Source organism: Aeromonas sp. s4, from assembly GCF_040907855.1.
Classification (GTDB): Bacteria; Pseudomonadota; Gammaproteobacteria; order Enterobacterales; family Aeromonadaceae; genus Aeromonas; species Aeromonas caviae.
Genome location: NZ_JBFOCP010000019.1, coordinates 1 through 56,269 on the forward strand (window position 1 = coordinate 1; position 56,269 = coordinate 56,269).

The window sequence follows — 56,269 nt, forward strand, 5'->3', positions numbered from 1 at the left end:
CGGCGCAACTGATCAAGCGTGCTGTTCGGGCCCATCTCGTCGCTGCCGACCACCAGGGTCGGAGAGAGGCTCAGGATCCCTTCGGCGGCGAGGGCCAGACCCTGACGCACCGCCTGGGCGAAGCTCACCTGTTCACTCTTGTCCTTGATGTTGTAAAGATTCATAGCTCGCTTCCTGTTACCCGTGCCCCGGCCATGTCCAGTTTGCAGACCCGGGCAAATCCATCTTCATTGCGCACGAAGTGCGCTTCCATCCACTCTTTCATGCGTTCGGCCTGGGACAGATCCTTCATCACCACGAACACGGTGGGACCGGACCCCGAGATGCCGGTGGCCAGCGCCCCGTTCTGGGCCCCCTGGGCCCGCACCTCGTTGAAACCTTCAATCAGGGCCGCGCGATAAGGCTCGGCGATCACATCTTTCAGGACGCTGGCGGCCAGCCCTTCCTGGCGGCTGTAGCTGGCATGCACGAAGGCGGCCAGCCGGCGGCCATAGGTGAGGCAGTCCTGGCGGCGATACTGGGCCGGCAGGATGGCGCGGGCGGCGGCGGTGGAGACCACGGTGCCCGGGTAGCAGACCACCCAGTACCACTCGTCAAACACCGGGATGCCCTGGCTGATGACGCCCCCCTCCTCCAGCACCAGCTGCATGCCGCCCAGATAACAGGGCGCCACGTTGTCGTAATGGACGGAGCCGGAGATCTTGCCTTCCATCTCCCCCATCAACAGCAGCAGGTCGTGTTCATTCAGGGGCGCGCCGTGGAAGGCGTTGAGCCCTTCCAGCGCCGCCACCACGCTGCAGGCGCTCGATCCCAGGCCCGAGCCCACCGGCAGGTTCTTCTCCAGCACCATTTCCAGCGGCTTGAGACCAAGGCCGCGCTTCTCCAGCGCCTCGCCATAGGCGACCCAGCAGTCGTGGAGGATGTTCTTTTTCGGGTCGTCCGGCAACTTGTGGGCGTAACGGCCCACGGAAGAGAGAGCGAAAGGCACCTCTGCCGATTTGACCTGGACGCGGTCACCCAGCAGGGAGCCATCCACGGGGGCGAGCGCCGCCCCCAGGACGTCAAAGCCCACGCTCAGGTTGGCGCTGGAGGCCGGGGCATAGGCCACCACGCTGCCGCCGATTTCCACATTCGGGTTCATCTCTGAACTCATGTTACAGCTCCTGCTTCCAGTTCTGGGTGCGCAGCACGTCGGCAAAGACGCCCGCCGCAGTCACTTCGGTCCCTGCGCCATAGCCGCGCAGTACCAGGGGGATGGGCTGGTAATAGGTGGAGAAGAAGGCGAGCGCGTTCTCCCCGTCTTTTACCTTGAACAGGGGCTCGTCGCCACCCACCGCCTTGATGGCCACCTTGCACTTGCCACCCTCGATGGAGCCGACGTAACGCAGCACCTTGCCTTCACGCTGGGCCGCCGCGAACTGGTCGCGGAACCAGCCGTCGGCCTCGGGCAGGCGGGCCATGAAGGCTTCCACGTCGCCGCTCACGTCAAAGCCCGGCGGCAGTGCCTGCTCCACCTCCACATCGGAGAGCTCCAGCGCCATGCCGGCCTCGCGGGCCAGGATCAGGAGCTTGCGAGCCACGTCCATGCCGTTCAAGTCATCGCGGGGATCCGGCTCGGTGAAGCCGTTGCCGCGGGCGATCTGGGTCGCCTCGGAGAAGGCCATCCCCTCGTCCAGCTTGCCGAAGATGAAGGAGAGCGACCCGGACAGGATGCCGTCGAAGGCGCGCAGCTTGTCACCGGCCTTGATGAGGTTTTGCAGGTTCTCGATGACCGGCAGGCCCGCGCCCACGTTGGTCTCGTACAGGAACTTGCGGCGGGTCTGGCGGGCGGTGCGGCGCAGCGCCTTGTAGTAATCGAGCGACCCGGTGTTGGCCTTCTTGTTCGGGGTGACCACGTGGAAGCCGGCCCCGAGGAAATCGGCGTACTGGACGGCCACGGCTTCGCTCGAGGTGCAGTCGACGATCACCGGGTTGATGAGGTGGCTCTCTTCCACCAGCTTCTTCACCGCCTCCAGGCTGAAGCTGCCCTGGGCTTCCACCAGCTGTTCACGCCAGTTGGCGAGGACCAGACCATCCTTGTTGACCGCCATCTGGCGGCTGTTGGCGATGCCGACCACCCGCAGACCGGTGCCCTGCTCGGCCAGTACCGGCTGCTGACGGGCAATCTGATCCACCAGGGCTGCACCGACGCCGCCCACCCCGACCACGAAGAGATCGATGAACTGCTGGCTGCCAAAGAAGTTCTGGTGGCACGCCTTGATGGCTTCCGCCACCTTGCCGGAGCGCACGACCGCGGAGATGGAGCGCTCGCTCGACCCTTGCGCGATGGCGACGATGTTGATGGAGGCCTGGGCCAGGGAGGTGAAGAAGCGCGCCGCCATCCCCTTGGAGGTGCGCATGCCATCGCCGATGAGGGAGATGATGGCCAGATCGGTCATGATCTCGAGCGGGTCCAGCAACTGGTTCTTGAACTCCAGCTCGAACTCGCGCTCCAGCACCTTGCGGGTCTTGTCGCAGTCATAGCTGTGGATACAGAAGCTGACGCTGTACTCGGAGGACGACTGGGTGATGAGGACGATGCTGACCCCGGCGCGGGAAACGGCGGAGAAGATGCGACCGGCCATGCCCACCATGCCCTTCATGCCGGGACCGGAGACATTGAACATGCACATGCCGGAAAGATCCGAGATGGCCTTCACCTTCAGATCGTCATCCCCCTGATCGACCCCGATGAGGGTACCCGGACCCTGGGGGTTGAAGCTGTTCTTGATGAGGCAGGGAATGTGGAACTGGGCCACGGGGGCGATGGTCTTCGGGTGCAACACCTTGGCACCGAAGTAGGAGAGCTCCATCGCCTCTTTATAGGAGAGGGTTTTGAGCAGGTAGGCGTCCGGTACCAGGCGCGGGTCGCAGTTGTAGCAGCCCTCCACGTCGGTCCAGATCTCGCAGCACTCGGCATCGACGCAGGCGGCCAAGACGGCGGCGGAATAGTCGGAGCCATTGCGGCCCAGCAGCACGGTCTCGCCCTTGTCGCTGCCACCGGTGAAGCCCGGCATCAGGTAGAGACAATCAGAGCGCAGGCCCTTGGCGGCGAAGCGCACCCGGGAGGCTTCGATGTCCACATGGGCTTCGAGGTAGCCGCCATCGGTGACCAGCAGCTGCTCGGGCACGATGAGATCCAGCTCGAGGCCGCGCACCCGCAAGAGCTCGTGCATGAAGGCGATGGAGAGGTTCTCGCCACGGCTCAGGATGCGTGCCTGGACGTTGTCCGGGCACAGCCCCAGCAGACGAATGCCCTGCATCAGCCGCTCGACCTGATCCAGTTCGCTGGTCAAACGAGCCTGCAGCGCCTTGTCATCCAGCGCAGGATAGGCGGCTTTGAGCCCCGCCAGCAGGCGGGAGAAGATGCCGTTGATCTCGAACAGGGTACTGCTTGCATCCATGCCGCGACTGGTCTGTTCCACCAGGGCGACCAGGTGATTGGTCACCTTGGCCGGTGCCGACAGCACCAGGGCCACCTGGGATTGGCCATGGGTATTCACCGCGATATCGGCAACCCGCAAGAAACGCTCTGCGTCGGCCAGTGACGACCCGCCAAATTTCAACACTCTCATCGCTATCTCCCTGTATTCCCTGCAAATTGATCTGCTAATTGGTCTAAAAACAATCCAACAAAAAAGGCCCGTACTGGGTGGGTACGGGCCTTTTTCTGATTTCTGTGCTTGTTCGTCAGCGCATCAACCGGCCCCAGTGCCACCTGTGGTGGTACCGGTAATAATGGTGGTGGTGATGATGTTGGTGAATAGCTGCATGACGAACACTCTTGAACGAATCTGGTTGTTAGCAATACCGCGCCCGGCGAGGGGCTGTCAACCTAAACCTCCTTGCCAAACTTGCGGGCAAGGTCTTTGCAGAGCAGATGGAGCATATTGAGATCCCGCTGCGGCAGCATGGGCACTCGGTCCATCACCCATTGATGCAGTTTTTCATCCTGCGAAACTCCGAGTTCACCAAGCAATTCTGCTGTTTTTGATTTCAGCACGCGAACCTGCCCGGCACTCTCGAAATTTTCTGCTACGTCCTGCTCGTCGCTCACTTTCTGGTCATCGAGCAGCGGACTCAGCTCATAGGCATACAGCATGATCGCCTGACCCAGGTTCAGGGACGGGTATGAGACCTTGAGAGGCAGGTAGCTGATGAGATCCACCTGGGCGAGCTGTTCGTTGGAGAGTCCGGACTCCTCGCAGCCAAACACGATGGCCACCTTCTCGAGGGAGGGCTTGGCCCGGATCTGGTCGCGAATGTCCGCCGGGGTGAGGTAGTGCTGGTAGCGGCCGCGCTGCCGGGCGGTAGTGGCGACCACCAGATCCATGTCCGCCAGGGCCTCTTCCAGGGTGTCGAAGGCTTGCGCATCCGTCAGGATCTCCTGCGCCCCGTGGGCAACCCAGCTTGCCTCCTCCTCTTCGTGCACCCGGCTTGCCACCAGTCGCATGGCGTCGAAGCCCATGGTCTTCATGGCGCGAGCAGCAGCCCCCACGTTGGCGGCACGGGCTGGCGACACCAGCACAAAATAGAGTTTCATCGGGTTCTCTCCAGGATGAGGCCGACGCCGCGAACTGCGGCGAACCGTCGGCAAAACAGGGGCGCAATCTACCGTTTATCCCGAAATATTGCCACTTGAACAGATGTTTGGATGTTGCCATAGTGGCCTTGGACGCGAGTCCGCCGCCTCAGGGCACTGACGCCATGGGCCCGACAGTTCACAAGGAAGAGAGAGATGCAGCAGCCATTGGAGCAGGCGGTCGCCGAGACGATCCTGCAACGTTTTGAGTCGTTTTACAGCCGCTTTCTCGAGATAACCCAGGGCAGCAAGAGCCGTTTCGAGAACAGCGACTGGCTGGGAGTGCAGCTCGCCGGTCGAGAGCGCATCCGCCTCTATGATCACCATGTCGGCGCCACCACGGCGCAGATCAAACAGATGATGGGGGAGCAGCTGCCGACCCAGGCCCTGCTCAAGCAGGTGAAAGGCGCCTTCAGCGATCTCCTGCCCCGCTGCGAGAACTTCGAGGTGGCGGAGTCCTTCTTCAATTCCGTCTATCGCCGCATCTTCCGCCATCGCAACATCCACGACGAGAACCTTTATATCCACCCCTTCGTGAGCCGGGGCGACAAGCCTGACCTGGGATCCTTGCTGCGTATCTATCGCACCGATCTCTCCCACCTGCCCCAGACCCTGAGCCAGCTGCTCGGGGATTACAGCTTCACCCTCCCTTTCGAAGACAAGCAGCGGGACATCATGGATATCCACCGCCATCTGGCAGAGAGCGGCCCGGCCATCCTGCACGAGGAGCCCTTCGCCATCGAACTGCTCAGGGAGGTGTTCTATCGCAACAAGGGAGCCTATCTGGTGGGGCTCATCCGGGTGAAAGGAGAAGTCTATCCCTTCATCCTGCCGCTGCTCAGCACCGGCCAGAGCATCTATGTGGACACCGTCATCTTCGAGCCGGAGCTGGCCTCCATCGTGTTCGGCTTCGCCCGCGCCTACTTCATGGTCTATGCCCCGGTACCGGCGCTCTTTGTGGCCTTCCTTCGCCAGATCATGCCCCGCAAACCGGACTATGAAATCTACAACGCCATCGGCTGCCAGAAACACGGCAAGACCGAGCTCTATCGTCACTACCAGCAGCACCTGGCCCAGAGCCGGGAGCAGTTCGTCATTGCGCCCGGCATCAAGGGGATGGTGATGAGCGTGTTCACCCTCCCCTCCTACGATGTGGTGTTCAAGGTGATAAAAGACGAGTTCACCCCGCCCAAGGAGGTGAGCCACGAGCAGGTCAAGGAGAAATACCGCCTGGTAAAACAGCACGATAGAGTGGGCCGCATGGCAGATACCCAGGAGTTCACCAACTTCGAGTTTCCCCTCGATCGCATCTCGCCGGAGCTGTTGACCGAGCTCAAGGCGGTGGCACCCTCTGCGCTTACCCTCACCGCCGACAAGCTGGTGATCAAACACCTCTACACCGAGCGCAAGATGATCCCGCTCAACCTCTATCTGGACAAGGCGGACGAACAGCAGACCCGCCTCGCCCTGGAGGAGTATGGCAACGCCATCCGCCAGCTCGCGGCGGCCAACATCTTCCCCGGCGACATGCTGTTCAAGAACTTCGGGGTGACTCGCCACGGCCGGGTGGTCTTCTATGACTACGACGAGATCTGCTACATGACGGAGTGCAACTTCCGCCAGATCCCGCCGCCCCGCTACCCGGAGGACGAGTGGAGCGCCGAACCCTGGTATTCGGTGGCACCCAACGACATCTTCCCGGAGGAGTTCGCCACCTTCCTGCTGCAAAAACCCCAGGTGCGGGAGATCATGATGCAGTTGCACAAGGAGCTCTTCGATGCCAACTACTGGAAGATGCTGCAGAGCAACATCAAGGAGGGGATGTTCGAGGATGTCTATCCCTACCGGCGCAAGAAGCGGTTTCGCTTCCAGCGAGGGGGATGACCCGGCATCAGGCACAAAAAGGGACGCCATGGCGTCCCTTTTCACATTCTTCTGCACACTGGCGCAGGGGCCGCCTGCGACAGCCTTTGACGAGATCCCGGCTTATTTCACGGCGTCAAAGGTCAGCAAGGTGGCCTTGTCGGCATCCTTGAGTACCAGCTGTTTGCCGCTGATCTGGAAGCTCGCCACCTTCTCCAGGGTCTGCAGGTAGTTCATCTCCTTGCCGGCCAGATCCCCCGCACACATCATGCGCGTCGAACCCATGGCGCCCAGCGTCAACACGCCGTCACCCTGCTCTGTGATGCCGCCAAAGTAGCGGTTGCAGCCGCCCTTGCCCGCCACCTTGTCACCGGCGACCTGCAGGGTGAAGGTATCACCGCTCGCCCCTTGCAGTTGCCAGGTCGATGCCTGCAATTGTGCCAGCGTGGAACCCGTAGTCATGGCGCAGCCTCCCAGGGCCAGAGCGGCCAGCAGGATCAGTTTGTTGTTCATCAGTTCACCTCGTGATGGAGCGTGTCGTAACGACACGGAGTGAGGGGCCTGTGTACCATGACTGCGGCGTCAATCAAAACTCTTTTATTGTGATCGGGGTTCCCTTTACTCCCCGCTGGCATGTGCCATGCTTGTAGTCCTGTTCGGACCCAGGGAGGGGAAACGAATGGTCAAGTCTCTCGTCATCGCCATGGCATCCAGCCTCGTCTTTTCGGCTCAGGCCGCCGACTGGAGTTTTCTCCAGACCGAATCGGACAACCCGCTCTACGTCAAAAGCTATTCCGGCGTACTGCTCGGCAACCAGAGCCATCTTGGCGACAACTTCGACCTCTGGCTCATCAATACCGGCTATCAATACCCGCTTCAGGATGACATCAGCCTCTATATGGAGGCCGGCCCCGCCATCGGCCCCCAAAGCGGGCAGGCCGGGTTCAATATCAGCTCTGGGGTGCGCTATCGCCTCTCCCCGTCACTCAACATCGGCAGCCAGCTCAAGCAACTGGAGGTGAGCAAGGCCAGCACCCTGGTTGAGCTCAACAGCAGCCTGCTGGTGACCCCCTCCCTGGCCATCACCGCCAATTACGGACTCAGTGCCTTCAGCACGGAACACTTTCTCACTCTGGGAGTGGGCTTCAACTTCTGAGGTTCAGAGGAGCCTGGCGCCGCTCACCAGCACACCGTTGAGGTCGGCGTAGACATAGTCGCCGGGCGCTATGGTCACACCGGCAAAAGAGACCACTGTGTCCAGCGTGCCCAGGCCCCGTTTCTCTGTCTTGACCGGGCAGGGGGCCAGGGCCTTGACCCCCAGCGCCAGGGTCGCCAGCGTCCCCACATCCCGCACGGCCCCGTTGATGAGGATCCCCTCCCACCCCTGCTCCACCGCCTTGATGGCCAGCAGATCCCCGAGCAGCGCCCGACGCAGGGAGCCGCCTCCGTCGATCACCATCACCTTGCCATGGCCGGGACGGTTGACCAGCTCACGCACCAGGCTGTTGTCTTCAAAGCAGGAGAGGGTCACGGCCTCGCCGTAAAACAGCGCCTTGCCGCCATAGTCCTGAAACAGGGGATCAGCGATCCTAAGGGCATCGCCATGTTCATCGCAAAGGTCGGGCAGCAGGTCCAGCATGATCATCATCCTTCCATGGAGTGAAATGTGTCCGCTCATTCTTTCATCATGTCGGGGCGCTGACAATCCACCGGCCGGGTGCCCTGTCCGGATGGCGGGGGGCCATGTCAGCCTGAAGGCCTGAACCGCCAGCGGGACGCAAGCGCCCCCAGATGACAGGGCGTCCCTTCCAGCAACACGGGCACCAGCCAGAGCTCTCCTTCACGTACCCAATAGAGGGCATTCTGGCCAAATCGGGCGGCCAGCCGGATCGCCTCTGGCAGCGAAAGCGGCAACAACAGCGACGCCTCCTGCCAGCGCTCATCCTCATCGCTCCCCCAGACCTCTCCCATGACGGGACACTCGCCCACTTGCCGGACAAGGGCTCGCTGGCGACGGGCATTGCGGCGCAGCCCCACCCACCGGCTGGCCGGGTTCCAAGCCGTGACAATGGCATAGGCTGGGCAGTGGGGGGGCGCAAAGGGGGCGATGAAGCACACTTTTCTGTAGTTTTCCCACAAAGTCATGTCAACCACATGTTACATCCCATTACATTTATTAAGGGCGAAAAAGCGGGTCAGCCCAAGTATGATGCAGCGAACTCGGGGATTGACTTATATCAAAGCTGAGTTAAAAAGTTGCTATCTGACGGCAAAGAGTGTTGTTATGCGCCTGTTAACTGATAAAATGCAGCAACTTTTGTAATGGACTACCTCTCCGGGCTTCTCTTGTTCAGACTTGTTGAGAGCCCATGTACGGCACAGGGATGCTTGCCGACATAGTTACCAAATTCGCGATGATTCGACCTGATATTCATACCCAGGATGACGTAATAAATTTTCAGGACCGGTCGGATAACGCCAAAGAGTGTTAAAATTTCGATAATTAACTGATAAGAATCTGGGAATACTCATGCAAACACCACATATTCTGATCGTCGAAGACGAGCTGGTCACCCGCAACACCCTCAAGAGCATCTTCGAAGCCGAAGGCTACATCGTGCTCGAAGCCAACAACGGTGACGAGATGCACCAGGCCCTGACCAGCCACACCATCAATCTGGTGATCATGGACATCAACCTGCCGGGCAAGAACGGCCTGCTGCTGGCGCGCGAGTTGCGTGAAGATGACAACATCGCCCTGATGTTCCTGACCGGTCGCGACAACGAAGTGGACAAGATCCTGGGTCTGGAGATCGGCGCAGATGACTACATCACCAAGCCGTTCAACCCCCGTGAACTGACCATCCGTGCCCGCAACCTGCTGAGCCGCACCATGAACGTGGCCGCCGGTGGCGAAGAGAAGAAGCTGGTGGAACGTTATCTGTTCAATGGCTGGGCCCTGGACATCAACAGCCGCGCCCTGGTCAGCCCGGCAGGGGACATGTTCAAGCTGCCCCGCTCCGAGTTCCGCGCCATGCTGCATTTCTGCGAGAACCCGGGCCAGATCCAGACCCGTGCCGAGCTGCTCAAGAAGATGACGGGCCGCGAACTCAAGCCCCACGACCGCACCGTGGACGTGACCATCCGCCGTATTCGCAAGCACTTCGAGAGCGTGGGCGACACCCCGGAGATCATCGCCACCATCCATGGCGAAGGCTATCGCTTCTGCGGCGAGCTGGAGCAGGAGTAATCCTCCCCACTCCCGAGTTGAAAAGGCGCCCTGTGGCGCCTTTTCCATGTCTGCGCCTTTCAGCTTGGCCGCTCTGGCACTCTCGCCGGCATCAAAAAACAGACAACAAAAAGCCCACTCGCAGGAGTGGGCTTTTTGTGTGAAGACTGGAGCGGGCAGCGGGAATCGAACCCGCATCATCAGCTTGGAAGGCTGAGGTAATAGCCATTATACGATGCCCGCTAGGCATCAAAACGTACTTGGTGTGATGGGGAATCCCCACGACAGACAGCCATCTGGCTGATATGGACAACGGCGCGTGCCGCTATCTGGAATGTGGAGCGGGTGATGGGAATCGAACCCACGTATGCAGCTTGGGAAGCTACCGTTCTACCATTGAACTACACCCGCGTCAGTGGCCTCTACTATATGCATTTTGCCGCCGAGCGCAATCACCGACCTCGCATTTTTTGCCATAAATCAAGCTGTTCGGCCAACTAATGAGCATGAAGCCGATTTTTCACACAATGATGTTCCTCCGCCCGGTTCTGCAAGGTTGCCAAGCCGTGGGGGCGACGATAGTCTTGCGCCACTCGTTTGAGGAGGGTGGTAATGGACAAGAACAGACAGAAACATCTCTATGGCTGGTTGCGCAAACAATCGGGCCATGGTCGGCGCTGGATCGGCATCTCCATCGCCTTCGGGCTGGGTCAGGGCGTCCTGATGGTGATGCAGGCCTGGTTGCTGGCGACCCTGCTGCACGGTTTCATCATCGAAGGCTCCACGCCGGAGCACTCCGCCCCCCTCTTCATCAGTCTGTTGCTGGTGACCCTGACCAAGGCGGCCCTGGCCTATGGCCGCGAGGTGGCGAGTTTCAAGGCGGGCAGTGCGGTGCGCCAGGCCATCCGCGAGCTGGTACTCACCCGCCTCGCCAGGCTCGGCCCTGCCTATATCCAGCGTCGCCCCGCCGGTAGCTGGGCCAGCCTGCTGCTCGAGCAGATCGAAGAGATGCAGGACTTCTTCTCCCGTTATCTGCCCCAGATGGCCATCGCCGTCTTTATTCCCCTGGTGATCCTGGTCTCCGTGTTCCCGGTCAACTGGGCGGCGGGCCTCATTCTGCTCGGCACCGCCCCCCTCATTCCTCTCTTCATGATCCTGGTGGGGGTGGGCGCCGCCGATGCCAACCGCCGCAACTTCCAGTCGCTGGCGCGCCTCTCAGGCCACTTCCTCGATCGCCTCAAGGGGCTGCGCACCCTGCAGCTTTTCATGCGCCCCCGGGCGGAAGGGGAGGCCATCCGCGATGCATCGGAAGATTTTCGCGAGCGCACCATGGAGGTACTGCGCCTCGCCTTCCTGAGCACGGCCGTGCTGGAGTTCTTCGCCGCCATCGCGGTGGCCCTGGTGGCCGTCTACTTCGGTTTCTCCTACATCGATCACCTCAACTTTGGCAGCTATGGCGTCAAGGTCACCCTCTTTACCGGCCTGTTCGTGCTCTTCCTCGCCCCCGAGTTCTACGCGCCGCTGCGGGAACTCGGTGCCCACTATCACGCCAAGGCACAGGCCATTGGCGCCGCCGAACAACTGCTGGAATTTCTCGAGGCCGACGTGAGCGAACCCGCCTCCGGGACGCTCCCCTTCCATGCGGATGGCCCCGTCAAGGTAGAAGCCCGCAGCCTGGAAGTGCTGAGCGCCGAGGGCAAGGTGCTGGTCGGTCCCCTCGATTTCACGCTGGAAGCCGGCACGCGCACCGCCCTGGTCGGCATCAGTGGCGCGGGCAAGAGCTCCCTGGTCAATGCCCTGCTCGGTTTTGCCCCCTATCGTGGTTCCCTGTGCGTCAACGGAGTGGAGCTTCGTACCCTGGACATCAGCCAGTGGCGCCAGCAGCTAGGCTGGCTCTCCCAGAATCCCCAACTCTTCCACAGCTCCCTGCGGGACAACCTGCTGCTGGCCAGACCATCCGCCAGCGACGCCGAGCTGGAATCCGCGCTCAAGCGCGCCCAGGCCTGGGAGTTCGTCAACGAGAAGGGGCTGGACTATCGGGTCGGGGATCAGGCGGGCGGTCTCTCCGTCGGCCAAGCCCAGCGCATCGCCCTTGCCCGTACCCTGCTCAAGACGACCCAGATGATGGTGCTGGATGAACCCACTGCAAGCCTGGATCGCCATTCTGAGCGAGCCGTCATGAGCGCCCTCGAACAGGCCGCACAAGGTCAGACCCTGCTGATGATCACCCACCGCCTCGATCAGCTCAGCCAGATGGACAACATCCTGGTGCTGGCGCACGGCAAGCTGGTGGAGCAGGGACGTTTTGCCGCACTCGGCGAGGCCCAGGGCCCCTTCGCCCGCCTCCTGTCGCAATCCCAAGGTTTCGGAGACTCTCTCGATGACTGATCTATTGCCGTTCCTGCGCCTTTATCGCCAGCACTGGCTCAGCCTCTCCATCGGCCTGCTGCTGGCCCTGGTCACCCTGGTGGCCGGCATGGGCCTGCTCTCCCTCTCCGGCTGGTTCCTCTCCGCCGCCGCCGTCGCCGGGCTGGCGGTCGCCACCCGAGACACCTTCAACTACATGACCCCTGCGGGGGGCGTGCGTTTCTTCTCCATCGTGCGCACCGCCAGTCGCTGGGGCGAGCGGGTCGTGAGCCACGACGCCACCTTCCGGGTGCTGACCCGGCTGCGGGTCTGGTTCTGGCAAAAGCTCTCCCCTCTCTCCCCCGGCTCCCTTGCCGGTTTTCGCCAGGCTGACCTGCTCAACCGTCTGGTGGCCGACATCGATGCCATGGATCACGTCTATCTGCGCCTCATCACCCCCATTGGGGCGGCGCTGCTGAGCTGCGCCGGGCTGGTCTTCTTCCTCTCCTTCTTCGATGGTCGCCTGGCGCTGACGCTGGGAGCCATTCTGCTCTTTGGCATGCTGGCCTTGCCCCTGGTCTTCTATTTTGCCGGGCGCGCGCCGGGCCGCCAGCTCATCGCCGAGAAGTCCAACCTGCGCACCCGCATGGTGGACTATCTGGACGGCCAGGCCGAACTGCAGATGTTCGCCGCCGCTCCCGAGGCGCTCACCGGATTGCAGCAGGCGGAGCAGGCCCTGATCCGGGCCCAGGCCCGCATGGCCCGCGTCAGCGGCCTGGCCGCCTTCTCGGTGCAGTTGCTGAGCGGCTGGACTCTGACCCTGATGCTCTGGCTGGCCGGTCACGGCGTCGGTGGCAGTGCCCCTGACCCCATCACGGCACTCATGGTGTTCGCTACCCTGGCGAGCTTCGAGGCGCTGCTGCCACTGGCCGGTGCCTTCCAGCACCTCTCCACCAGCCTCACCTCCGCCCGCCGTCTCAACGAGATCCTGCAAGAGGCCAAGGCGCCGGAGTGGGGAGCACAGCAAGCCCCCGCTGCCCGGGGTGCCGTGCAGATAAGCGACCTGCATTTCACCTATCCAGGCCAGGATGCTCCCGTGCTGCAAGGGTGCACCCTGCAACTGCATGCCGGGGAGAAGCTGGCGCTGCTGGGGCAGACCGGCTGTGGCAAGTCCACCCTGATGGGGTTGCTGACCCGGGAGTGGACGGCCCTATCGGGGGAGATCCTGCTCGATGGCAAGCCCCTCACCGATTACAGCGAAGAGGCGCTGCGCGCCTCCTGCTCCGTGGTGAGCCAGCGGGTCCACCTGTTTGCCGATACCCTGCGTGGCAACCTCACCCTGGCCGCCCCCGGAGCCAGCGACGAACGGCTCATCGAGGTGCTCACCCAGGTGGGGCTCGGGACTCTGCTCCACGATGAGGGTGAGCAGGCAGAACAGGGGCTGGATGCCTGGCTCGGGGATGGCGGGCGTCCGCTCTCCGGCGGGGAGCGCCGCCGCATCGGCATCGCCCGCGCCCTGCTCCACGATGCACCGCTCTGGCTGCTGGACGAGCCCACCGAAGGGCTCGATACCCAGACCGAACGGGAGATCATGGATCTGCTGCTGACCCTGGGGGCGGATCGCACCCTGCTGCTCATCTCCCACCGCCTGCTGGGGCTGGAACGGATGGACAGGGTAGCCCTGATGGAAGAGGGTCGCATCCGTCTGTGTGCCCCCCACCAGGAGCTGCTGGAAGATGATCACTACCGCAGCCTGCACCGGCGACTGGCCCCCGCCTGATCCGGGGTTGTCTCGCTACAATCCATTGATATGGCTAAAAATGGGGCTGGTCGCCATCGGCGACTGCCCCCTATAATGGCCCACTCGCCACCCAACAAGATGCCGATATGAAACGCCTGATCCTGATGATGCCCCTGATTGCCTCCGGTTGCGCCGACTTCGCCTTCAACAGCAATCTGGACAAGGAAAACTTCGACGAGTACTTCAAGCCGGGGAGCGTGCGGATCTACGAGCAGAGCGAGCTCGCCGACCTCAACTACCTCTATCTCGGCACTGTCGAGGGGGAATCCTGCCAGAGCGATGCCAATCAGGCGGTGCCCAATGCCGGTGAAGCCCGCACCCTGGCCCGCCGCCGCGTGGCGGACATGGGGGGCAACGGCGTCAGCTTCGACAAGTGTGCCGAGTTCAGCGACGTGCCCGGCTGCCTGAAGCAGGTGATCTGCTACGGTCAGGCGCTGAAAGTGGCCGAAGAGAAGTAAGTCCTGCCATGGCGATCGCCATCGTGCGACTCGGCAGCCCCCGCCTCGAGGATGAGGGGCTTCGCATCGGTACCGTGCGTCGCCCCCCTCGCGGCGTGCCCAAAGCGGCGTTCGCCAGCCAGGATTGGTACGACGTCTGGTTCCCCAATCTGGCCCCCAGCGCCGAGACCATGAAACTCGGTCAGACTGCCGACACCCCGGCCCGGTGGACCGCCTTCTGCAAGCAGTACAAGGCCGAGATGGCCACCCCGGCCGCGAAGCACGATCTGGCCCTGCTGGCCGCCCTCTCCCACACCACCCATTTCTCGGTGGGGTGCTACTGCGAACAGGAGTCCCGCTGCCATCGCAGTGTGCTGAGAACCCTGCTGGCCGAGGCGGGGGCATTGCTGCGCTGAGCCCCGTCATGGATGAACACCCCACATGAGAAGAGGGCACCCCGGGGTGCCCTCTTCTTTATGATGCCGGCTAGTACGCATTCGATGACAAGGAAACCTCCACTCGTCGTCGCAAGGCCTGTTCCTCATCAGGGGTCATGCCCGGCAGCGGCCCCCGGGGGTTGCTGGCAAGCCATACCACCAGATCGTCAACCGTCTCCTCCAGGGGGCGAAAGTTCAGCCCATGGACGATGGCGGCCTCGGCGCTGATGGTGCCATACCCTGCATACTCGGGCAGCTCGTTTGGCAGCAGCGTGGGATAGCTTTGCCAGGGCGCCACCCCTGCCGCCATCAGGTCACGCCAGGGAGCCCACTCGAGCTGCAAGGGGGTCACTGGCGTCAGCCGGGCAGCGAGGCGCTCCACCCAGTCGTTCAGTGCAATGCCGGGCTTGATCAGGTTGAAGCACCCAGCGAGTCGCTGCTCGGCAGCCCGCAGCACGAACTCGGCGCAGTCGCGCACATCCAGGTATTGCAGCCTGTCCTCCCCCAGCCCCGGCAAGAGCCAGGGCCCGCCCCGCTGCACCCGCCTCACCCACCAGGCAAGACGAGCTGTCGGGTCAAAGGGGCCGCAGAGCACGCCGGGGCGCAGGGTGCACAGGCGATCTCCCCAGCGGGCGCGATACACCGACTCGCACAGCACCTTGAGGGGGCCGTAGTCGGTGGGCGCTCCTGCCATCTCGTGCAGGGGGGCCGACTCATCCATGCCGGGTTGGGAAAAATCGCAATAGACACTGATGGTGGAGATGAAGATGAGCCGATCGCAGCGCCCCAGCAGGGCGTCAGAGAGCCCTTCGGCCTGTTCGGGGCGATAGCAGCAGGTGTCGATGACCAGATCCCAGTGCCGCCCTTCGCCCCGCAAGGGGGCCAGGTCCCCGTCTCTGTCCCCGTGAAGCTGGGTCAGCTCCCGCCAATCCGGGTGCTGGCGGTGGCCGCGATTGAACAGCGTCACCTCGTGCCCCCAATCCAGGGCCAGCGTGGTCAGGTGGCGACCCAGAAAGCCGGTGCCGCCGACAATCAACAATTTCATCCCTGTCTCTCCTCTATGGCGCCCTCTCCTTGCAGCCCCTCCACGGGCAGCCGAAACGGCCATGGCCTGGCATGGTGAGCACACGCCCTGATGCCGCCAGGCATATCGTCATGGTGCGGGCAGCAGATTCCTTGTCCGCTCCCCCGCCACCCCTTTTGCCGCCCCACCCTACGCAAGTTGGCACCAGGACACAGCCCCCGGGCTCCGGGTCTGCGATCGGGATCACAGGGGCTGCGTCCTGGTACTCCCCCTGCGTTTTCGGCGTGCCTGTGCTACATTGCCCGGGTTTTCAGCCAGGATCCGCCATGAAGTTCGATATCGATACCCTAGGGATCATCCGCTCTCCCTACAAGGAGAAGTTCGCCATACCCCGCCAGCCCGGCCTAGTCAGCGCGGCTCGCGCTCGCCTCGAACTGCTTCCTCCCTATGATCAGCCCGATGCGCTGCGCGGCATCGAGCAATTTTCCCATCTCTGGATCAGCTTCGTGTTTCACCAGACCATGGATCAGGGCTGGCACCCGACGGTGCGCCCGCCGCGCCTCGGCGGCAACCAGCGGGTCGGGGTCTTTGCCACCCGCTCCACCTTCCGCCCCAACCCCCTTGGCCTCTCCGTGGTCGAGCTGCACGGGGTGGGACGTGAGCGCGGCAAGCTCTGGCTCGAGCTGGGCGCCGTGGACTTGCTCGACGGCACCCCCGTCGTCGACATCAAGCCCTATGTCCCCTATGCCGACAGCCTGCCCCACGCCCGTGGCGGTTTCGCCCCCGATGCCCCCACCCCGCCGCTGGCGGTGAGCTTCAGCGCCCAGGCCGAGCAGCAGCTCGCCCCCTGGCTCAAGGCCCACCCGGAGCTGCGTGAACTGGTGAGGGAGGTGCTGGCTCAGGATCCCCGCCCTGCTTACAAGAAGGGCAAGCCGGATGACAAGGTGTACGGTGTCAGATTGTTCGATGTGAACGTGCGATTTCAGATAAAAGAGCCGCAATGTCAGGTACTGGCCATCGAACCCGCTTGAAAAAAGCCTCTCGGGCAGCATGAAAAAAGCCACCCTCCCGGGTGGCTTTTTTATGGGCAAAACAGGGTGCTCAGCGCCGCTGCAACAGCAGGCTGCCGATGGAGTAACCGGCACCAAAGGAGCAGAGCACCCCGCGAGCCCCGCTCGGCAGATCCTGGTTGAAGAGGTGGAAGGCGATGATGGAACCCGCCGAGCTGGTGTTGCCGTAGCGGTCGAGGATGACAGGCGCCTCCTGCTGGCTGGCGTCATGGCCCAGCAACTTGCGGCCGATGAACTGGTTCATGGTGAGGTTGGCCTGATGGAGCCAGAGCCGGCTCAAGCCATCGGCCGCCCATCCCTGCTCCGCCAGCTGGGAGGCTATCTGATCGCACACCAGGGGCAGCACCTCCTTGAACACCTTGCGCCCCTGCTGGCGGAACAGCTTGTCGTCGCCGTAGCGGGTGCGCGGGCTGAGCCGGTTCAGGAAGCCGAAGTTGTTGCGGATGTTGTTGGAGTACTGGGTCACCAGCTTGCTGGCCACCAGTTGCCAGGGGTTGGCCACCTGGCAATCGGCCTCCCGCTCCAGCAGCACGGCGGTACAGGCGTCGCCGAAGATGAAGTGACTGTCCCGATCGCGGAAGTTGAGGTGACCCGAGCAGATCTCCGGATTGACCACCAGCGCCAGCCGGGCGGTGCCTGCCGCCAGCATGTCTGCGGCGGTCTTGATCCCGAAGGTGGCGGAAGAGCAGGCCACGTTCATGTCGAATGCCAGGCCGCTCGCGCCGAGATAGTGCTGCAATTCGATGGCCAGCGCCGGGTAGGGGCGCGGCATGTTGGAGGCAGCGACGATGACAAGATCGATCTCCCCCGGTTCACGACCGGCGGCAATCAGCGCCTGCTCGGCGGCCGCCACCGCCATCTCCACCATGATGGAGGGCTGATCGTCCGGGCGCTCCGCCATGAGCGGCTGCATGATGTCGGGATCAAGCACCCCCTCGCTGCTCACCAGATAGCGGCTCTTGATGCCGGAGGCCTTCTCGATGAACTCGCAGCTCGAGTGCTGCTTGGCAGGCAGCTGCCCTGCATCGATGGCGGAGGCGTTCTCCTCGTTGTAGAGATCCACGTACTGGTTGAAGGCCGCCACCAGCGCTTCATTGCTGACGGCAAAGGGAGGGGTATAGAGGCCTGAGCCACTGATTACGATAGAGGTCATCTTTGCTCCTGGCCGGGTGCAATCCCGGCTTGTCTGTTTTTTAGGGTTCAGAGGGTCACAGCTGGTCGATAGCCGCAGCCAGACCCGCCAGGGTCAGCGGGTGCATCCGCCCGCCGATCAATTCGTTCATCAACTTGATGGAGGGGTGCCACAGCCACTCCTGCCTTGGCAGCGGATTGACCCACACCATCTTGGGGAAATGTTGTTGCAGGCGCCCGAGCCACACCTGGCCGGGCTCCTCGTTCCAGTACTCTACGCTGCCACCTGGCCAGGTGATTTCATAGGGGCCCATCTTCGCATCCCCCACCACCATCACCCTGTAGTCGCTGCCGTAGGTGCGCAGCAGCCGCAGGGTATCGAACCGATCATCAAGGCGCCTGGCATTGTCCTGCCAGACGAAGTCGTAGAGGCAGTTGTGAAAATAGAAGAACACCAGGTGCTTGAACTCGTGGCGCAGGGCCGAAAAGAGGCGCTGCACCTCGGCCACATGGGCATCCATGGAGCCCCCCACATCGAAGAAGACCAGCAGTTTGACCCCGTTGTGGCGCTCGGGCCGCAGCTTCACATCGAGCCAGCCTTGCCTGGCCGAGCTTTGGATGGTGTCGTCGAGATCCAGCTCGTCGGGATTGCCCCGGCGCACCCAGCGTCTGAGCTTGCGCAGGGCGAGCTGGATGGCGCGCTGCCCCAGGGGCGAGTCGTCACTGAAGTTGCGAAAGTGGCGCGCTTCCCACACCTTGGTCGCCCGCCCGTGCTGACCCTCTCCCCCCATGCGGATCCCTTCCGGGTGATAGCCGCCGTGACCGAACGGGCTGCTGCCCCCGGTGCCGACCCACTTGTTGCCGCCGGCGTGACGCTCCTTCTGCTCGTTCAAGCGCTGGTTGAGGGTCGCCAGCAGCTTGTCCAGCCCGCCAAGGGATTGGAGCAACGCCTTCTCCTCGGCGCTCAATAGCCGCTCGAACTCCTGGCGCAGCCAGTCGTCAGGCAGGCTCTCCGGCAACAGGGGGATGGCGGGCAACCCTTCGTAATACTCGGCGAAGGCGCGATCGAAGCGATCGTAGTGCGCCTCATCCTTCACCAGCAGGCAGCGGGATAGCTGGTAGAACTCGTCCATGTCGAGGCTGGCCAGTCTGGCCGCCAGCGCCCCGTGCAGGTCGAGCAGCTCCCGCAGGCTGCAAGGAAGCTTGTGGCGGCGCAGATGGGTAAAAAAGTCGATCAGCATGGGTCAGCTGCCGCGTCTGACCAGAAAAGCGAGCTTCTCAAACAGATGCAGGTCCTGCTCGGTCTTGAGCAGGGCGCCGTAGAGGGCAGGCACCAGTTTGCCCGGCTCGCGGGTGCGCAGGGCTTCGGGGGCGATGTCGTCGGCCAACAACAGCCGGATCCAGTCCAGCAGCTCCGAGGTGGACGGCTTTTTGCGCAGCCCCTCTACCTCGCGCAGCTCAAAGAAGAGCGTCATCGCCTCACCGAGCAGGCTCTCCTTGAGGTCGGGGTAGTGGAGCTTGACGATGGCCTGCATCTCGGCCTTGTCGGGGAAGCGAATGTAGTGGAAGAAGCAGCGGCGCAGGAAGGCATCCGGCAACTCCTTCTCGTTGTTGGAGGTGATGATGACCACCGGCCGCTGGCGGGCCTTGACTCGCTCGCCGGTCTCGTAGACATCGAACTCCATCCGATCCAGCTCCAGCAGCAGATCGTTGGGAAACTCGATGTCCGCCTTGTCGATTTCATCGATGAGCAGCACTGGCCGCTGCTCTGCGCTGAAGGCCTGCCACAGCTTCCCCCGGCGGATGTAGTGGCCTATCTCCCCTACCCTGGGGTCGCCAAGCTGGGAGTCTCGCAGCCGGGCGACGGCATCATATTCGTAGAGCCCCTGCTGGGCCTTGGTGGTGGACTTGATGTGCCAGCTGATGAGCTCGGCGCCCAGGGATTCGGCCACCGCCTCCGCCAGCACTGTCTTGCCCGTACCGGGTTCCCCCTTGATGAGCAGCGGCTTCTCCAGCACGATGGCGGCATCGACGGCCATCTTCAGTGCCTGTGATGCGAGATAGCGGTCGCTTCCTGCAAATCCCATGAGATCCCTTCCATTGGATGCCCAGGCAGCGGGAGCCCCCTCGGCAAGAGAGAATAAGTTCTATATGTTGTAATAACATATTGTTATAACGATTCGTCACTTCTCATTCAGAAACCACAGGGTAATCTTGTTTCATCGCCTTAACAAACACAGGGATAGCACCATGAGCAAAATTTTTGAGGACAACAGCCAGACCATAGGCAACACCCCGCTTGTTCGTCTCAACCGTGTTACCAAGGGCCGCGTGCTGGCCAAGATCGAGAGCCGCAACCCGAGCTTCAGCGTCAAGTGCCGGATCGGTGCCAACCTCATCTGGGATGCCGAGAAACGCGGCGTGCTGACCAAGGGCAAGGAGATCATCGAGCCCACCAGCGGCAACACGGGCATTGCCCTGGCATTCGTGGCTGCGGCCCGCGGCTATCCCATCACCCTGACCATGCCGGCCACCATGAGCCTCGAGCGCCGCAAACTGCTCAAGGCCCTGGGTGCCAACCTGGTACTGACCGAAGGTCCCCTCGGCATGAAGGGCGCCATCGCCAAGGCCAACGAGATCCTCGAATCCGAGCCGGGCAAGTACGTGCTGCTGCAACAGTTTGAAAACCCGGCCAACCCGGAAATCCACGAGCAGACCACTGGCCCCGAGATCTGGGACGCCACCGATGGCGAGGTGGATGTGTTCGTGGCGGGCGTCGGCACCGGCGGCACCATCACCGGGGTCTCCCGCTACATCAAGAAGACCAAGGGCAAGGCCATCGTCTCCGTGGCGGTCGAGCCCAGCGAATCTCCCGTCATCAGCCAGAAACTGGCGGGTGAAGAGATAAAGCCCGGTCCCCACAAGATCCAGGGCATCGGCGCCGGCTTCATCCCGGGCAACCTGGATTTGAGCCTGCTGGACCGCGTCGAGCAGGTGAGCAGTGACGAAGCCATCGAGATGGCCCGCCGCCTGATGGAAGAGGAAGGGATCCTGGCCGGTATCAGCTCCGGCGCTGCCGTGGTCGCTGCCAACCGTCTGGCCGAGCAGCCGGAGTTCGAAGGGAAAACGATTGTCGTCATCCTGCCGAGCGCCGCCGAGCGTTACCTCTCCAGCGCCCTCTTCGCCGGTGTGTTCAGCGAGCAGGAATTGCAGCAGTAGTTGATCAGCCAACACCAAAACGACGGCGCTCCTCGGAGCGCCGTTTTCATTATGCGCTAAACTCTCTAGCCACCAGTGCCACTCGGCCCCTTATTTTTTGGGGTAAAATAACAAAATTGGATATGACAAAAAAAGCAGACATTCTGTGATAAATCTCATATCCTGTGCGGCGTCACGAGGTGTTTGCTGGCAAGGTATCACAAGGTAACAAAGTGTTATTTTTCGTTATAAAATAATTTCAGGCCAGTCCTGACGCGGTTTGCAGCCTGATAGCGAAAAAATACCTGGCCACGACGCCGAATACTGCACAGAAAATTGACCTGGATTAAACCATTGCAGGTCTGATTTCGTTACTTTACAACATATCCATACTGACACGGTGAGACAGGAAGCCTCATTGGCGACCATCTCTCCAAACAATATCAATAATATGGGGTGAAACCATGTACGAGAAGTCTGTTGTTATTACTGCTGAAAACGGCCTGCACACCCGTCCTGCAGCTCAGTTCGTGAAAGAAGCCAAAGAATTCCAAAGCGAGATCACTGTGGTCTCCGGTGGCAAATCCGCCAGCGCCAAGAGCCTGTTCAAGCTCCAGACCCTGGGTCTGACCAAAGGCACCAACGTGACCATCCAGGCTGACGGCCCGGACGCTCAGAAAGCCGTTGAGAAGCTGGTTGCCCTGATGGACGAGCTGGAGTAATCCAGCTTTATTCCTCCCCCACAGTCGTTTTAATAGGAAGGATTATGATATCTGGCATTCTTGCGTCCCCCGGTATCGCATTCGGCAAGGCGCTTCTTCTGAAAGAAGATGAAATCGTTATCAATCAGGGCAAGATTCCCGCCGAACAGATTGATGCCGAGATCAACCGCTTCCTCGAAGCCCGCACCAAGTCAGCCGCACAGCTGGAAGCCATCAAAGAGATGGCCGGTCGCACCTTCGGTGAAGAAAAAGAGGCCATCTTCGAAGGCCACATCATGCTGCTCGAAGATGAAGAGCTGGAAGGGGATATCAGATCCTTCATCAAAGAACACAAGGCCTCTGCCGACAGAGCCGTTCACGAGGTGATCGAACAGTACGCCAAGATGATGGCCGATCTGGATGACCCCTATCTGCGTGAGCGCGCCACCGACTTCCGTGACATCGGAACCCGTCTGGTCAAGAACGTACTGGGCATCGCCGTTGTCAACCTGAGCACCATCGACGAAGAGGTCATCCTGGTCGCCAAAGACCTGACCCCCTCTGAAACCGCTCAGATCAACCTGAAATACGTACTGGGCTTCGTCACCGACATCGGTGGCCGTACCTCCCACACCTCCATCATGGCCCGCTCCCTGGAGCTGCCGGCCGTCGTGGGCACCAACGACATCACCGAGCGCGTCAAGAACGGTGACATGCTGGTGCTGGATGCGATCAACAACCAGGTCATCATCAACCCGACCGCCGACCAGTTGAACGAAGCCAAGAAGTTCCAGGCCCAGTTCCAGGCCGAGAAGGACGAGCTGGCCAAGCTCAAAGACCTGCCTGCCATCACCCTGGATGGCCACCAGGTCGAAGTGTGCGCCAACATCGGGACCGTCAAGGACACCGAAGGTGCCATCCGCAACGGCGCCGAAGGCGTGGGTCTGTACCGTACCGAGTTCCTGTTCATGGACCGTGACGCGCTGCCGACCGAAGACGAGCAGTTCAAGGCTTACAAAGAAGTGGCCGAAGCCATGCCGGATCAACCGATCATCGTCCGTACCATGGACATCGGCGGCGACAAAGAACTGCCCTACATGAATTTCCCGAAAGAGATGAATCCCTTCCTGGGCTGGCGTGCCGTGCGTATCTTCTTCGATCGCACCGACATCATGCACGCCCAGCTGCGGGCCATCCTGCGTGCGTCTGCCTTCGGCAAACTGCGCATCATGTTCCCGATGATCATCTCCGTCGAAGAGTTCCGCAGCCTGAAGGCTACCGTGGAGACGCTGAAAGCCGAACTGCGTGCCGAAGGCAAAGCCTTTGATGAATCCATCGAAGTGGGTATCATGATCGAGACCCCGGCCGCGGCCGTGATGGCTCATCATCTGGCCAAGGAAGTGGATTTCTTCAGTATCGGTACCAACGACCTGACCCAGTACACCCTGGCTGTCGACCGTGGTAACGAGATGATTTCCGCCATGTACAACCCGCTGTCACCCTCCGTCCTGACCCTGATCAAGATGGTGATCGACGCTTCCCATGACAATGGCAAGTGGACCGGTATGTGCGGTGAACTGGCTGGTGACGAACGCGCCACCCTGCTGCTGCTGGGTATGGGTCTGGATGAGTTCTCCATGAGCGCCATCTCTGTACCGCGTATCAAGAAGCTTATCCGCAACACCAACTTCGAAGATGTGAAGGCCATGGCCGACCAGGCGCTGAGCTTTGCCACCGCCGCCGAAATCGAAGCGTGCGTAGATAACTTTATTAAGCAGAAGGCAGTCTGCTAAGATCGGCTGCAAACAGCGACAATCATCTCTAGGAGCTTTTACTATGGGTCTGTTCGACAAACTGAAGAAACTGGTTTCCGACGACAGTTCTGACACTGGCGGCATCGAAATCTTTGCTCCGCTGTCCGGCGAAATCGTCCCCATCGAAGATGTGCCTGACGTCGTCTTCGCCGAGAAGATCGTCGGCGACGGCATCGCCATCAAACCGGCTGGCAACAAGATGGTTGCTCCGTGCGACGGCACCATCGGCAAAATCTTCGAGACCAACCACGCGTTCTCTCTGGAGTCCGACTCTGGTATCGAGCTGTTCGTTCACTTCGGTATCGACACCGTCGAGCTGAAGGGTGAAGGTTTCACCCGTATCGCTCAGGAAGGTCAACAGGTCAAGCGCGGTGACACCATCATCGAGTTCGATCTGGCCGTTCTGGAAGCCAAAGCCAAGTCTACCCTGACACCTGTGGTCATCTCCAACATGGACGAGATCAAAGAGCTGGTGAAGATGACTGGCGCCGTGACCGTGGGCGAGACCCCGGTGATCCGCATCAAGAAATAATGCGCCCTGGCTTGACGCCAGCGACCGCCAAAAACCGAAGCCTGGTGCTTCGGTTTTTTTTTGCCCCTTCCATCTCCCGATACTCCATGGGCTCCCGCACAGGTCAGCATGACGGCAAACAGGCAGAAATGTTATCGAGATCAACACGGGCATAAGCAAGCCGAGTACCCTCAAGAGGGATACCTGCGGGTCCTTTGGCTCGATATGAGACGGGATGAAAAGAGATAAGCCGCTTAAGTGGCGAGGAGACAACGATGCTGAGAAATACCGAACAACGTTATGGCAGCCTGAGCATAGGGCTGCACTGGTTGACCCTGCTGCTGATGATCGCCGTCTATGCGCTGATGGAGTTCAGGGACATCTTCCCCAAAGGGTCGGCCGGCCGCGACCTGATGAAGGAGTTTCACTTCATGGTGGGTCTGCTGATCCTGGCGCTGGTGGTCGTGCGCCTGCTGGTGCGCGTGGGTAGCCCCTCACCGCGTATCGTGCCCGAGCTCTCTCCCCTGATGCTCACACTGGCCAAGCTCGCCCACCTGGCGCTTTATGGCTTCCTGATCCTCACCCCGCTGCTGGGCTGGCTGCTGCTGAGTGCGGGCGGCAAGCCCATCCCCTTCTTCGGCCTGGCGCTCCCCGCCCTCATCGCCCCCGACGACGGCCTGAAGGGCACCATCAAGGAGTTGCACGAGACGCTGGCCAACATTGGCTATGCCCTGATTGCCCTGCACGCGGCGGCAGCCATCTACCACCACCATGTGCTCAAGGACAACACCCTGACCAATATGCTGCCCGAGCGCAAATAACCAGCGACGGGTTGCACACCAACAAAAAGGCCCCTGTGACAGAGGCCTTTTTGTTCATGGAGGGTCATGGGCGACACGTCGTCAGCCGGGCAACACTACCCGGCTTTCGCCGCCGCCGAGGGCCTCCACCCGCACCTGCACGCCGATCCGCTCCACCAGGGTCTGCACGTGGGAGATGACCCCGATCTGACGGCCAGCCGCCTGCAGGGAATCGAGGCTTGAGAGCGCCAGATCCAGGCTGTCGGGATCCAGGGTACCGAAGCCCTCGTCGATAAAGAGCGATTCGACCTGGGTCTGACGCGATGACAGGCTGGAGAGGGCCAGCGCCAGCGCCAGCGACACCAGGAAACTCTCACCGCCGGAGAGGGAATCCACCGAGCGCACCTCGTCCCCCATGTCGAGATCCACCACCTGCAGCGCCAGATCGGTGCCGGGCACCCGCTCCAGTCGATAACGGGGGGAGAGCTCGGCGAGCTGGGCGTTGGCTTCCAGCAGCAGCCGCTCCAGGGTGAGGCTCTGGGCGAAGGTACGCAGCTTGGCGCCGCTGGCCGAGCCGATAAGGTCGGAGAGGCGCTGCCAGTGATCCGCCACCGCCTGCTGGGCGGCCAGCTCCTCCTGCAGGGTGCCCGCCTTGAGGGCCGCCGCCTCCGCCTGTGCCAGCGCGCTCTTGCACTGGAACAGCTGCTCGTCGAGGGCGCGGCAGTGCGCCTCCAGCGCCGTCAGCCGGCTGTCGAGCTCCTGCGGCGCCAACGCGGCCAGCTCCGGGTGATGCTCGCGGTAACGATCCCGCTTGCTCTCCTCCAGCGCCAGCGCCCGCTGCCGCTCGGTCAAGCGGGTACGCGCCTCGGCGCGGGCATCCTCCAGCGCCTGCAAGGCGGCGCGGCGCGTCTTGAGCTCATCCGGGCTCATGGCCAGCAGGCGGCGCAGGTCATATTCGGCGATACCAAGACTGCTGGCGTGGGCAGCCCAGCGCCCCAGCACCTCCCGCCGCCGACGGCTGCTCACCTGCTTCTCCTGCTCCAGATGGCTGAGACGGGTCTTGAGCTCGGTCTGGCGCTCGCGCAGGGCGCGGGCCGCCCCCTGCATCGTCTCCAGCTCGCTCGCCAGCTGCTGCAGCCGCTGCTGCCAGCGGCTCTCGACCAAGGCAATCTCCTCGCCCCCCAGACAGGTGGCACGGCTGGTAACCAGCCCCTGCCGTTGCTGTTCGTGCTCCTTGTAGTCGCGCTCGAGCTTGTGCAGCAGCTCGCGCTGGGTCTGCAGGCGTGCCTCCTGGGCGCTCAGGGCCGGGGTGAGGCTGGCAATCTCGCCGGTCAGCCGCTCCCACTCGCTCTGGCCGTGCAGCCAGGCCTCGCAGGCCCGCTGCCACTCATGCCACTGCTGGCTGCCCAGCCACTGACGCCAGGGCTGGCCTCCCATCTGCTCGTCGAGCCGGCTGCCCCCCTGCTCAAGGCGCTGGCGCAGGGTCGTTTCCTGCTCGCCCATCCCCTTCACCTCCCCTTCCAGGGCGATGCGCTGGCGGTCGGCCTCCTGCCACTGCTGCTCGAACTGCTGGTGCTGGCTGGCCAGCTGACTCAGCTGCTGGCGCACGGCCTGCAACTGCTGCTGCCCCTGCTGGGCCTCGCGCAGTTGCTGCTGGCTGCGGACCAGCCCCTGCTCCAGACTCTGGCCGCGACCGAGCAGGGTACTCATCAATTCGTTCCACTCGATCGGGCTCTGACGTAGCGGCAACGGATGGCCCAGCAGCTCGGCACCGCCGAGCTGCTGCCAGCGCTGGGTCAGCTGCTCGGCGCGCGTCTCCAGCTCAGGTAGATGTTGCTGACGCACCGCCAGCTGGCGGGCCAGCTCCTGGCGTTCACTCTCGCACTGAATGTATTGGTGATTGAGCCGCTCCCACTCGAGCTCGAGGCTGCGGACGCGCTCCGCCAGCTGGCCGAGAATACCGGCCACCTGCGGCTGGCTCTGGTGATAGGGGTGCTCCTCGGCGCCGCAGAGCGGGCAAGGTTCACCGTCGCGCAGGATGTGGCGATGCTGCTCGAAACTGGCGATGGCGCGGGACTGCTCCAGCGCGTGGCGCGCCTCGTCCCGCTGCAGGGCAAGCCGCTCACGGGCCGGCGCCAGCTCGTCGCCGAGGATGGCCAGCTTGCCGAGCGCCTGCTCCAGCTGGGCGATCTCCTGCTGCAGGCGACCATGCTGCTCGCCGTGATTGCGGCCATAGTCCGCCAGCTCCAGCAGCTGGCGCAGCTGGCCCAGTTGTTCGGTCTGCTGCTGCCACTGCTCCTGCGCCTTGGCCAGGCGCCCCTCCCACTGCTGCTCCTGCAGCTCGTGCTGTTGCTGCTGCAGCCGCTCCTGCTCGCGCAGCCAGTAGTCGCGCTCCTGCTGCCCCTGCTCCAGCTGGTGCTGCAACTGCCTGAGGGCGCGCAGCTTGTGTTCGCGCAGGGTAAGGAGCTGCTGCAGCCTGTCGGCATCCTCGGCCCAATCTTGCATGGCGGTGAGCAGGGGCTGCCATTGGCGGGCGACCGGCGCCAGCTCCTTGTGCTCCTCGAGCCAGGCACCCCACTGCTGGTGCTGGCGCTTGAGCTGCTCCACCTGCTGACTCTGCTGGCGCCAGCCCTGCTCCAGGGTGAGCTGCACCTCCCGCTCCTGCGCCCCCTCCTGCTGGATCTTCTGCAGTTGCTGCTGCTTTTCCCGAATCCGGGTATCGAGCTCCTGCGCCCGTTTGAGTTCGGGCTGCAGGGCGCCCCACTCGCGCTCGGCGGCGATCTTCTCCGCCAGCAGTTGCTGTTCGGTGAGGGCGCTCTGCTGGGTCTGCTCCTCCAGCTTGCCAAGTTCGGGACCAAGCTCGGCCAGCGCCTTCTCCTGCTGCTGCACCTCCAGGGTGAGGCGAGCCAGCTCGTCGTGATCGGCGCGGGCCACCTGGGCCTGCTCGGCGCGGGCGAACTCCTCCCGCTCGGGGGCGGCCGCAGCGTGGGCCACCTCGGCCGCGGCAAGGGCCGCCTCTCCCTCCTGACAGGCCTGCAACTGGGCGGCGATGCGGCCGTTGAGATCGCGCAAGTCCTGCATCAGCTGCTGTTGCTGCTGCTCGTGCTTGAGGCTGGTGGCAAGGCTTATCTGCTGACTCACCCACTGCTCGCGGGTCGCCTCGTCCATCAGCGCCACGTCACCGAGCCGCTGGCTGATGGCAGCCAGTTTCTGCTGCTCCTCCCGCGCCCGCTCATGGGTCTGGACCGAAATGGCGGAGTAGAGCTCGGTGCCGGTCATCCGTTCGAGCAGGGCCGAACGCTCATCGGCGCTCGATTTTAGGAAGGCGGCAAACTCCCCCTGCGGCAGGATGACGGCGCGGCGAAACTGCTCCCAGGAGAGCCCCACCAGCTCGTCGATGCGATCCTGCAGCTCCCGCTTGCTGCCACTGAACACCTGGCCCGACGCCACGTCGGTCAGGCTGCGCTCCTGGGCCTGAAAGCGCCCCTCGGCGCGGTTGCGGGCCCGGCGCACCGCCCAGCGGGCCAGCCAGATGCGGCCGTCACAGCCGCGAAACTGCACCTCGGCAAAACCGCTGGCGTGGCCGCGGCTGAGGATGCCGCGCACGTCGTTGGCCTTGAGCTTCTCCTCGTCATCCATGCGGCCCACTTCGGCGACATTCTTGCGATTGGCGATAAAGCGCGGCATCTCGTCGTAGAGCGCCAGACAGATGGCATCGAGCAGGGTGCTCTTGCCCGCGCCGGTATTGCCGGTGATGGCAAACAGGCCGGCAGCCCCCAGAGCGCCACCGGCAAAATCGATGGTGAATTGACCGGTCAGGCTGGCCAGATTCTCCCCTGACAGCGACAAGATTTTCATTGGCTGGACTCCTTCACCTGCTCCAGGATCTCTTCAAACGACGCCACCAGCTCGGCCTCCGGCTCCCCGTCGAACTGACGCTGATAGCAGAGGCGAAACACCTCGGTGGGGGAGAGCTCATCGAGCCGGCGCTGGCCGGCACCGTCCGCCAGCCCCTGGCCCGAGCCCTGATAACTGGTCGTGATGCGGGCCAGGCGCACCGGCTTGTCGCCGATGGCGGCCAGTACGCGCTCGCGGATGCGAGCCTCGGGTTTGGGCAGCAGCAGCCGCACCTCGAGGAAGGGCTGGGCCTGCTGCGGGCAAGCGGGCAGCGCCAGCGCCTCGATGGCCTGGAGCGCCTCGTCAAGGCCGCTCTGGGGCAGGCGGATCATCTCCACCACGCGGGGCACCGGGATCCGCTCTAGCCGGGCCAGCTTGCCCCCCTCAAACGTCACCTCCAGCACCTGATGGTTGTAGTTCGCCTCGGCCAGCGAGAGCGGCAGCGGCGAGCCGCTATAGTGCACCCCCTCGGCCGGGCTCTGGGCCAGGTGCAGGTGACCGAGCGCCGTGTAGTCGGCGGCGGCAAACAGTTCGGCAGGCAGGGCATGCTGGTTGCCGCCGAGCACTCGCCGCTCGGAGAGCTCGGAGAGCTGGCCCGCCGCCAGATAGGCGTGCCCCATGGCGATGAGGGCCTGATCCGGATGGCAGCGCGCCCGCCCCTCGCTCAGCACCGCCTCATAGACCTGGCGCACCCCTTCGATGAGTCTGTCCTGCCCCTCGCTGAGGCCTTCCGGGCGCAGATCACTGCTGCGCAGAAACGGCACGGCGGCGCACCAGGCGGCCACCTCGCCGTTTTTGCCTCGCAGCGGCACCAGCAGGCGCTCGGTCTCGAGGCGTCCCTCGTCGTCCCGGCTGATGCTGCCCACCAGATGCAGGTCGAAGGCGCGTAGCAGCTCGTGGGGGGCATCCAGCTTGGAGGGGGAGTCGTGGTTGCCGCCGATGAGCACCATCTCCAGTGCCGGGTGCTCGGCCCGCAGCCGTGCCAGGAAGCGGTAGAGCTGCTGCCAGGCACTGGCGGGAGGGTTGGCGGTGTCGAACAGATCGCCCGCCACCAGCAGGGCGTCAATGTCGCGGGTCTTGATGGTGTCGGCCAGCCAGTCGAGGAAGGCGTCGTGTTCGAAGCGGCGGTCGTGGCCGTGAAGCTGATGACCGAGGTGCCAGTCGGCGGTGTGCAGGATCTTCATGGAAAACGGCTCGATAAGGAGAAGAGAGCGGGGGCGAAGGCGCCCCGGGATGGAGACAAGATGAGGATGGTGCCCCCCGTTTTCAACCGGGGCAGCCCCAGACGTCAGATTCAGACGGCTTGGTAATGCATCTGGTACTGAAGATGACCGGTGAGGGGATCGGGCACCTCCCCCCCGATTTCAAAGCCGTGGCGGCGGTAGAAACGCACCGCCGGCTCGTTCTCCACGAAGACCCGGGTATGCAGCTCGGCACATCTGGATCTGGCTTCCTGCAACAGGGCGTGCCCCACCCCCCGCCCCTGCCGGTCGGGGCGCACGAAGAGTGCAGCCAGGTAATCATCCACCAGCGCCATGAAGCCGAGCAGGTCCCCTCGTTCCTCGAACACCCAGATGCGGGCGTGATCGAGGTAGCGGGTACGCAGCTCCTCTTGAGCCTGCCACCAGCAGGAGGCATCGACGAAATCGTGGGCCTGCAGGGAGGCCAGGAGCCAGATTTCGACGATCTCTTCCATGTCTTCCGGCCGACTCTGTCTCAACATGGTCGCCTCCTTGTCAGCAATGTGAACACTCGCAGTCTAGGGGAGTTGGGCCCGCTCCCGGGGGATCAAGATGGGGCCCTGTGAGGTCGATCGCCCTTTATTTAGCGAGAATGATTGGCTGATCACAAAGCGCCTCTCTAGTACAATGCCCGCCGGACAATCTAGAGACCGAGGACGCCATGTGGTTTAAAAACCTGCAGATTTACCGCTTTACCCGCCCCTTCGACCTGACCGTTGAGCAGCTGGAAACCCAGCTGGAAGCCTGCGCCTTCACCCCCTGCGGCAGCCAGGACATCTCCCGGTTCGGGTGGGTCAAGCCCCTTGGCAAATTCGGCTCCACCCTGACCCACGCCGCCTCTGGCCACATCCTGCTGTGCGCTCGCAAGGAAGAGAAGATGCTGCCCGGTACCGTGGTCAAGGAGATGCTGGCGGAGAAGGTAGAGGCCATTGAATTCGAGCAGGGCCGCGCCCTCAAGAAGAAAGAGAAGGAGGCGCTGAAAGAGGAGATCATGCACACCCTGCTGCCCCGCGCCTTCAGCCGCACCAGCCAGACCTTCGCCTGGATAAACCCTGCCGACAACCTGATGGTGGTGGATGCAGGCTCCGCCAAGAAGGCGGACGATCTGCTGGCGCTCTTGCGCAAATCCATCGGCTCCCTGCCGGTAGTGCCGGTGGCCCTCAAGAACCCGCCCGAGATCACCATGACCGAGTGGCTCAACGAGGGCAACCTGCCCGCCGCCTTCACCCTGGAGGACGAAGCCGAGCTGCGCAGCGCCATGGAGCACGGCGGCATCATCCGCTGCAAGCAGCAGGATCTGATGAGCGAGGAGATCAAGAATCACCTGGCCAACGACAAGCTGGTGACCAAGCTGGCCCTCAACTGGGGCGAAACCCTGAGCTTCGTGCTGGGGGACGATCTCTCCATCAAGCGCCTCAAGTTCAGCGAAGAGCTGCGCGAGCAGAACGACGACGTCACCAGTGAAGATCCCGCCGCCCGCCTGGACGCCGACTTCGCCCTGGTCACCGCCGAGCTCTCCCAGTTCATCCCGGCCCTGTTTGCTGCCCTGGGCGGTGAAGAGCAGTCCATCTAAGCAAATTGGCTCAGCCTGATTGCAAAAAACCGCCTTCACGGCGGTTTTTTCATCTCCATCGGCATCATCGCCACGGGCTGGCCCCCTCCGGGGTAGCGCCGCCGCCCTCCCGCCGCGCAATCCCCTGAGCCCATTGATTGCGGCAGCATGGCGCACTGCCCCGGCAGCATGACATCTCGCTAGAGTGCCCCCCTTTCCTGCAACAGTCGATGAAGTCGCTGCGCCAGGGTGCGGTAACCCTCGGCATTGAAATGCACCGCATCGGACTTCAGGGCCGGGTCTCGCAGCAACTCGCCGATGCTGTCGTTGTCCAGCACCAGCCCGTACTGATCTGCCAGCTCCTCGTAGAGGGGAGCGCCATCGGCAAACAGGGATTTTCGGGGCACCCCGACCAGCAGGATCTGGGCCCCGCTCCCCTGCACCGCCTCTATCATGGCGGCGAGATTGGCCTTGAGGGCCGCCTCCCCGCTGCCACGCAGGATGTCGTTGCCCCCCTCCAGCAGGATGACCAGAGCGGGTCTGTGCCGAGCCAGCAACCCGGGCAGGCGGGCCCTGCCGGCCTGGCTCAGCTCTCCGGACACCCCGCCATTGACCACGGGATGGCCGCTCAGGTTCGCCAGCACGCTGGGGTAGCTTTGGGACGGGCTCACCCCGCGCCCCTCGGTCAGACTGTCCCCGAAGGCGAGCAGGGTCTCCCCCTGGGCCAGCGGTCTGAAGGTCGGCTCCCCGCAGGCCGTCAGCAACAGGCAGAGCAGCCCCGCCATGCAAGGTTTCGCCAGCGTCCCCCGGTGTGTCATGAGCGCCTCCTTGATAGTTTTGTAACCATATGAGTATTAAGACAAACTTTTAATCAAGCTCCAAGTGTGACACATTTCGGCAGGTGAACAAGAAACCGACAAGGAGCCTGTCATGTCCCTCAAACCCCTCGGCCTGCTGGTCGCCCTCGGCCTGCTTGGCGGCTGCGCCTCCCAGGACGGCTTTCACTATGTCCCTCCTCCCCAGACCCTGATCGCCCCGGAGGCGGCCAGCGGCTGGATTGACAAGCCCGGCTGGCAAGGCCGTGACTTCATGGTGGCGGCGGCCAACCCGCTGGCGGTGGATGCGGGCTACCAGATCATCAAGGCGGGGGGCAGCGCCGTCGATGCAGCCATCGCCGTCCAGCTGGTATTGACCCTGGTGGAGCCTCAATCCTCGGGCATCGGCGGCGGCTCCCTCATGCTGGTGTGGGACGGCAAGCAGGTGGCGGCGGTGGATGGCCGGGAAACAGCCCCCGCCGCTGCCACCGATCAGCTCTTCATGAAGGAGGGCAAACCCATAGCCTTCTATGAGGGGGTGGTGGGCGGGCGCTCCGTCGGCGCCCCCGGCACGGTGCGTGCCCTGGCCCTGGCCCACGAGCGCTATGGCAAGCTGCCCTGGGCCACGCTGTTCGAACCCGCCATCACCCTCGCGGAGCAAGGGTTCGTGATAAGCCCCCGCCTCGCCACCCTGCTGGCAAAAGATCCCTATCTGGCCGGGGATCCGGACGCCCGTGCCTACTTCTATCAGGCGGACGGCACTCCCAAGACGGCAGGTACCCGGCTCACCAACCCGGCCCTGGCCAGGGTGCTGCGTACCCTGGCAAGCGACGGCCCCGACGCCTTCTATCGCGGCCCGCTGGCCGAGGCCATGGTGGCCAAGGTGCACGCCCACCCGACCAACCCCGGGGTGCTGAGCACCGCCGATCTCGCCAGCTACCGGGCCAAGTTGCGGGACGGGCTCTGCTTTGACTATCGCCAGAGCGAGATCTGCGGCTTCCCGACCCCCTCCTCCGGCACCATCGCCCTTGGCCAGATTTTCGGCATGCTGGAAAGCCGGGACATGGCCGCCCTCAAACCGGTACAGGGGGAGCAGGGTCAACTGGCCGCCTCCAGCGAGGCCATTCACCTCTACAGCGAGGCGGCACGCCTCGCCTTCGCCGATCGCAACCAGTACGTGGCCGACGGCGACGTCGTCGACGTGCCGGTGACAGGCCTGCTGGACAAGGGCTATCTGGCGCAGCGGGGGCACCTTATCGGCAACCGCTCCATGGGCGTCGCCCAGCCCGGCAACCCGCCCCGGGCGCTGGCCAGGGGCCGGGACGCCACCCCGGAGCTGCCCTCCACCAGCCACATCTCCATCGTGGACAAGAGCGGCATGGCGGTGGCCATGACCAGCTCCATCGAGGATGGCTTCGGCTCGCGGCTGATGGTCAACGGCTACCTGCTGAACAACCAGCTCACCGACTTCTCCTTCACCTCGGTGGACGCCGCCGGCCTGCCGGTGGCAAACCGGGTGGAGCCCGGCAAGCGCCCCCGCTCCTCCATGTCGCCCCTGCTGGTGTTTGACAAGGCAAGCGGCGAGCTCGAGATGAGCCTGGGCTCCCCGGGAGGCTCGGCCATCATCAACTACGTGGGCAAGGCGCTGCTCGGCACCCAGGATTGGGGGCTCGACCTGCAGCAGGCCATCAACCTGCCCAATTTCGGCAGTCGCAACGGCCCCACCGAGCTGGAGCTGGGGCGCACGCCCGACGCCGTGGTTCAGGGGCTCAAGGCCAGAGGGCACGAGGTCCTGCTTAACGAGCAGACCTCCGGGCTGCAGGGCATCCAGCGCCATGCCGGCGGCTGGCTGGGGGCCGCAGACCCCAGACGTGAGGGGGTCGCCAGGGGAGAGTGATGTCCCTTCAGCACCCTCGTTCACCATGGAGGAGGCCCGCCTCCTCCATGCCGTGTGCTCATAGGTGTTCTCCCTTGCCTCCCAATATCATCATCGATTGATTACTCCTGCCAATTTTTCTTTAACTGCACACTCTTTTCACCCAATCGCAATGCATTAAAGACGCTTTTCATTAAAACCAACGTAGAAACTGGAACAGTGTTGCTCATGGCATATAAATGCATTACTTTTCAATAGAAACGGCATCTGTTGCCCTCAAGATTTCCCCTTGACACGGCCAACTTCTGTCTCTTTCGCCCCCTGCTCATTGACAGCTGCCATCTTCGCCTTCGGGTGATCTGGTAGCCCCTGACTGCCATTAGCGAGGTGACGACATGGACCACTCACTCCCCCTTATCACCACCCTGGTAGGCGGCCTCGTGCTGGCCTACCTCTTCGGCATGCTGGCAAGCCGCCTGCGCATCTCCCCCATGGTGGGCTACCTCGCGGCCGGCGTGGTATGCGGCCCCTTTACGCCGGGCTATGTCGCCGATCTGCGGCTCGCCCCCGAGCTGGCCGAAATCGGCGTCATCCTGCTGATGTTTGGTGTCGGCCTGCACTTTTCCGTGAAAGACCTGCTGTCGGTGAAACACATCGCCATCCCGGGAGCCATCGTTCAGATAACCCTTGCGACCCTGCTCGGCCTTGGCCTCTCCCAACTGCTCGACTGGACCGTGACCGCCGGCCTGGTGTTTGGCCTGGCCCTCTCCACCGCCAGTACCGTGGTGCTGCTGCGCGCCCTGGAGAGCCGCGGCCAGCTCGACACCAACGAGGGACGCATCGCCATCGGCTGGCTCATCGTGGAGGATCTGGTGATGGTGCTGGCCCTGGTACTGCTCCCCATCCTCGCCAACCTGCAGCAGGGGGGCGAGGCACTGACCCCGGCCCAGGTGATGGCGGATATCGGCCTGACCCTGGCCAAGGTAGCTGCCTTCATCGCCCTGATGGTCATCGGCGGGCGACGCCTCATCCCCTGGCTGCTGGCCCGCACCGCCGCCACCGGCTCCCGCGAGCTGTTCACCCTGGCAGTCCTCTCCTGTTCCCTTGGCATCGCTTTTGGCGCCGTCAAGCTGTTTGGCGTCTCCTTTGCTCTCGGCGCCTTCTTCGCCGGCGTCGTGATGAACAGCTCCCATCTGAGCCACAAGGCGGCCAACGACACCCTGCCCCTGCAGGACGCCTTTGCCGTGCTCTTCTTCGTCTCCGTGGGCATGCTGTTCGACCCCGTCATCCTGCTGCGCGAGCCCCTGGCCGTGCTGGCCACCCTGTTCGTCATCGTGATCGGCAAATCGGTGGCCGCCTTCGCCATCGTGCGGCTCTTTGGCCACAGCCAGCGCACGGCGCTGACCATCTCCGCCAGCCTGGCCCAGGTGGGGGAGTTCTCCTTCATCCTGATGGGTCTCGGGGTCATGCTCGAACTGGTCCCCGGGGTCGCCCGGGATCTGGTGCTGGTCGGCGCCTGTTTCTCCATCGTGCTCAATCCGCTGGTCTTCAACCAGGTGGAGCGCTGGCTGAGGCGCCATCCCGAACCACGCACCGATGGGTCACCTCACCTCTGCCCCTTGCAGGGCCATGTGGTGGTAGTGGGCGCCGACGAGATAGGCCAGCACCTCATTCGGCAGTTGCATGAACAAGGCAGGGAGATGGTGGTGATCGACACCGACGAGCGACTGCTGGCCCCCTGGCGAGCCATGGGGATCACCTGTCTGGCGGGCCATCCCATCCAGCAGGATCTGCTGACGGCGGCGCTGCCCAACGCCAGCTGGCTGCTGATCACCCTGGATGACAGCCTGCTGGCCGGTGAGATAGCCATCAGGGCGCAGGAATACGGCGCCCTGATGCGCATCGCCGCCTGTGCCCACCAGCACGAGGAGGTGCATCATCTGCGCGTGCGCGGCGTGCATCAGGTGGTCAAGAGCGAGGAGGAGGCTGCGCGGCGACTCTGTCACCTGGCCATGGAGATGGCCTGAAGCTCATCGGAAGTAACGAGTCCCCACGACGGGGCCAGACAAGAAGCCCGGGCCTGCTGCCCGGGCTTTTTGCATGACGGGGCGATACTGCCGTCCCCTCACAGCAGATCGTGCTTGTCCAGCAGGCGATAAAGGGTGGCCCGGGAGATATCGAGCGTGCGGGCCACCTCCTCGAGCTGATCGGGGAAGCGGGCCAGCGTCCGTTGCAAGGCCTGACGCTCCGCCGCTTCGCGCACCGCCTTGAGCGAGCCGTCGAGCAGCAGGCTGTCCATGTTGGTCAGCTCCATGTCATCGGCTTCGATGAAGGGGCCGCTGCACATGACCACCGCCCGCTGAACCCGGTTGCGCAGCTCCCTCACATTCCCCGGCCAGCCATAGGACTGCATGGCCTGGCGCGCCTTGCGGGTGAAACTGAGCACCCGCCCGCCCCGCACTTCCGCCAGAATGTCATCGGCAAGGAGCTGGATGTCTTCCGCCCGCTCGCACAAGGCTGGGGTGCGCAGGCGCACCACGTTGAGCCGGTAGTAGAGATCCATGCGAAATCCGCCGCTGGCCACCGCCTGCTCCACATCGATATTGGTGGCCGCGATGATCCGCACATCCACACGACGCGTCAGGTGGCTGCCCACCGCCTCTATGCACTGCTCCTGCAAGAAGCGCAGCAGGGTTGCCTGATCCTCCAGTGGCAACTCCCCTATCTCGTCGAGAAACAGGGTGCCGCCATCGGCGGCCTCTATCTTGCCTATCTTGTGGTGCTGTGCCCCGGTGAAGGCCCCCTTGACGTGGCCGAACAGCTCGGACTGGATGAGCTGATGGGGCATGGCCCCGCAATTGACCGCCACGAAAGGGCTCTCCTCCCCGAACGTGCTGTAGTGCAGCTCCCGGGCCACCAGCTCCTTGCCCGTGCCGCTCGGTCCCGTCACCAGTACGGGCAGGCGGCAATGCTGCAACCGCACGATCTGGTCGCGCAACTGGCGGATGGGGGCGCTCTCCCCCTGGATGAAACGAAGCTGGGGTTGCAGTCGGGGGCGGTGTCGCCGGATGAGGCGCGCCATCCCCAGGGCATGTCCCAGGCTGTGGGAGAGCCTGTCTCTGTCCAGGGGAAAGGTGTGAAAATCATGAAAACAGGCTGCCAGCAAATTGCGAAGGGCTTCGCTGGCGAGACAGTCCCGCTGGATGAGGCCGATCCACAAGGCGCCGGAGTGCTGCGCAATCAGGTTGTAGAGGGCTTCGTGCTGCTGATGCTCGATTACCACCAGCACCAGGGGATAGTCCTTTTCCTGCAGTTTTTTCTCTGCCACCACCAGGGAGCTTGCCTGCTCCACCTGCCACTCGCCTTGTTCCAGCAGGCTTTCCAGTACGGCACATGAATTGATGAGCAACAATGCCGTTTCTGTCATAGGGACAACTCCTTGTTATCGCCACTGCACGAAGGAGTCTGACGACTTGTCCAGATAACTCCCTTTATCATCAAATGGCGCCATTTAATATGGCCAGACGATGATAACTATAAACCATCCCGCCTTTAGATTGATGGCACCACAATATTGAGACAGCCAAATTATCCGTGAGAAAAAATAAATCCATTGATAAATAAGCGCTTACTTCACGACATAATATGTCGCTCTCAATATTGAGACGTAAAAACAATTATATCAAATAAAAAACAACTAAAAATCATATGGTTGTAAATTGGCATGGTCGTTGCTCTCTCCAATAAGCCCTCCTGGCATATGGAGACAGAACATGAAAATATATATTGCATTGGCAGCATTTCCTTTTCTGGCATTTGCCACCCCCTCAATGGCACAAAACCGGGTCGATCTCGGTGCTCAGGCATTGAGCAATATTCGTGGTTCCATGGGCGTCAATATGGTTGCCGGCAATAACAACCAACAAGGCAATCTTGCCGCCATCGCCATTTCGGGTCCGGCCGTCATTCAATTTGGTCAGCTGAATCAATCCACCACCAATCTGAACGGCAGCCAGAGCGTCGCCATCCTGGGCTCGGCCCTGAGCCAGAACCGGGGACTGGTCGGCATCAATCAGGGGGCGGGTGAGGGCAACCAGCAACTGAACGCCTTCGCCCTGTCCCTCGATGACAGCGGCCTGGGTATCGTGACCGACATCAATCTCAGCTCCAGCGTCGCGAAGACCCCAGGGGGAAAGCCCCCCGCCAACACCACTACCAGCATCTATCTGGATGACACCGCCCTCACGGGCAGCAAGGGGGTCATTCAGGTGAACCAGGTCACGGGACAGGGAAACCAGTCAGTCAACATGGTTTCCCTGCCCCTGGCTGGCGCAGTAACGGCATCCCCATGATGCCGCAGGGATAGGAAGCCAGGCCCGGGGGTATCAGCCGATGGGCATATCTTCCGCTGAAAGTTCAATGGAGAGACTCATTATGCGTGGACTTATTTATAGCTCATTAGCCGCCGCGGTCATCATGGCCATGTCGGGCACTGCATCCGCCGATTACCGCGGTGACAGAGATGAGACAGGGGCAACCTTGACCAAGAAGGTCAAGGCAGAGGTCGATGTGGAATACGAAGGCAGGGTCAATGTCGGCGGCTACATCAACGTCAACAAACTCGGCATGGCCGTCGTGGACAACCAGCAGTCCAGTTCCATGATAGGCACCGCCAATACAAGAACGGAGAACACGAGCAAGATCGACGGCTCGTTCAAGGGTGCATCCGGTAACATCGGCGCCAACGTCGCAGCCGGTGACTCCAACGTACAGGGCAACAGCGCTTCCCTGGCCGCCTATGACGAGGTCGATGCCGAGTTCATCATGGGTCGTGGTCAACAACAACATGGCGCCCCTGGCGGATCGTCGGATGCCGAGGTCTTCTCCACCCAGAGCGCCAGCAACAACTGGACGACCAATCACGGCCATCAGAACAAGGCCGGTGTGGGCGATGGGGCCTTCAAGGATGCCGCAGGCAACATCGGGGTCAACGTGACCTCGGGCTCGGGTAACGTCCAGGCCAACAACATGGCAGCGTCCGTGTCCACCGGCAACATGGCCGTGGCCACTGTGACCAACAGCCAGAGCGTCTCCAAGAACATGACCGAAAACCAAAGCCTGAGTGCAACCAAGACGGTTGACAAGGCGGGTGTGTTCCTCGGTCTCAAGGCTTGGGGCGATTACGAGGGGGGCGGTACCGGTCATGATGTCAAGAAAGGACATGACCACGACAATGACAACGACAGGTACGGCAACAACAACCCGAAAGATGATGGCAAGTTCGAGTTCAAGGAAGAGGGTGACATCAAGCTCAGTGGGTACGCCGTCGGGTATATTCCCGTGGTCAACACCTACACCAGCCGCGAAACCTTCAACCGGGCAACCATCGATGGCGGCGCCTTCAACGGTGCCGTGGGCAACATCGGGGTGAACGTCTCCTCGGGGACCAACAACCTGCAAGCGAACAATCTCTCGCTGGCCGCAGGGTTTGCCAAGTAAGTCGATGCGAGGGGGCCCATTGCCCCCTTTTTCCCTGACACTGGAGGTCTGAATGCGCTGGCTGTTGCTGTTGCTGTGCTGTCCTGCCGTCTGGGCGGGCTCGGTGCCACTGGGAGAGCATCTTCCGGCGCTGGGGGATCTCAACAAACCGGTGCAGAGCATTCTGGAGCGCCGGTACGCCAACATCGAGCGCCAACATACGGATTTCAGCTGCGGGGCCGCCGCCGTCGCCACCATCTTGCGCTACGCCTACGGCCATGCAACCAATGAACGCTGGGTCATGGATGGCATGCTTGCCATGGCAGACCCGGAGCAGGTCAAGCACTACGGCTTCTCCATGCTCGACATGAAGCAGTACCTGCAAATGCTCGGCATGCGGGTCAGAGGGTATCGACTGGGCGATGAAAAACTGCGCCAGGTGAGGGTGCCCACCATCGTCCTGCTCAACATTCGCGGCTATCAGCACTTTGCCGTGCTGCGGGCCATCGATCGCCACGATCGCGTCTATCTGGCAGACCCGGCCCTCGGCAACCGGGTGATCACGTTCAAGGAGTTCAAGGAGAGCTGGAACGGCATCCTCCTCGCCGTCATCGGCGCGGGCTATCGTCCCGATGCCCCCCTTGCCAACCCCTCTCCCCCGCTCTCTGTCAGAGGCAAGGATGGGCTCTTCGCCCCGGTCAATGAAACATCCCTGCTGGAATTCGGTTTTCAGCACAAAGAGCTAATGTGAGGTCATCATGAATACCCGACCCGCCCTATGCCTCCTCTGCAGCCTGGGTGGCATCGCCTCTCCGCTGCTGGCAGCACCGGACCCGCTGGCCCATCTGTCAGACCACTTTGCGCCCGAACTGGCGGACGGGGAGCTGGCCCACCTGCGCGGCCGCTATGTCAGCAGCCATGGCATCAGCTACTTCGGCATCGAGTTCATCTCGTCACTGACCACGGCCCAGGCCCAGCAGACGGCGGCCATGAACCTGGCACTGAGCATTGTGCAAAACAAACCCAAGCTGGATGTGCGCGTCAAGGATGAGGTCAAGCCCGCGGCCACGCCCGCCAAGGAGGCCCAGGTGCAGGGGGCCGGGCTGGTGCAGGTCGTTCAACTGGAAGGGAGCGGCAACAGCTCGGTCAACCAGACCGGTATTGAACTGACCACCCCCACCATGACGGGGCACCTGGTTCAGGCGGGCAGCTACGAGCACCAGGGCGATCTTGGCACCGCCACTTATCGGGTCTCGGGGAATTATGCCGGCTTGCAACTACACTCTTCCGACGGCCGGGTCCTGCTGGAGCAGAGCCTGCGCGGTACCGACTTCAGCCGGGGGCTGCTGCAGTTCAACAAGGTCAGAGGGGACGGTTTGCAGACGCTCAATCAGACCCGCATCTGGTTTTCGCGCTGAGCACCGGTGAGCCCGGGGGCTGAACCATCAGAAAGGATGATAAACAACAAGGACGTATCCCGATGAAACAGTCTCGCATGCTGTTGATTGCCCTCGCCCCCTTCGCCTGCTGGGGGGCCACGGCCGAGGAGGAGGCCCTGCAACAACAGCTGGATCTCCTGCGCCAGCAACTGATCCAGCAAAATCAGGCCCTTCATCAGCTCCAGGCCCGCCTGGAGGCCGTCAAAGCCGCCGGTGCCACGACGGCAACCGCCGGGGTCGGAGCCGGGGCCGCCGTCGCCTCCACCCAGCAGGACGCCTTACGGCGCACGCCGGAAGTCGGCCGCAGCACCGAAGACCTGATGATCGAACAGCACAATGTGTTCGACCGCGCCCTGACCGTCGATGTGGGCCTCTCCTACCAGCACTACAACCGCAAGGATCTCGCCCTGCGCGGCTTCCTCGCCCTGGACGCCATCTTCCTTGGCGAAATCAACCTGGATCGGGTGCGCTCCGATCAGTGGACGGCGGATGTCATCACCCGCTACACCCTCAACGATCGCTGGCAACTGGAGCTGGCCCTCCCCTACATGTTCCGCAACACCAACTACCAGAGCACCGGCAAGGAGAACTCCAGCCGCGACTTCGAGGAGCAGAGCGTCAGCGATGGCGGTCTGGGGGATCTCAGCCTCGCCATCTACTACAGGGTCATGGCAGAGAGCGAGGATTGGCCGGATCTGGTGTGGAACTTCCGGGCCAAGGCGCCGACCGGCAAGGATCCTTACGGCATCGAGATCAACACCTCGGAATCGGGCAACCTGGTGACCCCCAAGGAGCTCGCCACCGGCAACGGGCTCTGGCAGCTCTCTACCGGCTTCTCCCTGGTCAAGACCATGGATCCCGCCATCCTGTTTGCCAGCCTCAACTATGGCCACAGCCTCAAGCAGGACTTTGACGATATCTCCTACCAGCCCGGCAACCAGCCCGGCAGCATCCAGCTGGGAGACTGGTATGAATATGGCCTGGGGGTCGCATTCGCCCTCAACGAACGCTTCAGCCTCTCCTTCAACATCAACCAGCGCGTCACCATGGAGTCCGAGCAGGGGTCCGAAGGCTTTGCCATGGAGAAGGTCACCGGCTCCGATGCCAACGCCGCCAGCTTTGGCATGGGGTCGACCTGGGCCATCACCGACAACCTCTCCATGGCGGTCAACTGGTCTGCCGGGCTCACCACGGATGCACCGGACTACACCATCGGGATCCGCTTCCCATACCGCTTCTAGCCCTGTCAGGGCCCGGGCAGGTTGACGACAAAAAAACGAGGGAGGCATAACGCCTCCCTCTTCTTGTTGCCGCCAGCCTGCCTGGCGGGCCACCTTGTCATCACACCCCCAGGCGATCGCGCAGGGTGTACCAGGCGGCGCCGGCGGCGGTGAAGGGAATGCGCAGCAGGCGGCCACCCGGGAAGGGGTAGTGCGGCAGCCTGGCGAACGCATCGAAGCGCTCCGCCTGACCGCTCAGCACCTCGGAGAGCAGCTTGCCCGCCAGATGGGTACAGGTGACGCCGTGGCCGCTGTAGCCCTGCATGTAGTAGATGTTGTGACCGATGCGGCCAAACTGCGGCAGGCGCGACAGGGTGAGCAGGAAGTTGCCGGTCCAGGTGTACTCCACCTTGACGTCGGCCAGCTGCGGGAAAGTCTTGAGCATCTTGGGGATGATCAGCCGCTCGATGTCCGCCGGATCCCGCGCCCCGTAGACCACGCCGCCGCCATAGATGAGCCGGTGATCGCCGGAGGTGCGGTAGTAGTCGAGCAGGTAGTTGCAATCCTCCAGACAGTAGTTCTGTGGCAAGAGTGAACGGGCCCGCTCCTCTCCCAGCACTTCGGTGGCAATCACCTGGGTGCCGCAAGGCATGCTCTTGCTGGCCAGTTCCGGCACCAGATTGCCGAGGTAGGCGTTGCCGGCCACCACGATAAAGCGTGCCTTCACCGCCCCTTTGGCGGTCTTGACCAACGCCGGCTGACCCGGAGTAATGCTGGTGACGGCGGACTGCTCGAAGATAAGCCCCCCCTGCATGCGGATGGCTTCCGCCTCCCCCAGCGCCAGATTGAGAGGGTGAATATGGCCGCCGCTCTTGTCGAGCAGGGCGCCGACGTAGCGATCGCTCGCGACCACCTCGCGCACCCCCTTGGCATCGAGCAGCTCCAGCTGGTCGTTGCCCCACTTCTCCCAGCGCGCCTTCTGCGCCTTGAGCTCGTGCAGCTGCTTCTCGGTCTCGGCGGCAAAGACCCCGCCCTCCTGCAGATCGCACTGGATGTTGTAGCGCTTGATCCGCTCGCGGATGATCTGGCCCCCCTCAAACAGCATGGAGCCGAGCAGCCTGGCCTGATCCGGCGGGCAGTTCGCTTCGATGGTGTCGATGTCGCGGCTGTAGGAGTTGACGATCTGGCCGCCGTTGCGGCCGCTGGCGCCAAAGCCGACCCTGGCCGCCTCCAGCACCACCACCTTGTACCCCTTCTCCACCAGATGCAGCGCACTGGAGAGGCCGGTGTAGCCTGCGCCTATGACGCAGACGTCGCACTCCAGCTGCTCGGTGAGCGTGGGATAGGGCGCGTGTTTGTTGGCACTGGCTGCGTAGTAACTCTTTACATGTTCGGTCATGATCCCTGTTTCCTTACCGGTTCGTTTCCAACACAACGGGTTGTTCACATTAAAAGCTGGCCGGGGTGTGGGCGCTGACGATGCGGCAGACCTGCCCCGAGGGATTGCTGAAACTGTGGGGCTCGCCGGTGTCGATGACATAGCTGTCCCCGGCGCACAGTTCATAGGTCTGGCCGGCCAGGGTCAGCAACACCGACCCTTCCAGCACGGTGCCCACCTCTTCCCCCTGATGCTTCACCACGCCGCCGGTGTCGGTGCCGGGGGCATAGGTCTCCAGCATGAAGCCGAGCTGGCGCCGATTGTTGCCGTTGTGCACCAGCTTCATGGAGACCCCCTGGCTGCCGAGCTCGATGAGCTGCTCCGCCTTGATCACCACGCTGGGCGTGCTCGCCACCTCCTCTTCGGCGAAGAAGCGCGACAACGGCAGCTCGTAGACGCTCAGCAGCTTTTGCAGGGAGGCCACCGAGGGGCTCACCTTGTTCTGCTCTATCATGCAGATGGCGCCGTGGGTCAGGCCGCTCAGCTCCGCCACCCGGCGCTGGGAGAGCCCGAGCTCCCTGCGGATCCGGGCAAGCCGCTCCCCCATGTTTCTCTCGTGCTCCGCCAGGGGGTTGTCCGTCATGGTCCGCCACCGGACCTCGCCACGGGATTGCTCCATCGCCCACCTCCTTCCATGGTCATTCGAATACCTGGGGCCGACTGGTCAATATAGTGAGTCAGGCACGTCAGCCCCGTTCACTATCCTGCACAACCCAGAGCGTTCATTATTTTGCACACCCTGCGCAATGAAAACCGCTACAATCACGCTCACAGCCCCATTTCTAGCATGTGACGCCCAGTTCACTCAAATATATTTAACACTTGAAAAACATTTCAGCTCATTTTATGGTCGTTACGTGCTTATTATTCTATACGGCGGTGCCCACATAAACGCGCCACCCAGACCCACTATCGAGGCCCCTTACATATGTCAGCATCACAACCTGCTCTCTCCCTGATCAAATCCCTGGCCTATGTCGACGGCCGCTGGTGCGAGTCCCTGGGCGGGCGCCGGTTCGAGGTCCTGAACCCGGCCACCGGCCAGGTCATCACCCAGGTGCCCGACATGGACGGGGAGGACACCCGCCTCGCCATCGCGGCGGCCCACGCGGCGCAACCCGCCTGGGCGGCCCTCACCGCCAAGGAGCGCAGCAGCAAACTCTACGCCTGGTTCGAGCGCATCATGGCCAACCAGGAGGAGCTCGCCCGTATCATGACCTGCGAGCAGGGCAAGCCGCTGGCGGAAGCCAAAGGAGAGGTGGCCTACGGCGCCAGCTTCATCCAGTGGTTCGCTGAAGAGGGCAAGCGTGCCTATGGCCGCACCATCCCCGGCTTCTCCGCCGATCGGCGCCTGGCCACCATCAAGCAGCCGGTGGGGGTCGTGGCCGCCATCACCCCCTGGAACTTCCCCATCGCCATGATCACCCGCAAGGCGGGTCCGGCGCTGGCCGCCGGTTGTACCATCGTCATCAAGCCCGCCGCCGAAACGCCCCTCTGCGCCCTGGCGCTGGCGGTACTGGCGGAGCAGGCGGGCATTCCCGCCGGGGTCATCAACATCGTCACCTCCCATCAGGCGAGCGCGGTGGGCAACGAGCTGTGCAGCAACCCCGTGGTGCGCAAGCTCTCCTTCACCGGCTCCACCCGCATCGGCAAACTGCTGATGCGCCAGTGCGCCGACACCATGAAGCGCCTCTCCCTGGAGCTTGGCGGCAACGCCCCCTTCATCGTCTTTGACGACGCCGACCTCGACGCCGCCGTGGCCGGGGCCCTGGCGTCCAAATACCGCAACGCCGGCCAGACCTGCGTCTGCGCCAACCGCATCCTGGTGCAGGCCAGCGTCTATGACGCCTTCGCCGAGAAGCTCGCCGCCGCGGTCAAAGCCTTCAAGGTCGGGGACGGCATGGGCGAGGGCGTCCAGATCGGGCCCCTCATCAACCCGGCCGCCGCCAGCAAGGTGGCCGAGCTGGTGCAGCAATCGGTCGCCGCCGGTGCCCGGGTGCTGGTGGGGGGCGACGCCCACCCCGCCGGTCCCCTCTTCTATCACCCCACCATCCTGACCGGGGTCACCCGGGGCAACCCCATTCTGGACGAGGAGATCTTCGGACCCGTCGCCCCCCTGGTGCGCTTCGAGACGGAAGCCGAGGCCATTGCGCTTGCCAACGACACCCCCTATGGCCTGGCCGCCTACTTCTATGGCCGCGACATCGTCCGGGTGTGGCGAGTGGCCGAGGGGCTCGAATACGGCATGGTGGGGATCAACGAGGGGATCATCTCCACCGAACTGGCCCCCTTTGGCGGGATCAAGGAGTCGGGACTGGGCCGGGAAGGGGCGGCCGAAGGGCTGGAGGAGTACCTAGAGACCAAATACCTCTGCTTTGGCGGCATTCGCTGAGGGAAATGAAAGGGCTATCGCATCGTTAAAACAGATGCGTTATGACGCAGCCTATCGCTTTTACAGATAGAAAGAGGGGGTCGCCGGTCACGACCGAGCGCCTTGTGGGCCCTGAGGGCACGCCCGGGGCCCCCTTTTGCGAACAGGCCGCCCTGCCCGAGGGCAGTTGGCGGCACACATATGGCCAGATGGCACAGGAACAGCGGGGGCCCATGCCCCTCAGGGAGGAAAGATGAGTCATTCAAGCAACAACCAGCAGTGGCAGGCCCGCCGCGAAGCGGCCGTGGTCCAGGGGGTCGGCACCCTGCTGCCGGTCTTCATCGACCGGGCGCACAACGCCGAGCTGTGGGACGTGGAGGGCAACCGCTACATCGACTTTGCCTCCGGCATCGCCGTGCTCAACACCGGCCACAACCACCCCAAGGTGGTGGCGGCGGTGCGCGAGCAGCTCGAGAAGTTCAGCCACACCTGCTTCCAGGTCACCCCCTACTCCGGCTATATCGAGCTGGCGGAGAAGTTGAATGCCCTGGTGCCCGGCCCCACCCCCAAGCGCACCCTCTTCCTCTCCACCGGCGCCGAGGCGGTGGAGAACGCCATCAAGATCGCCCGCGCCCACACCGGTCGCAGCGGTACCATCGCCTTCAAGGGGGGCTTCCACGGCCGCACCATGATGGGCATGGCCCTCACCGGCAAGGTGGTGCCCTACAAGACCGGCTTCGGCCCCTTCCCGGGGGAGGTCTATCACCTCCCCTTCCCCGCCGACTACCTGGGAGTGAGTGAAGACGATGCCCTGGCCGCGCTGGATCTCTGCTTCAGCGCCGACATCGAACCCACCCGGGTGGCCGCCATCATCATCGAGCCGGTGCAGGGGGAAGGGGGCTTCTACCCCGCCTCCGCCAGCTTCATGCAGCGCCTGCGCCAGGTGTGCGACCAGCACGGCATCCTGCTCATCTGCGACGAGATCCAGACCGGTTTCTGTCGCACCGGCAAGACCTTCGCCACCGAATACAGCGGTGTCGAACCCGACATCATGACCCTCGCCAAGAGCCTGGCCGGCGGCTTCCCGCTCTCTGCCGTGGTGGGCAAGAGCGAGGTGATGAACGCCGCCAAGCCAGGTGGCCTGGGGGGCACCTACGCCGGCTCCCCCATCGCCTGCGCCGCCGCCCTGGCGGTGCTGGAGGTGATCGAGGAGGAGCGCCTGAACCAGAAGGCCCTGGCCCAGGGGGAGCAGATCAAGGCGCGCCTGCACCAGCTGGCGACACGGTTTGACTGCATCGGCAACATCCGCGGCCCCGGCGCCATGGTGGCCATGGAGCTGGTGAAGGAGGGGGATGCCGCCAGACCGGACCCGGATCTCACCAAGCGGCTGGTGGCCGAGGCGGGCAAGCGGGGGCTGGTGCTGCTGGCCTGCGGCGTGCGTGGCAACGTGATCCGTTTCCTCGCCCCCCTGACCGCCCCGGCGGCCATCGTCGACGAGGGGCTCGACCTGCTGGAGCAGGCCCTGTCCGCCTCCCTGGCCTGATCCGGAAGACCGCGTTCGCCCACGTGCAAAAAAATGCGTTTTTGCTCCCTTGATATGCTTGTCAAGGGGGCATCACGAATGCACAATGCGCCGCCGTATTCAAGGACCGTCCGCTCATCGGAGCCCGGTTCTTTTTTTGCGCCAAACAAATCCATAACGAGGCCGGAACAGACCGGAAATGATAACGAGGTGGCACGCCATCTCACGACACCCGCTTCTTAGTGAGGAACTCCATGGGGCATATCATCGCTTTCCTGCCGGCCCGCGCCGGTCTGCGCCATCCGTCCGCATCCCGGACTGGCGCCCCCACCGTACAGGATGACCTCACCGTCAGCCTGATCCCGTCAGCCTGCCTGCGGGGGATCGCCTGATGCACCCGCACCCCGCCGGTCTGAAAAAAAGCCTGAAACTCTGGCACGTGGTCATCATGGGGCTGGCCTATCTCACCCCCATGGCGGTGTTCGACACCTTCGGCATCGTCACCGAGATCACCGAAGGCCATGTGCCGACCGCCTACCTGCTCGCCCTCATCGGCATGCTGTTCACCGCCATGAGCTACGGCCACCTGGTGCGCAAGTTCCCCTCGGCAGGCTCCGCCTACACCTATGCCCAGAAGGTGTTCCACCCCTATGTGGGTTTCATGGTGGGCTGGGTCTCCCTGCTCGACTACATGTTCATGCCCATGATCAACATGCTGCTGGCCAAGATCTACATGGAGGCCCTCTTCCCCGGCGTGGCCCCCTGGACCTACATCCTGGCCCTGGCCGCCGTCATGACCTTCCTGAACCTGCGGGGCATCAAGCTGGTGGCGAACTTCAACAGCCTGATCGTCATCATGCAGTTCAGCATCATCGCCGTCTTCATCGGCCTCATCGCCTGGGGCGTGAGCCACGGCGAGGGGCTGGGCACGGTGGCGAGCAGCCGCCCCTTCTTCTCCGAGCAGATGCACATCAATCCCCTGCTGACCGGCGCCTCCATCCTCTGCCTGTCGTTCCTCGGGTTTGACGCCATCACCACCCTGTCGGAGGAGACCCCGAACGCGGATCGGGTGATCCCCCGCGCCATCGTGCTCACCGCCCTCATCGGCGGCGTGCTCTTCATCTCCGTCTCCTACTTCCTGCAGCTCTTCTTCCCGGACATTTCCCGCTTCCAGCAGCCGGATGCGGTGCTGCCGGAGATCGCCCTCTATGTGGGCGGCAAGCTGTTCCAGGCGGTGGTGCTGGTCTGCACCACGGTGGCGGTGCTCGCCTCGGGGCTCGCCTCCCACGCCGGGGTGTCGCGCCTGCTCTACGTGATGGGCCGGGATCGCGCCCTGCCGAGCCGCGTCTTCGGCTACATCCACCCCACCTGGCAGACCCCGGCTCTCAACGTGCTGCTGGTGGGCATGCTGGCCCTCTCGGCGGTGGCCTTCGATCTGGAGATGGCGCTGGCGCTCATCAACTTCGGCGCCCTGGTGGCCTTCACCTTCGTCAACCTGGCGGTGATTGCCCACTTCTATCTCAGGCTGGGTCACAACAAGACCCTGAAGGATCACCTGCTGTTCCTCGCCCTGCCCCTGTGCGGCGCCGCCTGCATCGGGGTGCTCTGGCTCAACCTGGAGCCCGCCTCCTTCGAGCTGGGGCTGATCTGGGCCGCCCTCGGTGCCATCTACCTGCTGCTGCGCCTCACCGTGTTCCGGGTCCGCCTCGGCCGCCCCGAGCAGGACGCCTCCTGAGCGAAACCGGCGCCCCCAGGGCGCCGGTTTCACATGGCGGCAAAGCAGGGTCCCGCCTGATGACAAGGTTGTCATCGACTTTTCGGCAGCGGTGGCGAAGTGATCGCTCACGGGGGGAACAAATTCCCCGCTGGCGGCCTTTTTCGCTTGTCTCCTCCCCCCCCCTGAGGGCACAATACGGCGCCCCTTGAGAGCCGATGTTTCAACAACATCGGTTCTTTGCTTTTCTGGGGCACACCACCATTCACCAAGAGGCCGGCCATGTGCCGGAATTGATACCCAGATTGCCAAGCAATCTCCCGACGTTGTGAGGAAAAACATGGGGCATTTCACTGCTTTCCTGCCGGTCCCCGCCGGCGTGCGCCACGCATCTGTGCCACAGATGGGCGCCCCCTGTGTCCAGCGACGCGTTCCCGCGTCCCTGATCCCGTCCCATCTCGCCCACGGGGCCTGTGCAGAGGAGAAAGCGTGATGGCCGGTGCCAAGCTGCTCAAGACCCTCACCCTGTTCCAGGTCGTGGTGATGGGTCTGGCTTACCTCACGCCCATGGCGGTATTCGATACCTTTGCCATCGTCGGTGACATCACGGATGGTCGCGTGGCCACCGCCTACCTGCTGGCGCTCGGCGGCATCCTGCTGACCGCGTTCAGCTACGGCCACCTGGTGCGCCGCTTCCCGTCCGCAGGCTCCGCCTACACCTATGCCCAGAAGGTGTTTCACCCCTATGTGGGCTTCATGGTGGGCTGGTCTTCCCTGCTGGACTACATGTTCATGCCGATGATCAACATCCTGCTGGCCAAGATCTACCTGACCGCCATGTTCCCCACCGTGGAGCCCTGGATCTTCATCTTCGGTCTGGTGACCGTGATGACCTTCCTGAACCTGCGCGGCATCAAGCTGGTGGCGAACCTCAACGGCTTCATCGTCTTCATCCAGATCGCCATCATCGTCACCTTCCTCGGCCTCATCGCCTGGGGACTGAGTCACGGTGAAGGGGCCGGCACCCTGATGAGCAGCCGTCCGTTCCATGTGGAGTCTGCCAGCATGCTGCCGCTGTTCACCGGCGCCACCATCCTCTGCTTCTCGTTCCTGGGCTTTGACGGCCTGAGCTCTCTCTCCGAAGAGACCCCGAATGCCGGCAAGGTGATCCCCCGTGCCATCGTGCTGACGGCCCTCATCGGCGGCATCATCTTCGTCACCGTCTCCTACAGCCTGCAGCTCTTCTTCCCGGATCTGGCCCGCTTCAAGGAGCCGGACGCCGTGCTGCCGGAGATCGCCCTCTACGTGGGTGGCACCCTGTTCCAGAGCGTGGTGCTGGTGTGCACCACCGCGGCCGTGCTGGCCTCCGGCATGGCGGCCCACGCCGGCGTGTCGCGCATCCTCTACGTGATGGGGCGCGATCGCATGATCCCGGAGCGGGTGTTCGGCTATATCCACCCCACCTGGCGCACCCCGGCCATCAACGTGCTGCTGGTGGGGGCCCTGGCCCTCTCCGCGGTCTCCTTCGATCTGGACATGGCCCTGGCCCTGGTGAACTTCGGCGCCCTGGTGGCCTTCACCTTCGTCAACCTCTCGGTGATCGGCCAGTTCTGGGTGCGCGAGAAGCGCAACAAGAGCCTCAAGGAGCACCTGCTGTTCCTGGTGCTGCCGCTGCTGGGGGCCGCCACCATCGGCGCCCTCTGGATCAACCTGGAGCAGAGCTCCCTGGAGCTTGGCCTCATCTGGGCGGGGATCGGGGTCACCTACCTCTTCCTGCGCCTCGCCGTGTTCCGCATCCCCTTCCGTCAGTACGAGGAAGCGGCCGACGGCCAGTAAGTCGGCACACACGCCCAAACAGAAGGGGAGCCCATGGCTCCCCTTCTTGCATTCAGACGTCCGGTGCGCGGACCCTCACCCCTGATTGAGCACGGCCGTGGCGGCCGCCTTGACCGGATCCCTGGTCACGGCGTTGACATCCTTGCGGGTCTGGTTGACCTTGTCCTGCGCCTGCTTCACACCGGCACTCTGCTTGTTCAGGGCCGCATTGGTGTGCTGCCTGGTCTCTTTCAGTCCCGCCGTCTTCTTGTCCAGCACGTCCGTGGTGTGTTTCTTCACCTCGGCATTGGCCTTCTCCTTCTGCTTGCGCACCAGCTTGTCGGCATCGCAGTTGCCCTTGACCCCCAGGGTGGCGTTCATCGCCTCGTTCCTGACCGCCTTGTCGAGGTTGCACTCGGACTTGAACACGCTGGCCTGCGCACCGGCAGACAGCAGACCCAGGGAGAGGCACAAAACCCATGCACGCATCATCACTTCCTCAGTTTCAAGACAGGAAAGTCCGGCAGCATATAACCCTGGGATCCCAGTGCAAGGGCGGGGGCCGGTGATGAGCCGGATGGCGTCATATCGGCGTTTGCTCCGACACCTTTTGTCTGCGACGCCCCCTGCCGCCCTGTCACCAAAGCATCATAAAAGTGTCACGTTGTCATATTTCTGTCATGGAGCCTTGTTGTAATGCGCCCGTCCATTTTCAACGCAGAACGACCCCAAGAGGCCATATGCACAGCACCGCATCTTCCGCACCCCAGCAGATCCGTCGTCCCGGCCCCCTGTTCAACTGGCTCGCGGTGATCACGCTGATCTACCTGATCCTGGTCGCCGTTGGCGCCGTCTCCCACGGCTTCAAGGGCTTCTCCGGCGGCGCCGAGGGCGCGGCCCAGATCTTCGCCTTTGCCAACAACCCCTTCGTCGCGCTGCTGCTCGGCATCCTGGCCACCGCCCTGGTGCAATCCTCCAGCACCGTCACCTCGGTGATCGTCGGCCTGGTGGCAGGGGGCCTGCCCATGGCCATGGCCATCCCCATGGTGATGGGGGCCAACCTCGGCACCACCATCACCAACACCATCGTCTCCCTGGGGCACATCCGGGACAGAGGCGAGTTTCGCCGCGCCTTCGCCGCCGCCACCGTGCACGACTTCTTCAACCTGCTGGCGGTCTTCATCTTCCTGCCCCTGGAGCTGATGTTCGGTCTGCTGCAAAAGAGTGCGGAAGGGATTGCCAGCCTGCTGCTGGGCTCCGCCGACATGTCGATGAAGGGGATGGATTTCATGAAGCCCCTCATCTCCCCGTCCCTGGATCTCATCGACGGTGCCGTCGCCTTCCTGCCGGGCAAGGGGGGCGCCATCGCCACCATTCTCATCGGGATTCTGCTCATCCTGTTCTGCGTCACCGCCCTTGGCAAGGTGCTGCAACAGGTCATGGTGGGTCGTGCCAAGGAACTGCTGCACAAGGCCCTGGGCCGTGGCCCGCTCACCGGCATCGCCTCCGGCACCCTGGTCACCGTGATGGTGCAGTCCTCCTCCACCACCACCAGCCTGATGATCCCCCTGGCGGGAGGCGGCGTGTTCAGCACCCGCCAGCTCTATCCCTTCACCCTGGGGGCCAACATCGGCACCACCATCACCGCCCTGCTGGCCGCCACCGCCATCAGCGGTGTCGGTGCCCAGCTCGCCCTGACCATCGCCCTGGTCCACGTGCTGTTCAACCTCTTCGCCGTGGTGCTCATCTACGGGGTACCCTTCCTGCGGGAGCTGCCCATCAAGGCCGCCGAAGCCCTGGCCCGGGTCGGCAGCGAGAACAAGCTGCTGGCGCTGGGTTACGTGGCCGGGCTCTTCTTCGCCCTGCCCGCCCTGATGATGGTGGCCGTCAAGTAACCCCGCGGCGGGGGCACTCAGCTGCCCCCGCCCCCTTGCCCGCCAGGTCACATCCCGGGGCGCCTCCCCTCGCCCTCTCCCCCTGGCTGGGATAAGATGCCACCTCACTCGCACTCTGATTTCAAGGAACAGGAAAACCCGATGAAATTCATTCTGATAGCCCTTCTTATCGCCGGCGCCGCCTACTACTTCTACTCCAGCAGCAACAACCGGAAGCTGGCGGAAGAGAACGTGCGCAAGGGGGCCGAGTTCCTCGCCAGCAACCAGGAAAAACCCCTGGTGACCACCACCGCCTCCGGCCTGCAGTACGAAGTGCTGACCCCGGGCACCGGTACCGTTCACCCCACCGCCACCAGCAAGGTGAAGGTGCACTACGAGGGCAAGCTGCTGGACGGCACCGTGTTCGACAGCTCCGTCGCCCGTGGCGAACCCATCGAGTTCGGCCTCAACCAGGTGATCAAGGGTTGGACCGAAGGGGTGCAACTGATGGTGGAAGGGGAGAAGACCCGCTTCTACATCCCCGCCAACCTGGCCTATGGCGATCGCGCCGCCGGCAAGATCCCGCCGGGCTCAGTCCTCATCTTCGACGTGGAGCTGCTGGGCATTCAATAAACCCGCCCTGGGCACGCGTTGATCTTGGAGGCGGCGCTGCGGGGCATCCCGTCAGAGGCCACGTCCGACGGACCCTGATCACAACGCCGGCGCACTGCGCCGGCGTTGTCGTTTCTGCCCCGGTCTCCCTCGCCCTGACGCCAGACTATCAACCAAAAGTGAAGAGTGCTTATCCTTAAAGCCTGATTGTTAACCCATCAATAGGGGCAGATAATGACCACATCGTCAGCGGCATGTCGCCCTGGCCTCGGGTTGTCGGTGCGCCGCGCGCATCGGCACAACGCATATGGAGTCTGTCATGTCTATCGCCCCTGTCTGGTTCATCTCCCACGGCGCCCCGGATCTGGTCCTGCGCGATCAGCCCGCGACCCGGTTCCTGAAGCAACTGCGCCTCGAGGGTGCCAGAGGGCTGGTGGTGATCTCGGCCCACTGGTTCAGCCGAAGCGAGCTGCAGATCAACGTCGAGCCCAGCCCGGCCCTGATGTACGACTTCTACGGCTTCCCCGAGCCCCTCTACCAGATCCGCTGGCCCGCGACGAGCCCGCAATGGTTGCAGGAAGCGGTGAGCGATCAGCTGCTGCTGGCCGGCCTGCCCGCCACCCCGGTGCGCCGCGAGCTGGATCACGGGGTCTGGTCCCCCCTCTCCCTGATGGATCCGGACAGTGAACTCCCCCTGGTGCAGATCGCCATCCCGGCCAGCTTCACCCCGGCCCAGCTGTGGCAACTGGGGGAGGCATTGCAGGGGCTGCGCGAGCAAGGGATCGGCATCCTCGCCTCCGGCGCCATCACCCACAACCTGCGTGCCCTCGGGCCGGACGGCTCGCCGGTTCCCCAGTGGGCCAGTCAGTTTGCTCGCTGGCTGGAGCAGACCATGGCAGAGGGAGACAGGGGGGCGCTGGAAGATTACCGGGCCCGGGCGCCGGGCGCGGTGGAATCCCATCCCCACGACGATCACCTGCGCCCCCTGTTTGTGGCGCTCGGCGCGGCGGGGGCCGACAGACCCCGAAAGCTGCACGACAGCTGGGATTACGGCAGCCTCTACATGGGGGCCTACCAGTTCGGTTGAGGGCGGGGCGGCCAGGCCGCCCTGCTTGCCGTGCTGCCGCCGACGCGCGTGGCGAAATAGCGGACTCGTTATAGCCATTTTCCGGTAGAATGGCCGCCATTGGATGAGGCTTGGCAGGGATGGCTGTCGCGTCGGGTGGCTAGATGAACCTATATCGAACACTGATCCTGCTCTGTCTGCTCTGCCTTCAACCTGTGCAGGCCCTGACCCTGCACAGCCGCTACGATCCTGCCCCGCTGCCTCCCCGCTGGTCGGAGGCGGAGCTCGGATGGCTGCGCCAGCAGTCCCAACTGCGGGTCGGCATCCTGCAAGAGGACTACCGCCCCTTCACCATGATCGCTCGCCAGCGCGTCGAGGGGCTCAGTGCCGACTACATCGACCTGCTGGCCCGGATGCTGGACAAACCCGTTGCCCTGAGCGCCTTCCCCGACAAGGCGCACCTGCTCCGTGCCCTGGCACGGGGGGAGATACACCTCGCCAGCCTCGGCAATCTCACCCTGGCGGACAGTGACACCCGGGCGATCCGCCTGAGCAACCCCTATTTCAGCAGCCCCCTCGTCTTCTCCGTGCCCAGACGTTATCGGGGGGCACTGCTCACACCGGGACAGCGGGTGGCCGCCGTCCGGGATCAGATAGACAGGGCGCGCTTTGGCCGCTACTACCCCACCCTCACCCTGGTGACCTATCCCTCCAACATGGAGGCGTTCGATGCGGTCTTCTTCGGCCGCGACGACATCCTGCTGGGGGATGCCCACGCCACCCACTACCTCAACAGCGAGCGCTTCGACAACCTTCGCCAGCGGGGCGAGGCCCCGCCCGAACTGGCGCCTGCCGAGTTCCGCTTTGCCGTCCCGGCCACCGAGCCCGCCCTGCTCAGCCTGGTCAACCGGGGGCTGGCGGCCATCGACGACCGGGCGCGCAACACCCTCTTCACCCAGTGGAACGGGCCCATCCGCGACATGAACGAGCGAAGCGCCGATCTCTATGATGCCGCCGAGCGGGCCTGGATGCGGCAAGCGCCCCCCATCAGGGTGTGGCTGATGGACAACCTCTACCCCTATGGCGCCCTGGATCATGACGGCCAGCTGGTCGGCATGACGGTGGACATGCTGGACAAGATCCGCACACGCACCGGCCTCACCGTCGAGTTCGTGCGGGCAGACTCCGAGCGTCAGCTGGCAAAAGCCATGCAGTCAGGCGCCATCGACCTCATCGGCGCCATCTCCCAGCAGGTGGCTGAACACTACGGGCTGCGCACCTCGGTGCCCTACGCCACCGACAACATCTATGTGATCCTCACCCGCCAGGAGGAACAAGGGATCGACACCATCCGGA

The 56,269-nt window shown here is 63.2% G+C and carries 48 protein-coding genes, 2 tRNA genes, 1 pseudogene and 1 other annotated feature (1 of these 52 cut by a window edge); of the genes and pseudogenes, 30 read left to right on the forward strand and 21 right to left on the reverse strand.

Annotated elements, in window-relative coordinates; all coding sequences use genetic code 11:
- From AB5Y89_RS04290 to AB5Y89_RS04305, 4 genes and pseudogenes are all read right to left on the reverse strand, one after another.
- Positions 1–95, reverse strand: a pseudogene (locus tag AB5Y89_RS04290) (hemin ABC transporter substrate-binding protein); the annotation flags it as partial.
- A gap of 65 nt (positions 96–160) precedes the next feature.
- Complete coding sequence (thrB, locus tag AB5Y89_RS04295; RefSeq protein WP_368222935.1) at positions 161–1,153, reverse strand: homoserine kinase; 993 nt, start codon at positions 1,151–1,153, stop codon at positions 161–163.
- A 1-nt stretch (position 1,154) separates the two neighbouring features.
- Complete coding sequence (thrA, locus tag AB5Y89_RS04300) at positions 1,155–3,614, reverse strand: bifunctional aspartate kinase/homoserine dehydrogenase I (RefSeq protein ID WP_368222937.1); 2,460 nt, start codon at positions 3,612–3,614, stop codon at positions 1,155–1,157.
- Positions 3,615–3,671: 57 nt separating this feature from the next.
- Positions 3,672–3,802, reverse strand: a sequence feature (Thr leader region).
- 72 nt (positions 3,803–3,874) lie between these two features.
- On the reverse strand, positions 3,875–4,582 hold the full coding sequence (locus AB5Y89_RS04305) for a tRNA/rRNA methyltransferase (protein WP_368222939.1): 708 nt from the start codon (positions 4,580–4,582) through the stop codon (positions 3,875–3,877).
- A gap of 195 nt (positions 4,583–4,777) precedes the next feature.
- Here AB5Y89_RS04305 and aceK point away from each other — a divergent pair, with 195 nt between their 5' ends.
- Positions 4,778–6,505 (forward strand): bifunctional isocitrate dehydrogenase kinase/phosphatase, encoded by a 1,728-nt coding sequence (aceK, locus tag AB5Y89_RS04310; protein WP_368222940.1) that lies wholly within the window; start codon positions 4,778–4,780, stop codon positions 6,503–6,505.
- A gap of 102 nt (positions 6,506–6,607) precedes the next feature.
- Here aceK and AB5Y89_RS04315 read toward each other — a convergent pair whose 3' ends face one another.
- Positions 6,608–6,997 (reverse strand): META domain-containing protein, encoded by a 390-nt coding sequence (locus AB5Y89_RS04315; protein WP_039039356.1) that lies wholly within the window; start codon positions 6,995–6,997, stop codon positions 6,608–6,610.
- A gap of 166 nt (positions 6,998–7,163) precedes the next feature.
- Between AB5Y89_RS04315 and AB5Y89_RS04320 the strand changes: the two genes are divergently transcribed.
- Positions 7,164–7,640, forward strand: a complete 477-nt coding sequence (locus tag AB5Y89_RS04320; protein WP_039039355.1) for a hypothetical protein — start codon at positions 7,164–7,166, stop codon at positions 7,638–7,640.
- Positions 7,641–7,643: 3 nt separating this feature from the next.
- Here the strand turns inward: AB5Y89_RS04320 and AB5Y89_RS04325 are convergent, their stop codons facing one another.
- Entirely contained in the window at positions 7,644–8,123 is a 480-nt protein-coding gene (locus tag AB5Y89_RS04325; protein WP_368222943.1) for a putative 4-hydroxy-4-methyl-2-oxoglutarate aldolase, read from the reverse strand.
- 107 nt (positions 8,124–8,230) lie between these two features.
- The gene (locus AB5Y89_RS04330; protein ID WP_368222946.1) at positions 8,231–8,629 is read right to left on the reverse strand and encodes a DUF3293 domain-containing protein; all 399 of its coding nucleotides are present in this window, start codon (positions 8,627–8,629) and stop codon (positions 8,231–8,233) included.
- A 385-nt stretch (positions 8,630–9,014) separates the two neighbouring features.
- Here AB5Y89_RS04330 and arcA point away from each other — a divergent pair, with 385 nt between their 5' ends.
- Positions 9,015–9,734, forward strand: coding sequence for a two-component system response regulator ArcA (arcA, locus tag AB5Y89_RS04335; RefSeq protein WP_010673581.1), 720 nt, complete (start codon positions 9,015–9,017; stop codon positions 9,732–9,734).
- 147 nt (positions 9,735–9,881) lie between these two features.
- On the opposite strand, the gene AB5Y89_RS04340 is transcribed toward arcA, so the two are convergent.
- Both AB5Y89_RS04340 and AB5Y89_RS04345 read right to left on the reverse strand, forming a co-directional pair.
- Positions 9,882–9,956 (reverse strand) — tRNA-Gly (locus AB5Y89_RS04340).
- 94 nt (positions 9,957–10,050) lie between these two features.
- A tRNA-Gly gene (locus AB5Y89_RS04345) sits at positions 10,051–10,124 on the reverse strand.
- Between the two features lie 201 nt (positions 10,125–10,325).
- On the opposite strand from AB5Y89_RS04345, the gene cydD reads away from it, so the two are divergent.
- From cydD to AB5Y89_RS04365, 4 genes are all read left to right on the forward strand, one after another.
- On the forward strand, positions 10,326–12,101 hold the full coding sequence (cydD, locus tag AB5Y89_RS04350) for a cysteine/glutathione ABC transporter permease/ATP-binding protein CydD (protein ID WP_368222947.1): 1,776 nt from the start codon (positions 10,326–10,328) through the stop codon (positions 12,099–12,101).
- A complete protein-coding gene (cydC, locus tag AB5Y89_RS04355) occupies positions 12,094–13,839 on the forward strand; it encodes a cysteine/glutathione ABC transporter ATP-binding protein/permease CydC (RefSeq protein WP_042864201.1) in 1,746 nt (581 codons plus the stop codon). The genes cydD and cydC overlap by 8 nt, the downstream gene beginning before the upstream one ends.
- A 107-nt stretch (positions 13,840–13,946) precedes the next feature.
- Entirely contained in the window at positions 13,947–14,318 is a 372-nt protein-coding gene (rcsF, locus tag AB5Y89_RS04360; RefSeq protein ID WP_010673578.1) for an Rcs stress response system protein RcsF, read from the forward strand.
- Positions 14,319–14,326: 8 nt separating this feature from the next.
- Positions 14,327–14,713: a DUF488 domain-containing protein gene (locus AB5Y89_RS04365; RefSeq protein WP_010673577.1), complete on the forward strand. Its 387-nt coding sequence runs from the start codon at positions 14,327–14,329 to the stop codon at positions 14,711–14,713.
- A 70-nt stretch (positions 14,714–14,783) separates the two neighbouring features.
- Here the strand turns inward: AB5Y89_RS04365 and AB5Y89_RS04370 are convergent, their stop codons facing one another.
- Complete coding sequence (locus AB5Y89_RS04370; protein ID WP_368222949.1) at positions 14,784–15,779, reverse strand: NAD-dependent epimerase/dehydratase family protein; 996 nt, start codon at positions 15,777–15,779, stop codon at positions 14,784–14,786.
- A 305-nt stretch (positions 15,780–16,084) separates the two neighbouring features.
- On the opposite strand from AB5Y89_RS04370, the gene tsaA reads away from it, so the two are divergent.
- The gene (gene tsaA, locus AB5Y89_RS04375) at positions 16,085–16,789 is read left to right on the forward strand and encodes a tRNA (N6-threonylcarbamoyladenosine(37)-N6)-methyltransferase TrmO (RefSeq protein ID WP_368222951.1); all 705 of its coding nucleotides are present in this window, start codon (positions 16,085–16,087) and stop codon (positions 16,787–16,789) included.
- Positions 16,790–16,859: 70 nt separating this feature from the next.
- Here the strand turns inward: tsaA and AB5Y89_RS04380 are convergent, their stop codons facing one another.
- The 3 genes from AB5Y89_RS04380 to AB5Y89_RS04390 are packed head-to-tail and all read right to left on the reverse strand — an operon-like array spanning position 16,860 to position 20,046.
- Positions 16,860–17,981: a beta-ketoacyl-ACP synthase III gene (locus AB5Y89_RS04380; protein WP_039039348.1), complete on the reverse strand. Its 1,122-nt coding sequence runs from the start codon at positions 17,979–17,981 to the stop codon at positions 16,860–16,862.
- 55 nt (positions 17,982–18,036) lie between these two features.
- Positions 18,037–19,200: a VWA domain-containing protein gene (locus AB5Y89_RS04385; protein ID WP_368222953.1), complete on the reverse strand. Its 1,164-nt coding sequence runs from the start codon at positions 19,198–19,200 to the stop codon at positions 18,037–18,039.
- 3 nt (positions 19,201–19,203) lie between these two features.
- Positions 19,204–20,046 carry an AAA family ATPase gene (locus tag AB5Y89_RS04390; protein ID WP_368222955.1) on the reverse strand — a complete coding sequence of 281 codons (843 nt, stop codon included), beginning with the start codon at positions 20,044–20,046 and terminating at the stop codon, positions 19,204–19,206.
- Between the two features lie 163 nt (positions 20,047–20,209).
- On the opposite strand from AB5Y89_RS04390, the gene cysK reads away from it, so the two are divergent.
- The 5 genes from cysK (at position 20,210) to AB5Y89_RS04415 (ending at position 25,004) form a co-directional block, all read left to right on the forward strand.
- A complete protein-coding gene (cysK, locus tag AB5Y89_RS04395) occupies positions 20,210–21,178 on the forward strand; it encodes a cysteine synthase A (RefSeq protein ID WP_010673571.1) in 969 nt (322 codons plus the stop codon).
- Between the two features lie 443 nt (positions 21,179–21,621).
- A complete protein-coding gene (locus AB5Y89_RS04400; RefSeq protein WP_005303128.1) occupies positions 21,622–21,879 on the forward strand; it encodes an HPr family phosphocarrier protein in 258 nt (85 codons plus the stop codon).
- Between the two features lie 44 nt (positions 21,880–21,923).
- Positions 21,924–23,651: a phosphoenolpyruvate-protein phosphotransferase PtsI gene (ptsI, locus tag AB5Y89_RS04405; RefSeq protein ID WP_041213301.1), complete on the forward strand. Its 1,728-nt coding sequence runs from the start codon at positions 21,924–21,926 to the stop codon at positions 23,649–23,651.
- A 43-nt stretch (positions 23,652–23,694) separates the two neighbouring features.
- Entirely contained in the window at positions 23,695–24,204 is a 510-nt protein-coding gene (gene crr, locus AB5Y89_RS04410; RefSeq protein WP_010673569.1) for a PTS glucose transporter subunit IIA, read from the forward strand.
- A 254-nt stretch (positions 24,205–24,458) separates the two neighbouring features.
- A complete protein-coding gene (locus tag AB5Y89_RS04415; RefSeq protein WP_042015896.1) occupies positions 24,459–25,004 on the forward strand; it encodes a cytochrome b in 546 nt (181 codons plus the stop codon).
- 81 nt (positions 25,005–25,085) lie between these two features.
- On the opposite strand, the gene AB5Y89_RS04420 is transcribed toward AB5Y89_RS04415, so the two are convergent.
- From AB5Y89_RS04420 to AB5Y89_RS04430, 3 genes are all read right to left on the reverse strand, one after another.
- A complete protein-coding gene (locus AB5Y89_RS04420; protein WP_268452768.1) occupies positions 25,086–28,841 on the reverse strand; it encodes an AAA family ATPase in 3,756 nt (1,251 codons plus the stop codon).
- On the reverse strand, positions 28,838–30,064 hold the full coding sequence (locus AB5Y89_RS04425) for an exonuclease SbcCD subunit D C-terminal domain-containing protein (protein ID WP_368222957.1): 1,227 nt from the start codon (positions 30,062–30,064) through the stop codon (positions 28,838–28,840). The genes AB5Y89_RS04420 and AB5Y89_RS04425 overlap by 4 nt, the downstream gene beginning before the upstream one ends.
- Positions 30,065–30,174: 110 nt before the next feature.
- Positions 30,175–30,603: a GNAT family N-acetyltransferase gene (locus AB5Y89_RS04430; RefSeq protein ID WP_010673565.1), complete on the reverse strand. Its 429-nt coding sequence runs from the start codon at positions 30,601–30,603 to the stop codon at positions 30,175–30,177.
- 179 nt (positions 30,604–30,782) lie between these two features.
- Between AB5Y89_RS04430 and rdgC the strand changes: the two genes are divergently transcribed.
- Positions 30,783–31,694 carry a recombination-associated protein RdgC gene (gene rdgC / locus AB5Y89_RS04435; RefSeq protein WP_010673564.1) on the forward strand — a complete coding sequence of 304 codons (912 nt, stop codon included), beginning with the start codon at positions 30,783–30,785 and terminating at the stop codon, positions 31,692–31,694.
- Positions 31,695–31,873: 179 nt separating this feature from the next.
- On the opposite strand, the gene AB5Y89_RS04440 is transcribed toward rdgC, so the two are convergent.
- Entirely contained in the window at positions 31,874–32,491 is a 618-nt protein-coding gene (locus AB5Y89_RS04440) for a GDSL-type esterase/lipase family protein (protein WP_288212490.1), read from the reverse strand.
- Between the two features lie 112 nt (positions 32,492–32,603).
- On the opposite strand from AB5Y89_RS04440, the gene ggt reads away from it, so the two are divergent.
- Entirely contained in the window at positions 32,604–34,385 is a 1,782-nt protein-coding gene (ggt, locus tag AB5Y89_RS04445; RefSeq protein ID WP_368222959.1) for a gamma-glutamyltransferase, read from the forward strand.
- 374 nt (positions 34,386–34,759) lie between these two features.
- On the forward strand, positions 34,760–36,391 hold the full coding sequence (gene ybaL / locus AB5Y89_RS04450) for a YbaL family putative K(+) efflux transporter (protein ID WP_043155825.1): 1,632 nt from the start codon (positions 34,760–34,762) through the stop codon (positions 36,389–36,391).
- A gap of 98 nt (positions 36,392–36,489) precedes the next feature.
- On the opposite strand, the gene AB5Y89_RS04455 is transcribed toward ybaL, so the two are convergent.
- On the reverse strand, positions 36,490–37,791 hold the full coding sequence (locus AB5Y89_RS04455) for a sigma-54 dependent transcriptional regulator (protein WP_010673560.1): 1,302 nt from the start codon (positions 37,789–37,791) through the stop codon (positions 36,490–36,492).
- A 346-nt stretch (positions 37,792–38,137) separates the two neighbouring features.
- On the opposite strand from AB5Y89_RS04455, the gene AB5Y89_RS04460 reads away from it, so the two are divergent.
- From AB5Y89_RS04460 to AB5Y89_RS04480, 5 genes are all read left to right on the forward strand, one after another.
- Positions 38,138–38,716 (forward strand): hypothetical protein, encoded by a 579-nt coding sequence (locus AB5Y89_RS04460; RefSeq protein WP_235674242.1) that lies wholly within the window; start codon positions 38,138–38,140, stop codon positions 38,714–38,716.
- 187 nt (positions 38,717–38,903) lie between these two features.
- Positions 38,904–39,863 (forward strand): hypothetical protein, encoded by a 960-nt coding sequence (locus tag AB5Y89_RS04465; RefSeq protein WP_368222961.1) that lies wholly within the window; start codon positions 38,904–38,906, stop codon positions 39,861–39,863.
- A 52-nt stretch (positions 39,864–39,915) separates the two neighbouring features.
- The gene (locus AB5Y89_RS04470) at positions 39,916–40,593 is read left to right on the forward strand and encodes a C39 family peptidase (protein ID WP_039039335.1); all 678 of its coding nucleotides are present in this window, start codon (positions 39,916–39,918) and stop codon (positions 40,591–40,593) included.
- A gap of 7 nt (positions 40,594–40,600) precedes the next feature.
- Positions 40,601–41,260, forward strand: a complete 660-nt coding sequence (locus AB5Y89_RS04475; protein ID WP_010673556.1) for a hypothetical protein — start codon at positions 40,601–40,603, stop codon at positions 41,258–41,260.
- Between the two features lie 62 nt (positions 41,261–41,322).
- Entirely contained in the window at positions 41,323–42,522 is a 1,200-nt protein-coding gene (locus AB5Y89_RS04480; RefSeq protein WP_368222963.1) for a transporter, read from the forward strand.
- Positions 42,523–42,622: 100 nt separating this feature from the next.
- Here the strand turns inward: AB5Y89_RS04480 and AB5Y89_RS04485 are convergent, their stop codons facing one another.
- Together AB5Y89_RS04485 and puuR are read right to left on the reverse strand one after the other, a co-directional pair.
- On the reverse strand, positions 42,623–43,900 hold the full coding sequence (locus AB5Y89_RS04485; RefSeq protein ID WP_128273405.1) for an FAD-binding oxidoreductase: 1,278 nt from the start codon (positions 43,898–43,900) through the stop codon (positions 42,623–42,625).
- Between the two features lie 49 nt (positions 43,901–43,949).
- On the reverse strand, positions 43,950–44,558 hold the full coding sequence (gene puuR / locus AB5Y89_RS04490; RefSeq protein WP_029314011.1) for an HTH-type transcriptional regulator PuuR: 609 nt from the start codon (positions 44,556–44,558) through the stop codon (positions 43,950–43,952).
- A 309-nt stretch (positions 44,559–44,867) separates the two neighbouring features.
- On the opposite strand from puuR, the gene AB5Y89_RS04495 reads away from it, so the two are divergent.
- The 5 genes from AB5Y89_RS04495 (at position 44,868) to AB5Y89_RS04515 (ending at position 51,382) form a co-directional block, all read left to right on the forward strand.
- Entirely contained in the window at positions 44,868–46,331 is a 1,464-nt protein-coding gene (locus tag AB5Y89_RS04495) for an NAD-dependent succinate-semialdehyde dehydrogenase (RefSeq protein WP_368222964.1), read from the forward strand.
- Between the two features lie 232 nt (positions 46,332–46,563).
- A complete protein-coding gene (gabT, locus tag AB5Y89_RS04500; protein WP_042014742.1) occupies positions 46,564–47,853 on the forward strand; it encodes a 4-aminobutyrate--2-oxoglutarate transaminase in 1,290 nt (429 codons plus the stop codon).
- A gap of 233 nt (positions 47,854–48,086) precedes the next feature.
- Positions 48,087–48,224, forward strand: a complete 138-nt coding sequence (locus AB5Y89_RS04505) for a hypothetical protein (protein ID WP_010673549.1) — start codon at positions 48,087–48,089, stop codon at positions 48,222–48,224.
- On the forward strand, positions 48,224–49,567 hold the full coding sequence (locus AB5Y89_RS04510; protein WP_041214747.1) for an APC family permease: 1,344 nt from the start codon (positions 48,224–48,226) through the stop codon (positions 49,565–49,567). The genes AB5Y89_RS04505 and AB5Y89_RS04510 overlap by 1 nt, the downstream gene beginning before the upstream one ends.
- A gap of 471 nt (positions 49,568–50,038) precedes the next feature.
- Positions 50,039–51,382: an APC family permease gene (locus AB5Y89_RS04515; RefSeq protein WP_039039328.1), complete on the forward strand. Its 1,344-nt coding sequence runs from the start codon at positions 50,039–50,041 to the stop codon at positions 51,380–51,382.
- A 75-nt stretch (positions 51,383–51,457) separates the two neighbouring features.
- Here AB5Y89_RS04515 and AB5Y89_RS04520 read toward each other — a convergent pair whose 3' ends face one another.
- A complete protein-coding gene (locus tag AB5Y89_RS04520; protein ID WP_029314009.1) occupies positions 51,458–51,850 on the reverse strand; it encodes a hypothetical protein in 393 nt (130 codons plus the stop codon).
- Between the two features lie 251 nt (positions 51,851–52,101).
- Between AB5Y89_RS04520 and AB5Y89_RS04525 the strand changes: the two genes are divergently transcribed.
- The 4 genes from AB5Y89_RS04525 to AB5Y89_RS04540 form a co-directional block, all read left to right on the forward strand.
- Positions 52,102–53,256, forward strand: a complete 1,155-nt coding sequence (locus AB5Y89_RS04525) for a Na/Pi symporter (protein ID WP_202039971.1) — start codon at positions 52,102–52,104, stop codon at positions 53,254–53,256.
- Positions 53,257–53,397: 141 nt separating this feature from the next.
- On the forward strand, positions 53,398–53,868 hold the full coding sequence (locus AB5Y89_RS04530; RefSeq protein ID WP_010673545.1) for an FKBP-type peptidyl-prolyl cis-trans isomerase: 471 nt from the start codon (positions 53,398–53,400) through the stop codon (positions 53,866–53,868).
- A gap of 298 nt (positions 53,869–54,166) precedes the next feature.
- On the forward strand, positions 54,167–54,934 hold the full coding sequence (locus tag AB5Y89_RS04535) for a class III extradiol ring-cleavage dioxygenase (protein WP_041213317.1): 768 nt from the start codon (positions 54,167–54,169) through the stop codon (positions 54,932–54,934).
- A 143-nt stretch (positions 54,935–55,077) separates the two neighbouring features.
- Positions 55,078–56,269, forward strand: the beginning of a protein-coding gene (locus AB5Y89_RS04540) for a transporter substrate-binding domain-containing protein (protein ID WP_368222967.1). The gene runs 2,030 nt beyond the window's last position; 1,192 of the gene's 3,222 nt are visible here — the first part of the coding sequence; it begins with the start codon at positions 55,078–55,080; the stop codon falls past the right edge of the window.

Coding starts and splice junctions, on each gene's coding strand:
- AB5Y89_RS04510 (WP_041214747.1), top strand. CDS start 48,224: ATGCACCCGCACCCCGCCGGTCTGAAAAAAAGCCTGAAACTCTGGCAC.
- AB5Y89_RS04495 (WP_368222964.1), top strand. CDS start 44,868: ATGTCAGCATCACAACCTGCTCTCTCCCTGATCAAATCCCTGGCCTAT.
- puuR (WP_029314011.1), bottom strand. CDS start 44,558: ATGGAGCAATCCCGTGGCGAGGTCCGGTGGCGGACCATGACGGACAAC.
- AB5Y89_RS04385 (WP_368222953.1), bottom strand. CDS start 19,200: ATGCTGATCGACTTTTTTACCCATCTGCGCCGCCACAAGCTTCCTTGC.
- AB5Y89_RS04415 (WP_042015896.1), top strand. CDS start 24,459: ATGCTGAGAAATACCGAACAACGTTATGGCAGCCTGAGCATAGGGCTG.
- AB5Y89_RS04475 (WP_010673556.1), top strand. CDS start 40,601: ATGAATACCCGACCCGCCCTATGCCTCCTCTGCAGCCTGGGTGGCATC.
- rdgC (WP_010673564.1), top strand. CDS start 30,783: ATGTGGTTTAAAAACCTGCAGATTTACCGCTTTACCCGCCCCTTCGAC.
- AB5Y89_RS04370 (WP_368222949.1), bottom strand. CDS start 15,779: ATGAAATTGTTGATTGTCGGCGGCACCGGCTTTCTGGGTCGCCACCTG.
- AB5Y89_RS04420 (WP_268452768.1), bottom strand. CDS start 28,841: ATGAAAATCTTGTCGCTGTCAGGGGAGAATCTGGCCAGCCTGACCGGT.
- AB5Y89_RS04530 (WP_010673545.1), top strand. CDS start 53,398: ATGAAATTCATTCTGATAGCCCTTCTTATCGCCGGCGCCGCCTACTAC.
- tsaA (WP_368222951.1), top strand. CDS start 16,085: ATGAAGTTCGATATCGATACCCTAGGGATCATCCGCTCTCCCTACAAG.
- cydD (WP_368222947.1), top strand. CDS start 10,326: ATGGACAAGAACAGACAGAAACATCTCTATGGCTGGTTGCGCAAACAA.
- AB5Y89_RS04305 (WP_368222939.1), bottom strand. CDS start 4,582: ATGAAACTCTATTTTGTGCTGGTGTCGCCAGCCCGTGCCGCCAACGTG.
- thrA (WP_368222937.1), bottom strand. CDS start 3,614: ATGAGAGTGTTGAAATTTGGCGGGTCGTCACTGGCCGACGCAGAGCGT.
- AB5Y89_RS04400 (WP_005303128.1), top strand. CDS start 21,622: ATGTACGAGAAGTCTGTTGTTATTACTGCTGAAAACGGCCTGCACACC.
- AB5Y89_RS04525 (WP_202039971.1), top strand. CDS start 52,102: ATGCACAGCACCGCATCTTCCGCACCCCAGCAGATCCGTCGTCCCGGC.
- AB5Y89_RS04480 (WP_368222963.1), top strand. CDS start 41,323: ATGAAACAGTCTCGCATGCTGTTGATTGCCCTCGCCCCCTTCGCCTGC.
- AB5Y89_RS04440 (WP_288212490.1), bottom strand. CDS start 32,491: ATGACACACCGGGGGACGCTGGCGAAACCTTGCATGGCGGGGCTGCTC.
- AB5Y89_RS04505 (WP_010673549.1), top strand. CDS start 48,087: ATGGGGCATATCATCGCTTTCCTGCCGGCCCGCGCCGGTCTGCGCCAT.
- arcA (WP_010673581.1), top strand. CDS start 9,015: ATGCAAACACCACATATTCTGATCGTCGAAGACGAGCTGGTCACCCGC.
- crr (WP_010673569.1), top strand. CDS start 23,695: ATGGGTCTGTTCGACAAACTGAAGAAACTGGTTTCCGACGACAGTTCT.
- AB5Y89_RS04425 (WP_368222957.1), bottom strand. CDS start 30,064: ATGAAGATCCTGCACACCGCCGACTGGCACCTCGGTCATCAGCTTCAC.
- rcsF (WP_010673578.1), top strand. CDS start 13,947: ATGAAACGCCTGATCCTGATGATGCCCCTGATTGCCTCCGGTTGCGCC.
- AB5Y89_RS04390 (WP_368222955.1), bottom strand. CDS start 20,046: ATGGGATTTGCAGGAAGCGACCGCTATCTCGCATCACAGGCACTGAAG.
- AB5Y89_RS04455 (WP_010673560.1), bottom strand. CDS start 37,791: ATGACAGAAACGGCATTGTTGCTCATCAATTCATGTGCCGTACTGGAA.
- AB5Y89_RS04325 (WP_368222943.1), bottom strand. CDS start 8,123: ATGCTGGACCTGCTGCCCGACCTTTGCGATGAACATGGCGATGCCCTT.
- ptsI (WP_041213301.1), top strand. CDS start 21,924: ATGATATCTGGCATTCTTGCGTCCCCCGGTATCGCATTCGGCAAGGCG.
- AB5Y89_RS04520 (WP_029314009.1), bottom strand. CDS start 51,850: ATGCGTGCATGGGTTTTGTGCCTCTCCCTGGGTCTGCTGTCTGCCGGT.
- AB5Y89_RS04315 (WP_039039356.1), bottom strand. CDS start 6,997: ATGAACAACAAACTGATCCTGCTGGCCGCTCTGGCCCTGGGAGGCTGC.
- ggt (WP_368222959.1), top strand. CDS start 32,604: ATGTCCCTCAAACCCCTCGGCCTGCTGGTCGCCCTCGGCCTGCTTGGC.
- cydC (WP_042864201.1), top strand. CDS start 12,094: ATGACTGATCTATTGCCGTTCCTGCGCCTTTATCGCCAGCACTGGCTC.
- AB5Y89_RS04485 (WP_128273405.1), bottom strand. CDS start 43,900: ATGACCGAACATGTAAAGAGTTACTACGCAGCCAGTGCCAACAAACAC.
- AB5Y89_RS04535 (WP_041213317.1), top strand. CDS start 54,167: ATGTCTATCGCCCCTGTCTGGTTCATCTCCCACGGCGCCCCGGATCTG.
- aceK (WP_368222940.1), top strand. CDS start 4,778: ATGCAGCAGCCATTGGAGCAGGCGGTCGCCGAGACGATCCTGCAACGT.
- gabT (WP_042014742.1), top strand. CDS start 46,564: ATGAGTCATTCAAGCAACAACCAGCAGTGGCAGGCCCGCCGCGAAGCG.
- thrB (WP_368222935.1), bottom strand. CDS start 1,153: ATGAGTTCAGAGATGAACCCGAATGTGGAAATCGGCGGCAGCGTGGTG.
- AB5Y89_RS04470 (WP_039039335.1), top strand. CDS start 39,916: ATGCGCTGGCTGTTGCTGTTGCTGTGCTGTCCTGCCGTCTGGGCGGGC.
- ybaL (WP_043155825.1), top strand. CDS start 34,760: ATGGACCACTCACTCCCCCTTATCACCACCCTGGTAGGCGGCCTCGTG.
- cysK (WP_010673571.1), top strand. CDS start 20,210: ATGAGCAAAATTTTTGAGGACAACAGCCAGACCATAGGCAACACCCCG.
- AB5Y89_RS04330 (WP_368222946.1), bottom strand. CDS start 8,629: ATGACTTTGTGGGAAAACTACAGAAAAGTGTGCTTCATCGCCCCCTTT.
- AB5Y89_RS04365 (WP_010673577.1), top strand. CDS start 14,327: ATGGCGATCGCCATCGTGCGACTCGGCAGCCCCCGCCTCGAGGATGAG.
- AB5Y89_RS04430 (WP_010673565.1), bottom strand. CDS start 30,603: ATGTTGAGACAGAGTCGGCCGGAAGACATGGAAGAGATCGTCGAAATC.
- AB5Y89_RS04460 (WP_235674242.1), top strand. CDS start 38,138: ATGAAAATATATATTGCATTGGCAGCATTTCCTTTTCTGGCATTTGCC.
- AB5Y89_RS04515 (WP_039039328.1), top strand. CDS start 50,039: ATGGCCGGTGCCAAGCTGCTCAAGACCCTCACCCTGTTCCAGGTCGTG.
- AB5Y89_RS04320 (WP_039039355.1), top strand. CDS start 7,164: ATGGTCAAGTCTCTCGTCATCGCCATGGCATCCAGCCTCGTCTTTTCG.
- AB5Y89_RS04380 (WP_039039348.1), bottom strand. CDS start 17,981: ATGACCTCTATCGTAATCAGTGGCTCAGGCCTCTATACCCCTCCCTTT.